Source organism: Halomonas sp. SSL-5 (assembly GCF_030708455.1).
Lineage (GTDB): Bacteria > Pseudomonadota > Gammaproteobacteria > Pseudomonadales > Halomonadaceae > Halomonas.
The window spans coordinates 166,578-223,827 of sequence record NZ_JAUYWF010000008.1 but is presented as its reverse complement, the minus strand read 5'-3'; the positions used below and the strand labels follow the sequence as shown (position 1 = coordinate 223,827).

Here is a 57,250-nt window from a genome sequence, read left to right as displayed (position 1 = left end):
GGCCGTCATAGGCGGCGCCGGTCTCGGTATCGCCGTAGAGGCTGATGCGCCCGCGGGCGTCGCGTACCTGGACCGTGGGGCCGCGATCGATGAACAGCCCGATCAGCGAATTGGCCTCCTGCAGGGCGCCGCCGCCGTTGTTGCGCAGGTCGAGCACGATGCCCTCGATCCCCTGGTCCTGGAGTGACGCGATCTCCTTGGCCACGTCGCGGGTGGTGCTGCGATAGTCCTCCTCGCCGGCCTGCCAGGCGTCGAAGTCGACATAGAAGGTGGGCACGCTGATCACGCCGATACGGTGGCTGCCGTCGTCACGCTCGAGTTCGACCACCTCGCTCTGGGCCGCCTGGTCCTCGAGCTTTACGGTGTCCCGTGTGATCTGCACCTCCTTGGAGCGGGTCATGTCCACCGCCTGGGCGGGGACCACGTCGAGGCGCACCACCGAGCCCTTGGGACCGCGGATCAGCTCCACCACCTCATCCAGGCGCATGCCCACCACGTTGACCATCTCGCCTTCTTCCTGGCCGACCCCCACGATGCGGTCGGCGGGCTCCAGCACGCCGGCCCGCTCCGCCGGCCCCCCGGGCACCAGGCTTGATACCTTGACGTATTCGCCGTCGGCCTGGAGCAGGGCGCCGATGCCTTCCAGCGAGAGGCGCATCTGGATGTCGAAGGACTCCCCCTGGCGGGGGGAGAGGTACTCGCTGTGGGGGTCGATGGTGCTGGTGACCGCGGCCATCAGCAGGCCGAAGACATCTTCCGACTTGGTCTGGCGCAGGCGGTTGAGCTGGCCCTCGTAGCGCTGACGCAGGTTGGTCTCGACCTGTTCGTCGTCCTGGTCGCTGATCGTCAGGGTCAGGGCGGCGTTCTTGAGGCGGCGGGTCCACAGCTCGTCGAGGGCCTGGGGGCTCTCGGCCCAGGGGGCGTCCTCGCGGTCCACCTCCAGGCGCTGCTGGCCGTCGTAGGTGAACTCGAGGCCGTCGTCGAGGCGCGCCAGCAACCACTCGAAGCGTGCCTCGGCGCGCTCGTGGTAGCGCTGGTAGAGCGCGAAGTAGGGGGCCAGCTCGCCATCGAGCAGGGCATCATCGATCTGCTCTTCCAGCGGGAGGAATTCCGCCACGTCCTGTTCGGTGAGGAAGGCGCGCTGGCCGTCGAGCACGTCGAGATAGCGCCCGAAGGCCTGGCGTGACCAGCTGTTGTCCAGGCTGACGTCGGCGTAGTGGCCGTAGCGCAGCGATTCGGCCACCTCGGTGGCGACCTGGCGCTGGGCGTCGGTGGGTTCTGGCTGTGCCAGGGCGACGCCGGCGGCCAGCAGCAGGCCTGCCAGCACGGCCATGGATCGTCCCGTATGGGCAAGCGGGCTCATCGATGAAGCACTCCCGGTTTGATGTACACTCATTTCCCTTGACCCTTATTCGGCCCGCGAGTTGCGCGGGCCGAGGATCCATTGTAGCAGCATACCTGCTGCGCCTATCACCTCCAGCCCAGAGGAACTCATGCTGTCCCAGGATGACCTGCTCCAGCGGCTTCTCGACTTCCTGCACCGCTCGCCTACTCCGTGGCATGCCACCGCCAACATGGCCGTCCGCCTCGAAGCGGCCGGCTTCCGGCGCCTCGACGAGCGCGAGGCGTGGGCGCTCACTCCCGGCGAGCGGGTCTACGTGACGCGTAACGACTCGTCGATCATCGCCCTGCAGCTGCCCGAGGGCAGGCTCGAGGCGCTGCGCATGATCGGCGCGCATACCGACAGCCCCGGGCTGCGGCTCAAGCCCAATGCCGCCCAGACGGCCGCCGGCTGGCTGCAGCTCGGCGTCGAGGTCTATGGCGGGGCGCTGCTGGCGCCCTGGTTCGACCGCGACCTGGGGCTCGCCGGCCGGGTTCACGTGCGTCACCCCGACGGGCGTCTCGAGGGGCGGCTGCTGCATGTCGACCGCCCCGTGGCGATCATTCCCAGCCTGGCCATCCACCTCGATCGCGAGGCCAACAACGGGCGTGCGCTGAATGCCCAGACCGAGATGGCGCCGGTGCTGCTGCAGGGCGGGGAGGGCGGCGACCTGACGCGGCTGCTCGAGGGGTGGATCGCCGAGCAGCACGCCCTCGAGGCGTTCGAGCTGCTCGACTTCGAGCTGGGCTTCCATGACATGCAGCCGCCGGCAAGGGTGGGGGTCAACGGCGAACTGATCGCCAGCGCCCGGCTCGACAACCTGCTCTCCTGCTTCATCGGCCTGGAGGCGCTGCTGGCCAGCGACGGCAGCCAGGGGGCTGTGCTGGTGGCGAACGACCATGAAGAGGTGGGCAGTGCCAGCGCCTGCGGCGCCCAGGGCCCCTTCCTGGGGGATGTGCTGCGTCGGGTCAGCGAGCGGCTCGGCGACGGCAGCGAGGAGGGCTTCATCCGCCTGATCCAGGCCTCCAGGATGATCTCCTGCGACAACGCTCATGCCCTGCACCCCAACTTCCAGGACAAGCACGATGCCGCGCATGGCCCGGCGCTCAACGGCGGCCCGGTGATCAAGGTCAATGCCAGCCAGCGCTATGCCACCAACAGCGCCACCGCGGCGCTGTTCCGCGACCTCTGTCGTGAGGCCGAGGTGCCGGTACAGGGTTTCGTGACCCGCGCCGACATGGGCTGCGGCAGCACCATCGGGCCGATCACCGCCACCGAGCTGGGTGTGCCGACCCTGGATGTGGGCGTGCCCCAGTGGGCCATGCACTCGATCCGCGAGACCGCGGGCAGCCAGGATGTCGCCTATCTGACGCGGGTGCTTGCCGCCTTCTGCAATCGCCCCGAGTTGGCCTGACGCTTGGCGGCCGGAGCCAAAAAAGCCCGCCTGACGATGTCAGGCGGGCTTTCTGGTGTCTGGCTGGTGGCTACGCCCTGATTCGAACAGGGGACCCCATCATTATGAGTGATGTGCTCTAACCAGCTGAGCTACGTAGCCTTTTCACAAGATTGCCCGACCTCGGCCGAGCAATGGAGACGTATTATGCACGCGGGCCCGCCGCTTGGCAAGCCCGCGCCTCACCGATCCAGGGCTATCGCAGTTACCGAAAGGGTGATAGCAAAAGGCGCCGGGGACAGGTCGGAGAGGGGGTCCGAGGACCAGGGATGGCCGAGGTAGCCTACAAGGACGTACTCGTAGCGCCCCCTCGTAGGCCTGTCGCCGGATCAGCCTTGAGCGGTGCTGCCATCTGCGATAGCCCTGCACGCCGATCAGGAATCGATATCGAGTGCCTCGCGCACCGCGGCAAGGCCCGCCTCGCCATCGCGCTTCTCGACGCCCTCGAGCCACGCCTCGAGCACCTCGGGGTTGGCCTGCAGGTAGGCACGGGCGGCGTCGCGGGGATCCTCACCCTCGTCCATGATCTCGCCCATCAGCTGGTTCTCCATCTCGAGGGTGAACTCGAGGTTGGAAAGCAGGGTGCCGACGTTGCCGCACTCCTCGACGAAGCCGCTACGGGTGTTGGTATAGACCGTGGCACCGCCCAGGTCGGGGCCGAAGTAGTCGCCGGCACCCTCGAGATAGGCCATGTCGAAGTTGGTGTTCATCGGGTGCGGCTCCCAACCCAGGAACACCATCCACGTCTCGTCCGGCACCCTGGCACCCAGTTCGGACAGCATGCCCGCCTCGCTGGAGTCGATCAGCTGCCAGTCCCCCAGGCCGAAGGCATCGTCGTCGATCATCTGCTGGATCAGCTGATTGCCGTCGTTGCCGGCCTCGATGCCGTGAATGGAGGAATCGAACTTCTCGGCATGCTCGGCGAGATCCTCCACCGAGGTAACCCCGGCATCGTGGACGTACTGCGGCACCGCCAGGGTGTACTTGGCGCCCTCGAGATTGGCACCCAGGCGGTCGACGCTGCCATCCTCGACGTAGGGGTCGCTGATCGAGGCCATGGAGGGCATCCAGTTGCCCAGGAAGATATCGAAGTCGCCGTTCTTCATGCCCTGATAGGCGATGGGCACGGAGACGGTATCGATGCGGGTGTCATAGCCCAGCGCCTCGAGCACCTCGGTGGTCAGGGCGGTAGTGGCGGTGATATCGGTCCAGCCCACCTCGGCGAAGCGAAGCGTGCTGCAGCTCTCGGCCTCCTGGGCGTACAGCGGGGTGGCGCCGAGAGCCAGGACAGTGGCGCCCAGGCCAAGGCCGAGGCGGCGAGTCAGGGGAGATGCGTTCATGGCGTAACCTCCTGGAAAGGAACTTGAGTATAGCCGGCGTTCGCCACACTTTTATTGATTGAACGTTCAATAAAGAAATGGCAAGCTGCGCCCATCCTAACCGCATCGACCGGTGCGGTGGCAAGTCATCCTGACACAGGGAGGGCTCGACGATGCCCAAGGTTGGAATGGAACCCATCCGCCGCCAGCAGCTGATCCAGGCGACCATGGCGGCCATCGACGAGGTCGGCCTGGCCGATGCCACGGTCGCGCGAATCGCCCGGCATGCCGGCGTCTCCGCCGGCATCATCAGCCACTACTTCAGCGGCAAGGATGGCCTGCTCGAAGCCACCATGCGCCACATCCTCACCGACCTGGGCGATGCCGTCGCTGCCTGTCGCCGCGAGCTTCGCCATGACACCCCGCGGGCCAGACTAGCGGCGATCATCGAGGGCAACTTCGATCGCAGCCAGGTAACCGACCCGGTCGCCAAGACCTGGCTGGCCTTCTGGGCCAGCAGCATGCACAAGCCGGCGCTGCAGCGCCTGCAGCAGGTCAATGATCGGCGCCTCTATTCGAACCTGTGTGCCCAGTTCCGCCGTCTGATGCCGCGTGACGAGGCCCGCCTGGCCGCGCGCACCCTGGCGGCGGTGATCGATGGCCTGTGGCTGCGCGGGGCGCTGACGCCGGAGGGCCTGGACGCCGACGGCGCGCGCCGTGCGGCGCTCGCCACCCTCGACCGGCTGCTTGCCGCCTCCGCCACCGACGCCTCCTCAAGGAGAGACTCATGACCGACACGCCTACCCTGCCCCTCTACATCGACGGCCACCCGGTCGACGCCACCGCCGGCAGCACCTTCGAGGTGGTCAACCCCTACGACGGCAGCCTGCTGGCCCGCGTCCAGCAAGCCTCCGCCGCCGACGTGGATGCCGCCGTGGCCGCCGCCCGGCGCGGTCAGCGCGAGTGGGCCGCCATGAGCGGCATGGCCCGCGGGCGCATCCTGCAGCGCGCCGTGGCGCTGCTGCGGGAGCGCAACGACGAGCTCGCCGAGTTGGAGACCCGCAACACCGGCAAGCCGATCAGCGAGACCGCCGCGGTGGACATCGTCACCGGCGCCGATGCCCTGGAGTACTACGCCGGCCTCGCCGCCGCCATCGAGGGCACCCAGATCCCGCTGCGCGAGGACTCCTTCGTCTATACCCGCCGCGAGCCGCTGGGCGTGGTCGGCGCCATCGGCGCCTGGAACTACCCCATCCAGATCGCCTGCTGGAAGGCGGCCCCGGCCCTGGCCGCCGGCAACGCCGTGGTCTTCAAGCCCAGCGAGGTGACCCCGCTCACCGCCATGAAGCTGGCCGAGATCCTCAGCGAGGCGGGCCTGCCCGACGGCGTCTTCAACGTGGTCCACGGCGCCGGCGACGTCGGCGCCATGCTCACCGAGCATCACGGGATCGCCAAGGTCTCCTTCACCGGCGAGGTGGGCACCGGCAAGAAGGTGATGGCCGCGGCCGGCGGCTCCACCCTCAAGGAGGTGACCATGGAGCTGGGCGGCAAGTCGCCGCTGATCGTGTTCGCCGATGCCGACCTCGACCGCGCCGCCGACGCCGCCATGATGGCCAACTTCTACTCCAGCGGGCAGATCTGCACCAACGGCACCCGGGTCTTCGTCGAGCGCTCGGTGAAGGCGGCCTTCGAGGCGAAGCTAGAGGAGCGCGTGGCGCGCATCCGGGCCGGCGACCCGCTGGACCCCAGCGTCAACTTCGGTCCCCTGGTCAGCTTCGAGCACCAGGCAAAGGTGCTCTCCTACATCGCCCTGGGCAAGCAGGAGGGCGCCCGGGTGCTGGCCGGTGGCGAGGCCTGGAGCTCTGAGTTGCAGGGCGGGGGCGACCGGGCGAACGGCGCCTGGGCGGCCCCCACGGTATTCACCGACTGCACGGATGAGATGCGCATCGTGCGCGAGGAGATCTTCGGCCCGGTGATGGCCATCCTCGCCTTCGACGACGAGGAGGAGGTGATCCGCCGCGCCAATGACACCCACTACGGGCTCGCCGCCGGGCTCTTCACCGAGAGCCTCAACCGCGCCCACCGGGTCATCCACCGCCTGGAGGCGGGCATCTGCTGGATCAACACCTGGGGCGAGTCCCCCGCCGAGATGCCGGTGGGCGGCTACAAGCAGTCCGGCGTGGGCCGCGAGAACGGCCTCGAGACCCTGGCCCACTACACCCAGACCAAGTCGGTTCAAATCGAGATGGGCCCCTTCGAGTCGGTCTTTTAAGGAGACTCCATGTCCCAGATCCGTGAATTCGACTACGTCATCATCGGCGCCGGCTCGGCCGGCAACGTGCTCGCCACCCGCCTCACCGAGGATCCCGACGTCTCGGTGCTGCTGCTCGAGGCCGGCGGCCCCGACCACCGCCTAGACTTCCGCACCCAGATGCCGGCGGCGCTGGCCTATCCGCTGCAGGGCAAGCGCTACAACTGGGCCTTCGAGACCGACCCCGAGCCCCACATGGACGGCCGGCGCATGGAGTGCGGGCGTGGCAAGGGGCTGGGGGGCTCCTCGCTGATCAACGGCATGTGCTATATCCGCGGCAACGCCCTTGACTACGACGGCTGGGCCGAGGCGCCGGGCCTTTCGGACTGGCGCTACGCCGACTGCCTGCCCTACTTCAGGAAGTCCGAGACCCGCGACATCGGCCCGAACGACTACCATGGCGGCGATGGCCCGGTGAGTGTGACCACTCCGAAAGAAGGCAACAACCCGCTCTACCGCACCTTCATCGAGGCGGGCAAGCAGGCCGGCTACCCGGAGACCGAGGACGTCAACGGCTACCAGCAGGAGGGCTTCGGTCCCATGGACCGCTTCGTGACGCCCAACGGCCGGCGCGCCTCCACCGCCCGTGGCTACCTCGACCAGGCGAAGCAGCGCGAGAACCTGACCATCGAGACCCGCGCCATCACCGACGTCATCGAGTTCGAGGGCAAGCGGGCGGTGGGCGTGCGCTACCAGCGCCGCGGCCAGGAGCAGCGGGTACACGCCTGCCGCGAGGTCCTGCTGTGCGGCGGGGCGATCGCCTCGCCGCAGATCCTGCAGCGCTCCGGCGTCGGCCCCCGCGAGGTCCTCGACGAGTTCGGCATCGAGGCGGTTCACATCAACGACAACGTCGGCGCCCATCTCCAGGATCACCTGGAGATGTACATCCAGTACGAATGCACCCAGCCGATCTCGCTCTACCCGGCATTGAAGTGGTGGAACCAGCCGAAGATCGGCGCCGAGTGGCTGTTCCTCGGCCGCGGCATCGGCGCCAGCAACCAGTTCGAGGCGGCGGGCTTCATCCGCAGCAACGACCAGGAGGCGTGGCCCAACCTGCAGTACCACTTCCTGCCCATCGCCATCAGCTACAACGGCAAGAGTGCGGTGCAGGCCCACGGCTTCCAGGCCCACGTGGGCTCCATGCGTTCCGAGAGCCGCGGCCGCATTCGGCTGACCTCACGGGACCCCGAGGCGGCGCCGAGCATCCTGTTCAACTACATGTCCACCGACAAGGACTGGCAGGAGTTCCGCGACGCCATCCGCCTGACCCGCGAGATCATCGCTCAACCCGCCTTCGATGCGTACCGCGGCCGGGAGATCTCGCCGGGACCAGACGTGCAGTCCGACGCCGAGTTGGACGCCTTCGTGAAGGCCCATGCCGAGACCGCCTACCACCCCTGCGGCAGCTGCCGCATGGGCGAGGGCGACGACGCCGTGGTGGATGGCCAGGGCCGGGTGCACGGCGTGGAGGGGCTGCGCGTGGTGGACGCCTCGCTGTTCCCGCGGATCCCCACCGGCAACCTCAACGCACCGACCATCATGCTGGCCGAGAAGATCGCCGACCGCATCCGCGGCCGCGAGCCGCTGCCGCCTAGCGACGCCCCCTACTACGTGGCGGGCGACGCCCCCGCCCGCAGCGAGCCGCAGCGCCGCCTCGAGGCATAGCGCCGCCACCCGCGTTGCCTCCAGCGCCCTGCCCCGCCCTGCCCTGCAGCGCGGGGCGTTTCTTTGGTTCTTCGCAAACTGGCGTGAACCAATTCGGTAGTGAGTATTGGGAGGCCGGGTTTATTGTGGGAGGCCGGGTCCCCCGGGCGATTGGAGGCCGCAGGCCTCCCGGCGGTAATGGTAAAACTCAGCGGACACCGTTAGGGCGCCTTCGGCGCCATTCGCGCGGCAGAGTCGGAGCGCCGAACCGCGCCCTCCCACCAGCCAGCTTTACCGACGACAGGCGCCACTCGCTCTTGCTGGCACCTTGATTACGAGTCGTGAGGCTGGCCGGTTGCACCGATGTGGGCTAACCTGCAAGAATTCAAACATCTGTTCGAATCCCTGCGTCTCACCACAACCGGAGTCTCCCCATGCCCACCCTGATCCTGCTGCTCGTGGCCATCGTCGGCCTGCTCGCGGTGATGCGCCGCGAGGCCGGCGCCCGGCCCGCCCTGGCGGTGCTCGCCGTCACCGGCCTGATAAGCCTGCTCGCCGCCTCCGCGGTGCTCGGCGTCATCCTGCTCGTGGGCGCTGTTGCCGTGGCCGCCGCCGGCCTGCCGGCGTTGCGCGGCCGGTGGCTGACCCCACGCCTGTTCGCCATGTTCAAGAAGGTCTCGCCGAAGGTCTCCGACACCGAGCGCACCGCGCTGGAGGCCGGCAGCGTGGCCTGGGACGGCGAGCTCTTCACCGGCAAGCCGAACTGGCAGGCGCTGCTGGATGCAGAGGACGAGGGCCTCACCGAGGAAGAGCGCGCCTTCATCGACACGCAGTGCTCGGTGGCTGCCGGCATGTGCAACGCCTGGGATATCGCCAAGGAGCGCGCCGACCTGCCCCAGGAACTCTGGGACCACCTCAAGCGGGAGCGCTACTTCGGGATGATCATCCCCAGGGAGTATGGCGGCCTGGGCTTCTCTGCCAAGGCCCAGTCCCTGGTGCTGCAGAAGCTCTCCATCAACGAGACCCTGATGGTCACCGTGGGCGTGCCCAACTCCCTGGGCCCGGGGGAGCTGCTGCTCAAGTACGGCACCGACGAGCAGAAGAACCACTACCTGCCGCGGCTGGCCGATGGCCGCGAGATCCCCTGCTTCGGCCTCACGGGCCCGCGGGCCGGCAGTGACGCCACCTCGCTGCCCGACACCGGCGTGGTCTGCAGGCAGGTCATCGACGGCAAGGAGGTGCTCGGCGTGCGCCTCAACTTCGAGAAGCGTTGGATCACCCTGGCCCCCATCGCCAGCGTGGTGGGCCTGGCCTTCCGTCTCTTCGACCCGGAGAAACTGCTGGGTGACGAGAAAGATCGCGGCATCACCCTGGCGCTGATCCCCCGCGATACCGCGGGCATGGAGATCGGCCGCCGCCACCATCCCATCGGCAGTCCCTTCCTGAACGGTCCGATCAAGGGCAAGGATGTCTTCGTGCCGATGGACACCATCATCGGCGGCGAGGCGATGATCGGCCAGGGCTGGCGGATGCTGGTGGAGTGCCTCTCGGTGGGACGCTGCATCACCCTGCCCTCCGGCGCCACCGGCACCGCCCGCTACGCCATCGGCTGGAGCGGCGGCTTCGCCCGCATCCGCAGGCAGTTCAACGTGCCGGTGGCCGAGATGGAGGGCGTCCAGGAGCCCCTGGCGCGCATGACGGCGCTGGGTTACATCGCCCAGGCGGCGGTCTACCAGACCGCCAACACCATCGACCGCGGCGAGAAGCCGGCGGTGCCCTCGGCGATCCTCAAGAGCCAGCTCACCGAGTTCCAGCGGGTGATCCTCGGCGACGCCATGGATATCCACGGCGGCAAGGCGGTGACCCTCGGACCGCGCAACTACCTGGGGATCGGCTACAGCGCCAACCCGGTGGCGATCACCGTGGAAGGCGCCAACATCATGACCCGCAACCTGATGATCTTCGGCCAGGGGGCGATCCGCTGCCATCCTTACGTGCTCGAGGAGCTGGCCGCCAAGGACGCCAATGACCTGGCGGCCTTCGACCGCGCCTTCTTCGGCCATGCCGGACTGATCTTCGGCAACGCCGCCCGGGCCTTCACCCAGGGGCTGGGGATCGGCAAGCCCGCGGTGCCCTTCGACGGCGTTGCCGCTCCTTACGCCCAGGAGATCGCGCGGCTCTCCGCCGGCTTCGGGCTCTGCGCCGACGCCGCCATGGCGAGCCTCGGCGCCACCCTGAAGCTGCGCGAGATGCTCTCGGCGCGCCTCGGCGACGTGCTCTCCAACCTCTATCTCGCCTCCATGGTGATCAAGCAGTGGCACGAGGGCGACAAGGTCGAGGACGAGGCGGCGCTGCTCCACTATAGCTGCCAGCTGCTGCTGGGCCGCGCCGAGCAGGCCCTGGACGAGCTGTTCGACAACCTGCCCAACCGCGCGCTGGCCGGCGTGCTGCGCCGGGTGGTGATGCCGCGCGGCAAACGCTTCAAGCGCCCCCACGACGACCTGGCCCGCAGCATCGCCCAGGCGGTCTCACGGGACAGCGCCCTGCGCGAGAAGCTGCTGGCCAATACCTGGAGCGCCGACGACGGCGAACAGGCGAACCCCCTGGCGCAGTACAACGCCCTGCTGGCCACCCAGGAGCGTGCCGAGACCCTCTACCGCACCGTCAACAAGGCCTACGCCAAGGGGGAGCTGCCCTCTGATGCACTGCATCCCGAGCAGCGGGTGGAAGAGGCTGCCAGAGCCGGCATCATCAGCGAGGAGGATGCCACCTTTATGCGCGAGCGCGAGGCCCAGGTGCTGGAACTGCTCACCGTGGACGACTTCGAGTACGACGCCTTCGTCACCGACAAGGCCAAGGTACTGCGCCACCACGCCGCCTGACGGTTCTCATCCCCGCCAACCCCACGCCCCGGCCATGTGCCGGGGCGTGCAGTTCTTAAGCCACCGTGCTCGAGGCTTTTCCGGCGAAAGGCCTACGAGGGGGCGCTGTGAATACCTCCCTGTACGCTACCGATGCCATCCCTGGCATAGGACCCCCTCTACGCCCTTTCCCCGGCGCCTCTCGCACTCTGTCGCTGATTCAAAGCGGCCACACCAGCAGGATCATCGGAATAGCCACCGCCAGCACCACCAGGGAGAGCGGCAGGCCCAGCTTCCAGTAGTCGCCGAAGCGGTAACCGCCGGGGCCCATCACCAGGGTGTTGGACTGGTGGCCGATGGGGGTCAGGAAGGCGCAGGAGGCGCTCACCGCCACCACCATCAGGAAGGGGTCCACCGAGGCATCGAAGCCAGCCGCGAGGCTCGCCGCGATGGGCGCCATCAGCAGCGCCGCCGCGGCGTTGTTGACGACATTGGAGAGCACCATGGAGAGCACGAAGAGCCCCACCAGGGTGACCACCACCGGCCATTCGCTGCCCCAGGCGAGCATCGCCTCGGCGATCAGCGCGGCGCCGCCGCTGGTCTCCAGGGCCTCGCCCACCGGGATCATGGCGCCGAGCAGCACGATCACCGGTCCGTCGATGGCCTGGTAGCCCTCGCGCAGGGGCAGCACCCCCACCAGCAGCGTCACCAGCGCCGCCAGGGAGAGGGCAACCGCCGCCGGCAGCAGGTCGAAGATCATCGCCAGGATGGCGGCGGCGAAGATGGCGATGGAGACCAGCAGCATGCGCGGCTGGCCCAGGGTCAGGTTGCGGCTGGCCAGTGGCAGGCAACCCAGGGTGGCCAGGCTCTCGGCCAGCTCGATCTCGCCGCCCTGCAGCAGCAGCACGTCGCCCGGGCGGAAGCGGATCTCGCGCAGGCGCTGCTTGAGGCGCCCGCCGTCCCGGGCCACCGCCACCAGGTGCAGGCCGAACTGGTTGAGCAGGCGCAGCTGGGTCACGGTGCGATTGACCATCATGGAGTCGTTGCGCACCACCGCCTCCACCAGCTGCAGGCCCTCGGTATCGACGCCGCCCTTCTTATCTTCCTTCTTCTCCTGTCCCGCCTTGCCCCCGCCCCTCCCTTCGCCTGTTACCTCGTCGTTCTCCTCGACCGGGCTCTCGCTGTTATGACCGGTGCTCTCCTGCTGGGTCTGATTGTCCTCTTCGGTTTCCTCTGCTTCCTTCTCCTCGGCCTCCTGCTCTTCCTCTTCGGCCTCCTTGCCCAGGCGCAGGCCCGCCTTGTCCTGCAGTAGCTTCATCTCCTCGGGGCCCGCCTCCATCAGCAGGATATCCCCCTCCCTGAGGGTGCCGAAGAAGGCGTGGCCGGCGCGCTTCCGCTCGTTGCGCACCACGGCCAGCACCGGGATGGTCTCCTCCAGCTCCTGCTGCAGTTCACGCAGGCTCAGGCCGTTGGCCTTCGACTCCTCGCCGACGCGCAGCTCGACCAGGTAGTGGGCGGTATCGAACATCGCATCCAGGGAGGCCTTGCCGGCCCGCTGCGGCACCAGCCGCCAGCCCAGCAACAGGATAAAGGCGAGCCCCGCCAGGGCCACCACCACGCCCACCGGCGAGAAGGAGAACATGCCGAAACCCTCGCCGGTGACGTCGCCACGGTAGCTGGCGATGATGATATTGGGCGGGGTGCCGATCAGGGTGGTGAGCCCGCCGAGCAGCGAGCCGAAGGCCAGCGGCATCAGCAGCAGTGAGGGCGAGGCGTCGTGCTCCCGGGCCAGGCGCATGGCCACCGGCAGCAGCAGCGCCAGGGCGCCGACGTTGTTCATGATCCCGGAGAGCACCACTACGGTGCCCACCAGCACCAGCAGCTGCAGGAAGAGCCGCTCGCCGACCCTGAGCACCTGCTCGGCGATGACATCCACCACCCCGGAGCGCTCGAAGCCGCGGCTGAGCACCAGCACCGCGGCCACGGTGATCACCGCCGGATGGCCGAAGCCCAGGAAGGCCTCGTCGCCGGGCACCAGGCCCAGCAACACAGAGCCGAGCAGCGCGGCCAGGGCCACTAGGTCGTAGCGGAAGCGCCCCCAGACGAAGGCGGCCAGGGTCAGCCCGAGCACGATAAAGACCAGGGTGCTGTCGGCCATCGGTTCACCTCCCTGTGAGATCGGATAGCCCCAGCATCGCCAGGCAGGCACCTTGGCGACAAGCGATTTTTTGCTCGGACCTTGACCGTTACCCCCGACACAACGACGCCCGGCCGAAGCCGGGCGTCGCGGGGAAAGGCGCCAGTTGCCGCCGAGACGGCTATTTCGCCATCTTCTCCAGCATGGCGTTGACCGCCTCCAGGTGCTCGGGCTCGTTGTGGCACATGCCTTGGAACACCGCGCAGAGATCGAGGAAGTCCTTGAGCTCGGTGCGCTGCGCCATCTTCATCAGCCGCTTGGTCAGCCGTGTGGCCTTGGGCGGCTGGGCGGCGATGTGGGAGGCAATCTCGTCCACCTTGTCCATCAGCGCCTCGGGCTCGGTCACCTCCAGCACGATGCCGTACTCCTTCGCCTCCTCGGCATCGATCACCCGACCGGAGAGGGTCAGCTCGAAGGCGCGCTGGTAGCCGATCAGACGCTGCATGAACCAGGCGCCGCCGTCGCCGGGGATGATCCCCAGGTTGAGGAAGGTCTCGCCGAACTTCGCGCGACTGGAGGCGATGCGGATATCGGCCATGTTGGCCAGGTCGAAGCCGGCACCGATGGCCGGGCCGTTGACCGCGGCGATGATCGGCACCTCCACCTCGGCAAGGGCCAGCGGGATGCGCTGGATGCCGCGGCGATAGCGCGCCGACACCTCGGCCACGTCGCCGGCGAAATCGCCGCCGCGGCTGGCCATGTCCTTGACGTTGCCGCCGGCGGAGAAGGCGCTCCCCGCGCCGGTGATCACCAGCACCGAGACGTCGTCGCAGGCGTTGGCCCACTGCGACACGGCGATGATGTCATCCACAAGGGCGGTACCGGTCAGGGCGTTACGCACGTCGTGGCGATCCAGGGTCAGGGTGGCCACCCGCCCCTCCAGGGTCAGGCGGGCGTCGGTCAGCGGCGGCTGGTGCTGGCTCATGCGTCTGCGTCCTTGTCGGTGGGTTCGGCGTCACGGTCGACGATAACCCGGGCATCCACCACGGCATAGCCGTCGGCGTTGACGATCACCGGGTTGAGGTCCAGCTCGGAGAGCGCCGGGTAGGCCTCGACGATGCGCGACACCTTGAGCAGCAGGTCGACCAGCGAGGCCTTGTCCACCGCCTTCTCGCCGCGCACCCCGCCGAGGATCTTCCTGGCCTTTATCTGATCGACCATGGACTCGGCATCGAAGCGCGAGAGCGGGATCGAGCGGAAGGCCACGTCCTCGAGGATCTCGACGAAGATGCCGCCGAGACCGAACATCAGCACCGGCCCGAAGATGGGGTCGCGGATCACCCCGAGGATCACCTCCACCCCCTTCTGCGCCATGGGGGTGACCAGCACGCCCTCGATCTCGGCGCTGGCGTCGTACTCACGGCAGGAGGCGAGGATCGCCTCGCGGGCATCGCGCATCGCGGCCTCGCCCACCACGTTGAGCTTGACGCCGCCGGCGTCGGATTTGTGCAGGATATCCTTGGAGACCACCTTCATGGCCAGCGGCGTCTCGCCGCTCTCTCCAGCAAACCGACCGGCGGCGTCCGCCAGTTCCGCCTCGTTGCGCACCACCAGCTCCAGCGGCACCTCGATGCCATGCTCGCGCAGCAGCCGCTTGGCCTCGTACTCGAGGAGATCGCGCCCCTCCGACTGGGCCTGCTGGAACATGGCGGTGAGCTCGGGCATGGGATCGACGCTGCGCTCGCGACTCTGGCGATGGTACTGGGCCAGGTACTGGCCGCGCTCGCCCAGCGCGGAGAGCACCCGCACCGCATGCTCGATGGAGGCGTAGACCGGCAAGCCCGCCTCGTGCAGGCGACGCAGCGCCGGGGGCTTGACCGGGGTATACAGGCTGTAGATCACCAGCGGCTTCTCGGTGGCGTTGGAGAGGTCCACCATCGCCTCGGCGCCACGCATCTCGTCGCCCAGCAGCGACTCGGCGAAGCGGAGACTGTAGCCGCCGAACATGCCCACCAGGAAGACGCTGTCGACGTTGTCGTCGGCGGCGACGATCTCCATGCAGGTGGCCAGCAGCGACGGATTGGCGTCGGTGGAGCCGGCCACGTCCACCGGGTTGACGGTGGAGGCCTGGGGGAAGAGCACCTCACGCAGCTTCGCGCGGGTCGACTCGGCGAGCTCGGCGAGCTCGAGGCCCGCCTCGGCCAGGCGGTCGGAGGCGATGGTGGCCTGGCCGCCGCCATCGGCGATCACCGCCACCCGCTTGCCACGGGCCTTCTGCAGCAGCCCCAGTCCCTCGGCCACCGGCAGGATCTCGTCGGACTGGTGCACCACGCTGACACCCGACTGCTTGAGCAGGTCCACGGTCATGGCGTAGCTGCCGGCCAGCGCCCCGGTATGGGAGCTCGCCGCCTTCTGGCCCGCCGCGGTGGAGCCGGACTTGTAGACCACCACCGGCTTCATGGCGGAGACCTCGCGGGCCACCTCCAGGAACTTGCGCCCGTCGCGGAAGCCCTCGACATAGAGGGTGGCGACCCGGGTGTGGTGATCCTCGCCGAGATAGCGCAGGTAGTCGTTGAAGCCGATATCGCTCTGGTTGCCGGGACCGACGTAGGTGGAGAAGCCCACCTGGCCGTTGTGCTGCGCCTCCAGCGCCAGCGACAGCAGCATGTTGCCGGACTGGGAGATGATGCCGACATCGCCGGGCTTGACGTTGTCCAGCGACAGCAGGTTGACCTTGTGGTGCAGGTTGAAGATGCCCGAGGTGTTGGGGCCGATGATGCGCACGCCGTGGGCGCGGGCCTTCTCCATCATCTCGCGCTCCAGCGCCGCGCCCTCCTCGCCGGTCTCGGCGAAGCCGCTGGCGAGTATCACCGCCCCCTTGATGCCGCGCCGGCCGCACTCGGCGATCAGCCCGGGCACGGTGGCCGCCGGGGTGCAGAGCAGTGCCAGCGCCGGGGTGCCGGGGATGGCGGTGACCGAGGGCCACGCCTTGACCCCGAGGATCATGTCGGCCTTGGGGTTGACCGGGTAGATCTCGCCCCGGTAGCCATCCTTGATCAGGCCGACCATGGCCTTGTAGCCGCGCTTGGTGGGGTCGGCGGAGGCGCCCACCACGGCGATGCCGGCGGGGGCCAGGATCTCGTGCAGGGGGCTGCGGGTGGGGAGATGTCCTTCGATGGGATTCATGGGCTGGCTGACCTTGGCCTCATGGCCGATGGTGAGTGGTCGAAGCCCGGCACGGCCGGGCGGGTAGCGCGTGAAACGGCGGGGCCTCAGCGGCCCTCGAAGCGCGGCGCGCGCTTCTCGGCGAAGGCGTCCACGCCCTCCTGCCAGTCGCGGGTGGTGCTGACGAAGGTCATGCCCTCGAGCTCGGCGGTCAGGCAGGCGTCCAGGGTGCGCTCGCCGGACAGGGTCAGATGCTCCTTGGCCAGCGCCATGGAGAACGGCGCCTTGGCGGCCACCTTCTCGGCGAAGGCCAGGACGGCATCGAGAAAGCCTTCATCTGGGTAGTGGCGATTGGCCAGGCCGATGCGCACCGCCTCGGCGCCGTCGATGCGCTCGCCCAGGAAGACCAGCTCCCGGGCCTTGGCCAGGCCTACCAGGCGCGGCAGCAGCCAGGTGACGCCGCCACCCAGGAAGTTGCCGATGGAGACCTCGGGCAGGCCGATCTGGGCGCTGTCGGCCATCAGCAGGAAGTCGGCGGCGATGGCGATCTCCGCCCCGGCGCCCAGGGCGTAGCCGTTCACCGCGGCGATCACCGGGGTCTGCATCTGCATCAGGCGCTTGCAGACGAGCTGCTCCCCCTGGAGGTACTGGCGACGATCGAACGCGGTGCGACCGGCCTTGTGCTCCTTGAGGTCGGCACCCACGCAGAAGGCACGCCCCTCGCCGGTGATCACCACCACGCGCACCTCGGGGTCCTGCTCGGCGGCGGTAAGGGCGTCGCCCAGCTCGTCGTAGAGCGCCTGGGTCACGGCGTTGAGCCGATGGGGTCGGTTGAGGCGAATCTCCTGGACCTGGCCGTGGCGGCGCAGGATCAGGGTTTCGGGGTCTGACGAGGGGGCATGGCTCATGGTGTCGAAAACGCTCCGGCGTGGTGGCGATCGATAACGCGGCGATCGATAACGGACGGCGGTGGTTTCCACCGCTGGAAACAAACGTGCCATTATCCATGGTTTGCGACACGCTTGTATTGCCAGCATCCTAGCCAAAGGCCACCAACGGGTCAACACACCCGTATTGAAAAATAAGCGAACTGGAAACGAATGTTTCACTCCTGTCCCGATCCGATCGGTTACAATGCCCCCGCCATCACCACCCAGGAGACCGCCCGTGCTGGAATCCGACCAGGCCCCCCTGGACAGCGGCCCGAACCGCCTGGACGCGGTGAACCGCGAGCTCGCCGAGGCCTACCCCGAGCTCAGCCCGCAGCTCAAGCTGGCCGCGGGCTACGTGCTGGAGCACCCGGTGGAGATCGCCTTCCAGTCGATCCGCAAGTCGGCGGCGGCCGCCGAGGTCACCGCCTCGACCCTGGTACGCCTGGCCAAGCGGCTGGGCTTCGACAGCTATGAGCAGTTCCGCGAGGTGTTCCAGTCGGCGGTGCAGGCCGGCCCGGTGGAGCTCTCGGGGCGCGCCAGCCAGCTGCGCAGCCTGGCCAGCCAGACCGACGACCAGGTATTCCTCGACGTCGGCGACGCCGCCTTCGACAACATCGGCCGGCTGTTCACCGCGGATAACCAGTCACGGGTGCGCGACGCCGCCCGCCTGCTGCTGGAGGCCGGCAGGATCGCCGTGGTGGGGTTCAGGGACACCTTCGCCTGCGCCTACCACTTCGCCTACGTGGGGCGCATCGCCATGCCCAATATCCAGTTGATCCGCGGCCAGGAGGGGGGGCTACTCACGGAACTCGCCCCCTTCGGCGAGGGGGATGTGGTGGTGGTGTTCGGCTTCGAGCCCTACTGCGCGGAGACCATGCGCGCCCTGGAGATCACCCGGGCGGCGGGGGTGAGCGCCATCGTCATCACCGACACCCTGCGCTCGCCGCTGGTGCCGGGGGCCGCGATCACCTTCCCGGTCGCCAACGCCACCCCGCACTTCTTCCCCTCGATACTGGCCGCCATCACTCTGGTGGAGACCCTGCTCGCCGAGTGCGTGGCCTTCGGCCCGGACGATCTGGTGGACAACGTGGCGAGCTTCGAGTCGCGGATGCGGGCGATGGGCGCCTATGTGGAGAACGGCTGAGAGCCCCCCCAGCTTCGGGGCCCACGAGGCACGCTCGAGGCTGACCCGGCGACAGGCTTGATCGGGGGCGCTGTAAATACGTCCCTGTACGCTACCTCGGCCGTCCATGGTCCTCGGACCCCCTCCAAGCCTGCCCCCGGCGCCTCCCGCTCAGCTGACGGCACTCACCTTCGGTGCTTCCTTGCCCCTTGCTCCTTGTCACTGGCCGCAGGCCTTCAGGGCAGCAGGATGGTGGAGCCGGTGGTCTTTCGGCCCTGCAGGGCGTCCTGGGCCTTGCCGGCCTCGGCCAGCGGGTAGCGGTGCGAGACATCCACCGTCACCTTGCCGCTCTGGAGCATCTCGAAGAGCTCCGCGGCCATCGCCTCCAGGCGCTCGCGGGTGTCGGCGTAGCCGTTGAGGCTGGGGCGGGTGGTGAAGAGCGACCCCTTCTGGTTGAGGATGCCCAGGTTGACCCCCTCCACGGCGCCGGAGGCGTTGCCGAAGCTGACCATCAGCGAGCGCGGCTTGAGGCAGTCCAGAGAGGTCTCCCAGGTGTCCTTGCCCACCGAGTCGTAGACCACGTCGCACATGGCGCCATCGGTCAGATCGCGCACCCGCTCGACCACGTCCTCCTTGGTGTAGTCGATGGTGGCCCAGGCGCCGTTCTTCTCCGCCAGCGCCGCCTTCTCAGGGGAGCTGACGGTGCCGATCAGCCTGACCCCCAGCGCCCTGGCCCACTGACAGGCGATGGAGCCGACCCCGCCGGCGGCGGCGTGCCAGAGGATGGTCTCGCCGGCCTCGAGGCGGTGGGTCTGGCGCATCAGATACTGCACGGTGAGGCCCTTGAGCATGCTGGCCGCGGCGGTCTCGAAGTCGATCCCCTCGGGCAGCACCACCACCTTGGCGGCGGGCAGGGTGTGCAGCTCGGCGTAGGCGCCCAGCGGGCCCTGGGCGTAGGCGACGCGATCGCCCGGCTTGAGATGGGTCACTCCGTCGCCCACGGCGTCGACCACGCCGGCCGCCTCGGTGCCCAGCCCCGAGGGCAGCGACGGCGCCGGGTAGAGGCCGGTGCGGAAGTAGATGTCGATGAAGTTGAGGCCGACGGCGCGGTTGGCGACCCTCACCTCGCCGGGACCCGGCTCCGCCGGCGTGACGTCGACGAGTTCGAGGACCTCGGAGCCGCCGGTACGGGCAAACTGGATACGCTTGGCCATGAAGGGTGTTTCCTTGTGCTGCCTGCTGGATGAGCCCACCAGTCAAGCGCCATGGCCAGGCGGGGTCAAGTCACGCCGCCTTCACACAGGGCTATCGCAGCTGGCAGCATTGCTCAAGGCTGACCCGGCGACAGGCCTACGAGGGGGCGCTACGAGTACGTCCTTGTAGGCTACCTCGGCCATCCCTGGTCCTCGGACCCCCTCTCCGACCTGTCCCCGGCGCCTTTCGCTATCACCGCATGGCTAACTGCGATAGCCCTGGCCTTCACAGCGTGGCGGGAAAGGCTTCCAGTCCACGGATGAAACGCGCCTTGTAGTCATCGAACTGCTGGCGGTCCTGCTTGAAGGACTGGATCACCGCCGCCTCGTCGAAGCTCAGCGCCCGAGGCAGGTCCTCGAGGGAGCTGGCCGGATGCCGGGGCCCCAGCCCGATGCGCACCCCGGCCTTGCCGTCCAGCCAGCGCGAGATGCCCGCCTCGCGAAAGCGTGCCTCCTGCTCGGCGTCCCGGGCATCGACACGCAGGGGAGCCTTCTGGGCCAGCTCGGCGACCAGCCGCTCGGCGGGTCTGGCGACGCCCGGCGGTTCCTGGTCGAGTTCGGCCAGCAGCATCACGGTCATGCTGCTGCCACGCTCGTCGAGCACCAGCAGGGCCAGCGCCACCGGGCGTGAATGATCATCCACCAGCGCCAGCACCCTGGCTGCCTCCTGCTCGATCAGCACCCCCAGGGTGCCGGCGAAGGTCGCTAACGGCCGCAGCCCCGCCTCATGGCCATAGGCCTCGGCACACAGCCGGGCCAGGCAGGCCTCGCGCTGCCGGGGGTTCTTGATATGCACGACTCTCATCTCGCTCTCCTCGCATCGTCGGACCGCTGCCACCAGGGTCGAAAATCGCGCAGCCTACCATATCCAGGCCGGGGTGGATGGCGATAGGCTACCGACAGGTTCCTCGCCGCCAGTGGCGGCGTCTCGCTGACCAGGACGACGGCCCATGCCCCACCCCGATATTTCTCTCCCCCGCCTGATCGCCCATCGCGGTCTCTCCGCCCACGCCCCCGAGAACACCCTGGCCGCCGTGCGCGCCGCCCATGACGCCGGCTGCTCCTGGGTCGAGCTGGATGTCCAGCTGCTCGGCGATGGCACCCCGGTGATCTGGCACGACGCCGGCATGCGCCGCTGTTCGGACTCGAGCGGCCGGCTCGCCGACCTGGACCTGCCCGCGGCGCGCCGGCTCGACGTGGGGGCCTGGTTCGGCGACGCCTTCCGCGGCGAGCGTATCGCCACCCTGAACGAGATGCTCAGGCTGATCGCCGAGTGCGGGATGGGCCTCAACCTGGAGCTCAAGGTCAACCGCGGGCGCAGTGCCGCGGCGCTGGTCGAGGAGGCGGTGCCCGCCGCCCTCGATGCCCTGCCGCCGGAGCGGTTGATCGTCTCCTCCTTCGACGACGACGCCCTGGCCTGGGCCCGGGAGCTGGCACCCGCCTCGCGGCTGGCGCTGGGCGTACTCTTCGAGGGCGTCGGCCGCGGCTGGCGGGAACGCTGCGCGGCGCTCGAGGCGTTCAGCGTCCATGCCGACTGGCGTCGCCTGGGCCGTCGCAGTGCCACGGCGGTCAAGGACGACGGCTACGCCCTGCTCAGCTATACGCCCAACGACCCGGCGGCCTTCGCCCACCTGTGGGCGTGGGGCGTGGATGCGGCGATCAGCGACGACCCGAGCCGCTTCGCCGGCCATCTGCCCTGACCCCCTCCTGCGCCCCCATCATCACGTCGGGCCGCCCGAGGGCGGCCCGACGTACTCACATCCTTCTTCGGGGGCTACCCTTTCTTTACCTTGCTGATCACCCACAGCAGGATCACCGCGCCGACCACGGCACTGAACAGCGAGCCCAGCAAACCGCCGGTGCCCATGCCCAGGATCTGCTGGAAGATGAAGCCGCCGATCACCGCGCCGACCACCCCGACGCCGATATTGCCGAGGATGCCGAAGCCCCCTCCCCGCATGATGTGACCCGCGATCCAGCCGGCCAGGCCACCGATGATCAACCAGGCGATGATTCCCATGGTGCCTCCTTGTTCTGCTGAGTGGTGATGTGGTGAGTGGTGAGTGATTTGAAACACTAGAAGGAAGAGCCGGGCTGCGCCAGGAACGCCAGCTCCTCGGGCGTGGAAACCCGACCGAGGATGGCGTTGCGGTGCGGATAGCGTCCGAAGCGCAGGATGATGTCGCGGTGGCGACGCTCGACCCCCAGGTGCCTCTCGAGTCCCGGCTGAGCGAACAGGCGCAGGGCGTGCTCATGGATCGCCGCCGACTCGCTGTGCATGAAGGGCATATAGAGGAAGGCTCTCCGCACCGGAGCCAGCGCGGCGTCGGCGCCGCGAGCCACCGCCTCCTGGGCGAGTACCAGGGCCATGGGGTCACAGGCGAAGGCGCCTGGGGTATCGCGGTGGATATTGCGCGAGAACTGATCGAGCACGATGATCTCGCCGAGACGGCCCGACGGGGTCTCTCGCCAGCGCCACAGCTCGCCCCGAGCCGCGCTCTCCAGACAGGCGCCGAATCGGGTACGGATCTCGGCATCCAGCGCCGGATCCTTGCGAAACCACTGCGCCGCCTCGAGCTCGTCGAACCAGAAGCTCAGTACCGCGTCCGGCGTCGTCATCTTCACCTCCCTGTCCGCTGCCGCTGGGCCCGCTCTCCTGATACCATCAGCGGCGAGACACCACAAGCGAGGAGCGGCATCGCATGAATCCCGACCCCATCTGGTCGATGATCACCTACGTCTTCAACATCCTCGGCATGCTGGTCTGCCTCGGCGGCCTGACCCTGGCCCACACCACTCGCCATGTCTGGCCGGGACGGGTGATGGCCGGGGCGGGATTCCTGCTGGCCGCCTCACCGACCCTCTATGGCCTCATCAGCGGCTGACGGAGCTCCCTAGATGCGCCAGCCCCTCGCCCGTGAACTCCAGGACCTGATCGAGCGCGGCCGCGATCGCCAGCTGCGCCTGGCGGTCACCGGCCTCTCCCGCGCCGGCAAGACCGCCTTCCTCACCTCGTTGGTCAACCAGCTGCGCCATGCCGGCCTGGAGGCGCAGCTGGATCTGCTGCCCGCCGCCAGGGAGGGCCGCCTGCTGGGAGCCCGCCGCGTCAACCAGCAGGACCTGGGGGTGCCCCGCTTCCCCTATGACCAGGCCATGGCGGCGCTGTCGGCGACGCCGCCGCGCTGGCCGGAGCCCACCCGCGGCATCAGCGAGCTGCGCCTGACGATCCGCTATCGGCCGGCACGGCGCGGCCTGCTGGGTGGCGACTCGCGGCAGCTGACCCTGGACCTCTTCGACTACCCCGGCGAATGGCTGCTCGACCTGCCGCTGCTGGGGCTCGACTATCCCGCCTGGTGTGCGCGCCAGCGCGCCCTTGAGGGGCGCCAGCGGGCCTCCCACTTCGCCGCCTGGCAGGCCGCGGTGGCGAGGCTCGACCCCGCCGCCGAGGCCGACGAGGCCCAACTCGCCGAGATCAGTGAACACTTCGCCGCCGGGCTGCGCGGCGCCCGGGAGGCGGGCTTCGCCGACCTGCAGCCCGGGCGCTTCCTGCTGCCGGGGGACCTCTCCGGCGCGCCGGTGCTGCAGTTCTTCCCGCTCCCCGGTGTCGCCGAGGCGGACCCCGGGACGCTGGCCGCCCTGCCCGAATCGAGCAACTACGCCACCCTGGCGCGACGCTTCCGCTACTACCAGCAGCACATCGTGCGCCCCTTCTACCGCGACCACTTCCGGCGCTTCGATCGCCAGATCGTGCTGGTCGACCTGCTGGGGGCGCTGAACGCCGGCCCCGAACGCTTCCAGGACCTCTCCCGGGCGCTGGCCAACCTGATGCAGAGCTTCGACTACGGCCAACGCAGCCTGCTCTCGCGGCTGTTCGCCCCGCGCATCGACCGCCTCGCCATCGCCGCCACCAAGGCCGACCATGTGACCCCCGAACAGCACCCCCGCCTGGTGGCACTGCTCGAGGCGCTGCTCGCCGAGCCGCTCAAGGACCTGCGCTATGCCGATGTCCCGGTGCGTGCCCTGTCGCTGGCGGCGATCCGCTCAAGTGAATCACGCGAGGTCGAGAGCCAGGGACGGCGCACCCCGGCCCTGCGCGGCACCGGCCTCGACGGCGAGCCGCTGCTGATGTATCCCGGCGAGGTGCCGGAACGGCTCCCCGACGATGCCTTCTGGGCCCGCCAGGGCTTCGACTTCCCGGCGTTCCGCCCGCTGCCCCTGGAGAGCGGCGCCCTGCCCCATATCCGCATGGATGCTGCCCTCGACTGGCTGATCGGAGACAAGCTGACGTGAGCACGCCCCGCGACCCCCGCCCCGGTCGGCACTTCCCCCCCGAGGCGCCATCCCCATCTTCCACAGCAGCGGACCCACATCCGCCCCGGGCATTCGCCCACGACCAGCCGAGCCAGGCGCTGACGCCCAGCGAAGCACCGGCCGAGCCGGCGCTTGCGGCCAGTCTGGGGCGGCCGCGTCGACGGCGCTGGGGACTGCTCATGCTGCTTGGCGGCAGCCTGGGGCTGGGCGCCGTGGAGGCCGGTACCACCCTCTACGCCGCCGGCCTGGGCGGCGACTGGCTGGCCGGCGCCTGGAGCCTGCTGCTGCTGCTCGCCCTGGCCCTCGGCGGCGGTGCCCTCGGCCGCGAGCTGTGGCGCCTGCGCCGACTGCGTCGCCACGACCGGCTGCGCGAACGCCTGGACGGGCTCCCCTCGGCTTCCCGCCGCGAGGCCGACGCCACCGCCGAGGCCCTGCGCCGTGCCCTGGGCCTGGATACCGACCACCCCCACTGGCAGGCCTTCCTGGCCGCACGCCAGCCCCATCACGGCGGCGCCGAGCTCCATACCCTGCTCGACCATCACCTGCTGGCGCCCAGGGATCGCCAGGCGCGCCGCCTGGTGTCGCGGATGTCCGGCGAGACCGCGGTGATGGTGGCGGTGAGCCCGCTCACCCTGGTGGACATGGCGCTGGTGGCCTGGCGCAGCCTGGCCATGGTCGACCGCCTGTGCCGACTCTACGGCCTGGAGCTGGGCTACGCCGCCCGCCTGCGCCTGCTGCGCGAGGTGCTGCACCAGATGGCCTTCGCCGGCGCCACCGAGATGGCCGGAGACGCCGGCATGGAGATGCTCTCGATGAACCTGGCCGGGCGCCTCTCCACGCGTGCCGCCCAGGGCCTGGGCATCGGCCTGACCAGCGCCCGACTGGGGCTGCGCACCCAGCGCCTGACCCGCCCGCTGCCCTTCCACGCGGACCAGGCCCCGCGCCTTTCCGACCTGCGCCGGGAGCTGTGGCAGCAGCTGCGTCGACTCGAGGCGGACGGCGAACGCCAGCAGTCGTGATGCAGGTCAAGGTTGCTCCCTCCAGGCGGCATGGGGCATGACCCCGACGGGGAAAACCGCTAGGCTCGAGTTAGCCCCCACCGACAAGGAGTCTCTCCATGTATACCTCCATCCTGGTTCCCGTCGACGGCTCCGAACACGCCCAGAAGGCGCTCGCCGTGGCCTGCCAGCTGGCCCGCCAGGACGGCAGCATCCTGCACCTGCTGCATATCCCCGAGGAGCTCTCCCACGAGACCACCCTGGTATGGGGCATCGGCGCCATCGCCATCGAGGCCTCCCGCGAGGAGCGAGAGGATGCCGGCAGGCAGGTGATCAGCCGCGCCGCCGAGGCGGCCCGCGAGCAGGGCGCGACCCAGGTCGAGACGGTGATCGCCCAGGGTGATCCGGCCCGCGCCATCCTCAGCGAATCTCGCAAACGCGGCGTCGACGCCATCGTCATGGGCAGCCGCGGCCTCAGCGATCTCAAGGGCTTCGTGGTCGGCAGCGTCTCCCACAAGGTGGCCCACACCGCCGAATGCACGGTGATCACCGTCCGCTGACCCCATCCTCCCCGGTGCTTGTCGACGGCGTCGACGGGTGCCGTCCTGCCTGCCGCAAGCGCCGCCCCGCGCCAAGCCACTGATTCGCGGTGCCCCCCGACGCCAGGTTTGGCGCGGCGCACGGGAGTCCGTATAGTGGCTCTCCTATCCCCGCCACACGTTCGTGACCATGCTGCAGAACAACTCGCTGCTTGCCCAACTCAAGCAGAATCTTCGTGAAACCACCCCTCGGGTCGAGGGCGTGATCAAGGCCACCGACAGGGGCTTCGGCTTCCTGGAAACCGACGATGGCGAGTCCTACTTCGTGCCGCCCCCCGCCATGAAGCAGGTGCTGCATGGCGACCGCATCGAGGCCATCGTGCACGAGGATGGCGACAAGCGATCCGTCGAGCCTGAAAAGCTGATCGAGACCGGCATGAATCGCTTCATCGCCAGGGTCCAGCTCCGCGAGGGCCGCCTGGCCGTGGTGCCGGATCACCCCTCCATCAAGAACGTCCTCAAGGCCCGCATCAAGCGCAGCCTCGATGAAGCCACCATCGGCGACGCCGACTGGGTAGTGGCGCGGCTGGTACGCCATCCCCTCAAGGCCGACGATCGCGGCTTCTTCACCCAGATCGACGAACTGGTGGCCAAAGCCGACGACCCGGCGGTGCCGTGGCGCGTGACCCTCGCCCGCCATGCCCTGGAGCAGGAGTGTCCGGATGCCGGCGACGACTGGCCGCTGCGCGACGAGGGCCTGATGCGCGAGGATCTGAACGCCGAGCCCTTCTTCACCATCGACGGCGAGAAGACCCGCGACATGGACGATGCCCTGCGCATCGTCCCGCGTGAGGACGGCGGCTGGGACCTCAGCGTGGCCATCGCCGACCCCACCGCCTACGTCGAAGAGGGCCACGCCGCGGACCTCGAGGCGCGCACCCGCGCCTTCACCGTCTACCTGCCGGGGCAGAACGTCACCATGCTGCCGGAGCAGCTGGCCGACGACCTCTGCTCGCTGTGGGAGGGCAAGGAGCGCCCGGTGCTGGCCTGCACCCTCACCGTGAACGCCGACGGCAGCCTGGGTGACTATCGCTTCTTCGCCGCCACCGCGACCTCCCACGCCAAGCTGGCCTACGACCGGGTCTCCGACTGGCTCGAGGGCCAGGGCGACTGGGCACCGGAGGCGGTGATCGGCGAGCAGTTGAAGGCGCTGCGCGAGCTCACCCTGGCACGCGCCGCCTGGCGCGCCGAGCACGCCCTGGTGTTCAAGGACCGTCCCGACTTCGTCTTCGACCTGGACGCGGCCGGCAACGTGCTGGATATCCGCACCGAGGAGCGGCGCATCGCCAACCGCATGATCGAGGAGTCGATGATCGCCTCCAACGCCTGTTGTGCCCACCTGCTCTCCGAGCATGTCGGCCACGGCATCTTCAACGTCCACCGCGCCTTCGAGGACGACAAGGCCGAGGCCGCCCAGGAGTTCCTGGCCAGCCAGTCCATCGAGGTGGAACGTGAGGCGCTCACCGAGCTCTCCCGCTACAAGGAGCTCAAGCGCGAGCTCGAGGGCCGCGATGATGCCTGGCTCGACGCCCGCCTGCGCCGCTTCCAGGGTTTCACCAGCATGTCCGCCCAGCCGGGGCCACATTTCGGCCTGGGGCTCGCCGCCTACGCCACCTGGACCTCGCCGATCCGCAAGTATGGCGACATGGTCAACCACCGCCTGATCAAGCGGGTGCTCAAGGGCGAGCAGGCCCCGGCCGAGGCGAGCCTCGAGCTCACCGAGCAGCTCACCGAGCGTCGCCGGCTGAACCGCATGGCCGAGCGCGACGTCAAGGACTGGCTCTACGTGCGCTACCTGAGCCCCGCGGCCGAGGCTCAGGAGACCTTCGACGCCGAGGTCATCCAGGTCAATCGCGGCGGCATGCGCGTGCGCCTGACCGCCAATGGCGCCACCGCCTTCGTGCCCGCGCCGATGATGCACAGCGAGCGCAACAAGGTGGCCATCGACGACAAGGAGGGGCGCATCCAGGTGGAGAGCGAGGAGCGCTACAAGCTGGGGGATCATCTCCGCGTGGCGCTGGTCGAGGCCCGCGAGGAGACCCGCTCCCTGGTGGCCCGCCCGGCCGACTGAACCGCGCATCCCGGGCCATCCCGGCAATGCTTGCCAACGCCAGCACCACGGCGGCCCCCGGGCCGCCGTGGTGCGTTATGGCCGGCCACCCCGCCGCTGTCTTCGAAGTGTCGCATACTGCCCCTAGCCTGACGGTAACCCCACCCGTCAGGAGGCCACGTGCACCTCGTCGATGTCACCATGTTCCACGCCCCCGCCAGCGGCGGCGTTCGCACCTACCTGCAGGCCAAGCATCGCCTCCTGGCCCGCCAGTCCGACCTGCGTACCAGCCTGCTGGTCCCCGGTGCGGAGCGCGGCTCGCTGGGTGGGGTGCATACCCTCCCCGCCCCGCGCATTCCGCTGGGCCAGGGCTATCGCTTTCCGCTGCGCCGCGCGCCCTGGCGCGAGACCCTGATCGGCATGGCGCCGGACCTCATCGAGGCCGGCGACCCCTACGTGACCGCCTGGGCCGCGCTGGAGGCGGGCCAGGCGCTGGGCGTGCCCACGGTGGGCTTCTTCCATTCCGACCTGCCGCGGTTGATGGGTGACCGCCTGGGACGCGGCGTGCGTCTGCGCCTGCAGCGCTACGTGGGCCGGCTCTATGGCCAGTTCGACAGCGTGCTGGCGCCCTGCACCGCCATGGCCGAGCGCCTGGCCGACTGGGGGGTGGCCAACCTGCGGGTTCAACCCCTAGGCGTCGACCTGGAGACCTTCCACCCGCGCCATCGCGACCCGGCACTGCGCCGCCGCCTGGGGCTCGGCGACCACCAGCGGCTGCTGGTCTTCGCCGGGCGCCATTCGCCGGAGAAGCACATCGACGTGCTGCTCGCGACCCTGGGCCGACTGGGGCCGGACTACCACCTGCTGCTGATGGGACCGGGGATGCCCCACCGGGTCCCCACCAACGTCAGCGTGGTGCCCCGCTACTGCCCTCCCGGGGAGGTCGCCAGCGCCCTGGCCAGTGCCGATGCCATGCTCCACGCCGGCACCCGCGAGACCTTCGGCCTGGTGGCCCAGGAGGCCATGGCCAGCGGGCTACCGGTGGTGGCGGCACGGGCCGGCGCCCTCAAGGAGTATGTGCCGCTGGGCGCCGGCATCCTGTGCCGCCCCCGCGACCCGCAGGACATGGCGCGGGCGACCCGCGAACTGTTCCTCAACGACCCACAGGCCATGGGCCGCCACGCCCGCCGTCACGTCGAACGCCACTTCGACTGGGAGCGGGTCATCGATGACCTGCTGGGCCACTATCGCCAGTTGCGCCACGGCAACCCGCACCAGGCGATCTCCCGGAATGGCTGATCCACGCCGACAGCTGCCAGGCTGGCGGCCATGGCACGGAGTACTGATCGTGCTGGCGCTGCTCGCCCCCCTGCTGGTCACCGCCTGGCTGGGCGGGGCCGATGGCCTGGCGGCGGTCAAGCATTTCCCGCCGGGCCTGCTGGCCCTGATGCTGCTGGTGGCCTTCCTGTGCTGGAACCTCAATGCCGCCCGGCTGCGCCTGATGCTGGACGGTCGGGCCGGAAGGCTTGGCCAGCGCGGCGCCCTGGGCATCGAGCTGGCCTCCAAGTTCGCCCTGTGCGCCACCCCGGGCGGCAGCGGCGGCCCGGCTACCCTGCTGATGCTGCTGGCCCGGCGCGGCTTGCCGGCCTCACGGGGAGCCGCGGTCTTCCTGCTCGACCAGGGCTGTGACCTGCTGTTCTTCCTGTGCATGCTGTCGGGCGTGGTGGCCTACTCCCTGCTGGCCGAGACGTCCTGGCCCCATCAGTCGCTGATCCAGGTGGCCCTGGTCGCGCTGGCCCTGGTGGCGATCGGCGCTAGCCTGGCGCTGGGCTGCCTGACACGCCTGCTGCGCTCCCCCGCGACACCGCGACCTCGCTGGCTGAGCGGCTATCGTCGTCGCTGGCTGGCCCGCCGCCTGCTCAGGTGCCGGCAGGCGCTGGGGGCCACCCTGGCGCTGCCCACCACCACGCTGCTGGCGGTGCTGGTGCTGACCACTGCACACTGGCTGCTGCGCTACAGCCTGCTCTACCTGGCGGTGATCGGCGCCGGCGGCAGCATCGACTGGCTGTGGACCTTCCTGACCCAGATGCTGGCCATGGCGGCGAGCCAGTTCAGTTTCCTGCCCGGTGGCGCGGGAGCAGCCGAGCTGGGCGTCGGCGGGCTGCTGCTGCCGATGCTGGGAGCCGAGCAGGCCGCCGCCGCCGTGTTGGTGTGGCGGCTGGTCTCCTACCACCTCTACCTGGCCGCCGGGGCACCGATGTTCCTGCTACTGGCCTGTCGGCGACACCTTTCACTTTCACCCTGTCGTTAACGGCGATAACCATGGGCTTTACCGCCTGAGGCCCGTTCTTCGTACAAGCATGTTGCATGTAACGAAAGGGCGCACTAGCTTGTTACATGAAACAAATGGAGGATTCGCCTTGGTGACTACCGACAACGTGAACAACCGGGTGAAGAGACACCGCGCCGCCTTGCGTGCGGCCGGCCTGCGCCCGATCCAGATCTGGGTACCGGATACCCGCCAACCCGGCTTCGCCGAAGAGGCCCGCCGCCAGTGCGCTGCCGTCGCGGCTGCCGACGCCGGGGATCAGGATCTGCAGCACTTCATGGATGCCGCCCTCCTGGACCTGGACGACGACGAGTGTGACGCATGAGGCGTGGCGACCTGGTGACCATTGCCCTGTCGGGTGACTTCGAAAAGCCGTGTCCCGCCCTCATCATCCAGTCGGATCAGTTTGCCGGAACCGGCAGTGTGACGGTGCTGTTGCTCTCCAGTACCCGGGTCGATGCGCCGTTGATCCGCCTCGATGTGGAGTCCACTTCCGAGAATGGCTTGCAGCGACCCTCCCAGATCATGGTGGACAAGCCCATGACGGTGAAACGAGAGAGGGTGGGAGAGACCTTCGGCCACCTCGATGACAGCACCATGGTCGCCGTCAACAGGGCGCTGGCCGTCTTCCTGGGCTTCGCGTGAGCTGCTGGATAATGCCGCCGGCGCTCCTCAACCGCAGCGGGCAGGGGTAGCACCCTGGTAGCGTGCCAGGGCGGCATCCATGGCGGCCTCGAGGCCGTCGATGCGTGATTCATGGGCCGGGTGAGTGGAGAGGAACTCCGGCGGCTGGCCATCGCCGGCCGCGGCCATGTTGCGCCATAGCGCGGTGCTCTCGCGGGGATCGAAGCCCGCCTCGGCCATGATGGCCAGGCCCATGGCGTCGGCCTCCTCCTCGTGGGCGCGGCTGAAGGGCAAGGCGATGCCCAGGTGCGCGCCCAGGCCCAGCGCCCGCATCAGGGTATCGCCGGCCAGGTCCCCCTCGCCGAACAGCCCCACCACCAGCAGCACCGCGCGGATGCCAAGCTGCTGGGTGAGACGCTCGTTGCCGTGCTCGGCCAGCACATGGGCGACCTCGTGGCCGAGCACCGACGCCAGCTGGGCGGGAGACTCGGCGACCCGCAGCAGCCCGGTATGCACGCCGATGCGCCCGCCGGGCAACGCGAAGGCGTTGGGGACGGGGTCCTCGAACAGCACCACCTCCCACGCCTGGGGCATCCCGGCAGCCGGGTAGACCGCGCCCGCGGCGGCCGCCACCTCGCGGGTGACGCACTGCACCAGGGCGTTGGCCGGCGTGCCGGTCACCTCGGGCCGCCGGCGGCGCATCTCCTGGAAGCTCTGCTCGCCCATCTGGGCCAGCATGCCCTCGGGCACCAGCGCCAGGCGCGAGCGCCCGGTGGGGGCCTCGCTACAGCCGGCGAGCAGCAACGCGGCGGCCACCAGCATCCAGACGAATCGTCTCATCTGCACCTCCTGCCTCCGTCGATCTCCCGCACGGTGGCATGAATCGAGAAAGGGCGCCCGAAGGCGCCCTTTTCACATCCCGCGAAGACGATGTCGGCTTACCAGCCGGTCACTTCCTTCAGGGCGCTGCCGATCTCGGCCAGGGAGCGCACGGTCTTGACGCCGGCCTCCTCGAGGGCGGCGAACTTGTCGTCCGCGGTGCCCTTGCCGCCGGCGATGATCGCACCGGCGTGGCCCATGCGCTTGCCGGCAGGCGCGGTCACACCGGCGATGTAGGAGACCACCGGCTTGGAGACATTGGCCTTGATGTAGGCCGCCGCCTCTTCCTCGGCGGTACCACCGATCTCGCCGATCATCACGATCGCCTCGGTGGCCGGGTCCTTCTCGAACATCTCGAGGATGTCGATGAAGTTGGAGCCCGGGATCGGGTCACCGCCGATGCCCACACAGGTGGACTGGCCGAAGCCGTGATCGGTGGTCTGCTTGACCGCCTCGTAGGTCAGGGTGCCGGAGCGCGACACGATGCCGACCTTGCCGGGCTTGTGGATGTGCCCCGGCATGATGCCGATCTTGGTCTCGCCGGGGGTGATCACGCCCGGGCAGTTGGGGCCGATCAGGCGCACGCCCAGCTCGTCGCACTTGACCTTGACATCGAGCATGTCGAGGGTCGGGATGCCCTCGGTGATGCACACGATCAGCTTGATGCCGGCGTTGGCGGCCTCGAGGATGGAGTCCTTGCAGAACGGGGCCGGCACGTAGATCACGCTGGCCTCGGCGCCGGTCTTCTCCACGGCTTCCTTGACGGTGTTGAACACCGGCAGGCCGAGGTGCTCCTGGCCGCCCTTGCCCGGGGTCACGCCGCCGACCATCTGGGTGCCGTAGGCGATCGCCTGTTCGGAGTGGAAGGTCCCCTGGCCGCCGGTGAAGCCCTGGCAGATGACCTTGGTGTTCTTGTCGATCAGGATACTCATTACTTGCCCTCCGCTGCCTTGACTACCTGTTGAGCCGCATCGGTGAGGCTCTCGGCAGCGATGATGTTGAGTCCGCTGGATGCCAGCTTCTCGGCGCCCAGCTCGGCGTTGGTGCCTTCCAGACGCACCACGACCGGCACGTTGACGCCGACCTGCTCGACGGCACCGATGATGCCCTCGGCGATCATGTCGCAACGCACGATACCGCCGAAGATGTTGACCAGCACGGCCTTGACGTTGTCGTCGGAGAGAATCAGCTTGAAGGCCTCGGCCACGCGCTCCTTGGTGGCGCCGCCGCCGACGTCAAGGAAGTTGGCCGGCTTGCCGCCATGCAGGTTGACGATGTCCATGGTGCCCATGGCCAGGCCGGCGCCGTTGACCATGCAGCCGATGTTGCCATCCAGGGCCACGTAGTTGAGTTCCCACGCCGCCGCCTCGGCCTCGCGCTCATCCTCCTGAGAGGGGTCGCGCATCGCCTGCAGGTCGGGATGACGATGCAGGGCATTGCCGTCCAGGCCGATCTTGGCGTCGAGGCAGTGGAGGTTGCCCTCGTCGGTGATCACCAGCGGGTTGATCTCGAGCAGCGCCAGATCCTTGTCGTGGAACAGCTTGGAGAGGCCCAGGAAGATCTTGGTGAACTGCTTGACCTGGTCACCCTTGAGGCCCAGGGCGAAGGCCAGCTCGCGCGCCTGGTAGGGCTGTGCGCCGACCAGCGGATCGATCTCGGCCTTGAGGATCTTCTCGGGCGTCTCCTCGGCGACCTTCTCGATCTCCACGCCACCCTCGGTGGAGGCCATGAAGACCACGCGGCGAGAGCCACGGTCGACCACGGCACCCAGATAGAGCTCGTCGGCGATGTCGGTGCAGGTCTCGACCAGAATCTTGGCGACCGGCTGACCGTTGGCGTCGGTCTGGAAGGTCACCAGGTTCTTGCCCAGCCACTGCTCGGCGAAGGCCTTGGCCTCGTCGGGGCTCTTGATCAGCTTGACGCCGCCCGCCTTGCCGCGGCCGCCGGCGTGAACCTGGGCCTTGACGACCCACATGTCGCCGCCGATCTTCTTGCAGGCTTCCGCGGCTTCCTCGGGGGTGTCGACGGCAAAGCCCTTGGACACCGGCAGACCATAGTCGGCAAACAGCTGTTTGCCCTGATACTCGTGAAGGTTCATCGATTCATGCCATTGGTTGCATGTGACTCGAACGGCGACCCTGCTCGACCTCGGCGGTCTGACTCAAGGCGCGCCACCGTCCCCTCCGATGCATGGCCGGAAGGGGCACGCCGCCCCGTGGGCGGCGCTTGTTGTCCTTACTTCTTCTTCTTGCGATTGGCCATGTGGATGGCATGGCCTTCCACCGCCAGCGCGGCCTCGTGCACCGCCTCCGACATGGTCGGATGGGCGTAGCAGGTCAGCGCCAGGTCCTCGGCACTGGAGCCGAACTCCAGCGCGATGACGCCCTGGGCGATCATCTCGCCGGCATGCTGGCCGACGATATGCATGCCCAGCACGCGGTCGGTCTCGGCGTCGGCGATGATCTTGGCCTGGCCCTCGGTGGCGTTGTTGGCCATGGCGCGACCGCTGGCGGCGAACGGGAACGCGCCCGTCTTGACCGCGATGCCCTTGGCCTTGGCGTCCTGCTCGGTCAGGCCGACCCAGGCCACCTCGGGGAAGGTGTAGATGACGTTGGGGATGGCGTCGTAGTTCATCTCGGCCTTGTGGCCGGCGATGATGTCGGCGACCATCACGCCCTCCTCGGAGGCCTTGTGGGCCAGCATCGGGCCGCGCACGCAGTCACCGATGGCGTAGACGCTCGGCACGCTGGTACGGCACTGATCGTCGACCTGAATGAAGCCGCGCTCGTCGGTCTCCACGCCCACACCCTCGGCGATGACGCCCTGGGTGTAGGGCTTGCGGCCGACGCAGACGATCAGCTTGTCGAAGGTCATCTCCTGGTCGTTGTCACCGTCGCTGTACTTGACGACCACTTCCTTGCCCTTGACCTCGGAGCCGGTGACGCGAGCGCCCAGCTTGATGTCCAGGCCCTGCTTCTTGAGCAGCTTCTGGGTCTCCTTGGCGATGGCGCCATCGACCATCGGCAGGAAGCTGTCCATGGCCTCGAGCACGGTGACCTCGGAACCCAGGCGGTTCCACACGCTACCCAGCTCCAGGCCGATCACGCCGGCGCCGATCACGCCGAGGCGCTTGGGCGTCTCGGTGAACTCCAGGGCACCGGTGGAGTCGACGATGACGTCATCGGTGAGCGGGGTCGGCGGGATCTCCACCGGCACGGAGCCGGCGGCGATGATGATGTTGTCGGCTTCAAAGGTGGTGGCCTTGCCGTCCTGGTCGGTGACCTCGACCTGCTTGCTGCCGGTCACCTTGCCGGTGCCCTCGATGCCGGTCACGCCATTGGCCTTGAACAGGCCGGCGATGCCACCGGTGAGGTTCTTCACGATCTTGTCCTTGCGGGCGATCATCTTCTTGACGTCCATCTGGACGTCAGTCGCCTGGATGCCCATGTCGTCGAAGTCATGCTTGGCCTCGACGAACTTGTGGGAGGCCTCGAGCAGCGCCTTGGACGGGATGCAGCCCACGTTCAAGCAGGTACCGCCGAAGACGACCTTGCCTTCCTTGCCGATCCACTTCTCGACACAGGCGGTCTTGAGACCCATCTGGGCGGCACGAATGGCGGCCACGTAGCCACCGGGGCCCGCACCGATCACGATCACATCAAACTTGTCGGCCATGTTGGCTCCTGTTGCATGTCTTGGATTCAGGCGCCGCCGGGATCAGCCGGCGGCTCGTGCCGCTCAGATGTCCAGCAGCAGGCGCGCCGGATCTTCCAGCAGCTCCTTGATGGTGACCAGGAACTGCACCGCGTCCTTGCCGTCGATCATGCGGTGATCATAGGAGACCGCCAGGTACATCATCGGACGGATCTCGACCTTGCCGTTCACCGCCATGGGGCGCTCCTGGATCTTGTGCATGCCCAGGATCGCGGTCTGCGGCGGGTTGATGATCGGCGTGGACATCAAGGAACCGAAGATCCCGCCGTTGGTGATGGTGAAGGTGCCACCCTGCATCTCGTCGATGCCGAGCTTGCCGTCACGCGCCCGCTTGCCGAAGTCGACGATGCCCTTCTCGACGTCGGCGATCTTCATGCTGTCGGTGTCGCGCAGCACCGGCACCACCAGGCCGCGATCGGTGGAGACCGCCACGCCGATGTCCTGGTAGCCGTGATAGACGATGTCGGTGCCGTCGATGGAGGCGTTGACGTCCGGGAAGCGCTTGAGCGCTTCGCTTGCCGCCTTGACGAAGAAGCCCATGAAGCCGAGCTTGACGTCGTGGGTCTTGACGAAGGTGTCCTTGTACTGGGCCCGCAGCGCCATCACCGCGCCCATGTCCACCTCGTTGTAGGTGGTGAGCATGGCGGCGGTCTGCTGGGCCTGGACCAGGCGCTTGGCGATGGTCTGGCGCAGGCGGCTCATGGGCACGCGCTTCTCGGGGCGCTCGCCCTCGACGGCGGGAGCCGCGGCGGCGGCCTTGGCGGCACCACCACCGGAAGCCTTGGCGGACTTCTTGGCGGAGCCCTCCTTCACGGCGCGCTGCACATCCTCCTTGAGGATGCGCCCACCCTTGCCGGTGCCCTCGATCTTGCTGACATCGAGGTCATGCTCGGCCACCAGCTTGCGGGCGGCCGGCGCGAGGATCTTGTCGCCGACCTTCTCGTCGCTGGCGCCATCGTCGGCGGAGGCCGCGGGCGTCTCATCGGCGGTGGTGCCGGCCTCACCGCCGGCGCCCTCGGCGAAGATCGCCAGCACCTGCTCGGATTCGACCTGGCTGCCCTCCTCGGCCTTGATCTCGGTCAGCGCGCCGTCGGCGGGGGCGACCACCTCCAGCACCACCTTGTCGGTCTCGATCTCGGCCAGCACCTCGTCGCGCTTGACCGCCTCGCCGACCTGCTTGTTCCAGCTGGCCACGGTGCCTTCCTGGATCGATTCGGGGAAGGTCGGCGCCTTCACCTCGTGCTGCTGGCCAGCGGCGGCCGGCTTCTCGGCCTTGGCGTCGCCCTTCTCGGCCTTGGCATCGGCCTTGCCCTCGTCCTTGGCCGCCGGCTTGTCGGCGGCGCCCTCACCGATACTTCCCAGCACCTGCTCGGATTCCACGGTCTCGCCCTCCTCGGCGAGCACCTCGGCGAGGACGCCCGCCTCGGGGGCCAGCACCTCGAGCACGACCTTGTCGGTCTCGATCTCGACGATCAGCTCGTCACGCTCAACGCTATCGCCCGGCTTCTTGTGCCAGGCAGCCACGCTGCCCTCGGCAACGGATTCCGGAAAGGTAGGGGCCTTGATCTCGGTAGCCATGTCGTATCCCTTGTGAGTTCTCTCGTCCCGGTGGGCGCCATTACAGATTGAAGGCGTCTTCCACCAGCTGGCGCTGCTGTTCGGTGTGCACGGACATGTAGCCCGCCGCGGGAGCCGCCGAGGCCGGGCGGCCGGCAAACTTGAGCTTGCCGCCCAGACCGTCCTTGAGCATGTCCGCCACGGCACGCATATGGTGCTGGCTCGAATACCAGGCGCCCTGGTTGAGCGGCTCCTCCTGGCACCACACGATGTCGGTGACGTTGGTATAGGCCTCGATCGCCTCGAACAGCTCCTCCTTGGGGAAGGGGTAGAGCTGTTCGATGCGCAGGATCGCCACGTCGTCGCGGGCGTTCTCCTCGCGCCAGGCCGCCAGGTCGTAGTAGACCTTGCCGGCACACAGGATGATGCGCTCGACCTTCGCCGACTCGAGCCGGGCCTGGTCGGCGATCACCATCTGGAACTTGCCCTCGGCCAGCTCGTCGAGGCTGGAGGTGGCCTCCTTGTGGCGCAGCAGGCTCTTGGGCGACATCACCACCAGCGGCTTTCTCAGCTTGCGGATCACCTGGCGGCGCAGCAGGTGGAAGATCTGCGCCGGGGTGGTGGGCACACAGACCTGCATGTTGTGCTCGGCACACATCTGCAGGAAGCGCTCGAGACGCGCCGAGGAGTGCTCGGGGCCCTGGCCCTCGTAGCCATGGGGCAGCAGCATGGTCAGGCCACACAGCCGGCCCCACTTGGTCTCGCCGGAGGAGATGAACTGGTCGACCAGCACCTGGGCGCCGTTGAAGAAGTCGCCGAACTGCGCCTCCCAGATCACCAGGTGGTTGGGCGCGGTGGTGGCATAGCCATACTCGAAGCCCAACACGGCCTCCTCGGAGAGGAAGGAGTCGTGGATGGTGAAGCGCGGCTGGCCATCGGCCATGTGCTGCAGCGGCACGTAGGCGCTGCCGTCCTTCTGGTTGTGGACCACCGCGTGGCGGTGGGAGAAGGTGCCACGGCCCACGTCCTGGCCGGTGATGCGCACCGGGTGCCCCTGGTCGACGAGCGTGGCGTAGGCCAGGGTCTCGGCGAAGCCCCAGTTGAGCGCCATGCCGCCGGCCTGCATCTTGCGGCGATCCTCGTAGATCTTGGCCACCTGACGCTGCACCTCGACCCCATCGGGGATCTCGCACATCTTCGCCGCCAGGCGCTGCAGCTTCTTCATGGGCACCGAGGTATCGGCGTGCCCGGTCCACTCGAGGCCCAGGTAGGGCTTCCAGTCGACGAACAGCGAGGTGTTGGGCTCCTGCACCAGGGCGTTAGCCACATGGTTGCCGGCCATCAGGTCCTCGCGGTAGGTCTCGATCATCGCCTTGGCTTCGTCCTCGGTTAGCACGCCCTGCTCCACCAGGCGGGCCGCGTACACGGCACGCGAGGAGGGATGATCCTTGATCTTGCTATACATCATCGGCTGGGTGCCGCTGGGCTCGTCGGCCTCGTTATGGCCGCGGCGGCGGTAGCACACCAGGTCGATCACCACGTCCTTCTTGAACTGCTGGCGGTAGTCCAGCGCCACCTGGGTGGCGTGTAGCACGGCATCCGGATCGTCGCCATTGACGTGGAAGATCGGCGCCTGAACCATCTTGGCGATATCGGTGCAGTACTCGGTGGAGCGCGAGTCCTCGGGATGCGAGGTGGTGAAGCCGACCTGGTTGTTGATCACGACATGCAGCGTGCCGCCGGTCTTGTAGGCACGGGTCTGGGACATCTGGAAGGTCTCCATGACCACGCCCTGACCGGCGAAGGCGGCATCGCCGTGCACGTTGATCGGCAGCACCTTGGTGCCTTCGCTGTCGTCGCGGCGATCCTGGCGGGCGCGCACCGAGCCCTCGACCACCGGGGAGACGATCTCGAGGTGGGAGGGGTTGAAGGCCAGCGCCAGGTGCACCTCGCCGCCCGGCGTCATGACATTGGAGCTGAAGCCCTGGTGGTATTTGACGTCGCCGGACCCGCGCTCGATCACCTTCTTGCCGTCGAACTCGTCGATCAGATCACCGGGGTTCTTGCCGAGGATGTTGACCAGCAGGTTGAGGCGGCCGCGGTGGGCCATGCCGATGACCACTTCCTTGACCCCATAGCCGCCACCGCGCTGGATAAGCTCGTCCATCATCGGGATGAACGACTCGCCACCCTCCAGGCCGAAACGCTTGGTACCCGGGTACTTGGAGGCCAGGTAGTTCTCCAGCCCCTCGGCCGCGGTCAGCCTCTCCAGCACGTGCTGGCGAACAGCGTTGCTGAACGTCGGCGCGCTGCGCACCGACTCGAAGCGCTGCTGAAGCCAGCGCTTCTCCTCGGTATCGACGATGTGCATGATCTCGCAGCCGATGGAGCGACAGTAGGTCTGCTCCAGGGCATCGACGATCTCCTTGAGCGGTGCCTTGTCCATGCCCAGGAAGAACGAACCGGTCTGGAATTCGGTATCGAGGTCGTTCTTCGACAGCTGGTGGAAGGAGAGGTCGAGGTCGGGGACCGGAAGCTGGCTGCGCAGGCCCAGCGGATCGATATTAGCCTTCTGGTGACCGCGGAAGCGGTAGGCGTTGATCAGCTGCAGGACCCTGACCTGCTTGCGATTCTCCTCACCATCGGCGGCAGCGGGCGCCAGTGCCGTGCGTCGCTGCTTGGCGAGCTGGTGGAACTGCTCGCGGACCGGGGTCAGGGGAACATCGTGGGAGGGGCCGTCCTCGGTGCGCGGCAGTTCGTCAAAGTACTGGCGCCACTCGTCGGGAACGGCGGAGGGGTCGTCGAGGTACTGCTCGTAGAGCGCTTCCACGTAGTGGACATTGCTGCCAGTAACGTGGGAGGAGCGCCACATCAACTCCATTATGCCTTGTTGCATCTCTCGGTCACCCTGCACTGATGGGGTGTGATCGGCGTCACCGCGACGCGGCCACGGCGACATCGGTGGTGCCCCGCCGGCTGGGGCCTATGCGTATCCGGCGGCTCCGGCCGTCGCTGGCCGAAAACCTTGAATTTCATGGTCAGAAGCCGGCACCCAGGGCACCGGCTTCCGACACTGTGTCCCTACCGCCCGCGACCCAGGGTCGCAGGCGATGGACTGAGGCATATGATACCAAGCCGCGGGACACGATTTAAGTGCCATCGACTCAGGTGCCGTCGGCCAGCAGCATCTCGCGGATCTTGCCGATCGCACGGGTGGGGTTGAGACCCTTGGGGCACACCGCCACGCAGTTCATGATGCCGCGGCAGCGGAACACGCTGAACGGATCCTCAAGCTCGGACAGGCGCTCGCTGGTGGCGGTATCGCGGGAGTCCACCAGGAAGCGGTAGGACTGCAGCAGACCGGCCGGACCCACGAACTTGTCCGGGTTCCACCAGAACGACGGGCAGGAGGTGGAGCAGCAGGCGCACAGGATGCACTCATAGAGGCCGTCGAGCTTGTCGCGATCCTCCGGTGACTGCAGGCGCTCGATGGCCGGCGCCGGCTCATCGTTCTGCAGGTAGGGCTGGATGCGCTCGTACTGCTGATAGAACAGCCCCATGTCGACCACCAGGTCGCGGATCACCGGCAGGCCAGGCAGCGGGCGCAGCGTAAGCTTGTTGCCCTTCACCACCTCGGAGAGCGGGGTGATGCAGGCCAGGCCGTTCTTGCCGTTCATGTTCATGCCGTCGGAACCGCACACGCCCTCGCGGCAGCTGCGACGGAAGGCCAGGCCGTTGTCCTGTTCCTTCATCATGTGCAGGACGTCGAGCACCATGACGTCACGCCCCTGGGTGTCGACCTGGAACTCCTGCATGTAGGGCGCGGAGTCGGTCTCCGGATTGTAGCGGTAGATGGATACCTGAAGCATCGTGGCTCACCCTCGTATTTGCTGAATTAGTAGGTACGGACTTTCGGCTCGAAGGTGTCGACGGTCCTGGGCTTGAAGTTGACATCGCGCTGACCGACCGTCTTGTCGGCCGGGAAGTAGAGCGAGTGCTTCAGCCAGTTGACGTCGTCACGGTCCGGGTAGTCGTAGCGAGAGTGGGCGCCACGGCTCTCCTTGCGCTCGAGCGCGGCGATGGCGGTGGCCTCGGCCACTTCCATCAGGTTGTCCAGCTCGAGGGCCTCGACGCGGGCGGTGTTGAAGGCGTTGGACTTGTCGGGCAGATAGGCGTTGGCGATGCGGCCACGCAGCTCGGCCAGCTGCTTGACGCCCTTCTGCATGTTCTCTTCCTCGCGGAACACGCCGAAGGAGTTCTGCATGATGGCCTGCAGCTCACGCTTGAGCTCCGGCACGGTCTCGCCGCCCTCGGACTCGTTCCAGCGCGTGATGCGCTTCATCGCGGTCTCGACATCGGACTCGGAGGCGTCGAGGTAGTCGATGCCCTCGTTCAGCGCGCCCTCGATGAACATGCCCGCCGCGCGGCCGAACACCACCAGGTCGAGCAGCGAGTTGCCGCCCAAGCGGTTGGCGCCGTGGACCGAGACGCAGGCCGCCTCGCCACAGGCGAACAGGCCGTTGACGATCTGGTCCTTGCCGTCTTCACCCCGCATGATGGCCTGGCCATGCACGTTGGTCGGCACACCCCCCATCATGTAGTGACAGGTCGGCACCACCGGGATCGGCTCCTTGGCCGGATCGACGTGGGCGAAGGTCTTGGAGAGCTCGACGATGCCGGGCAGGCGCTTGCCGAGGACTTCCTCGCCCAGGTGATCCAGCTTGAGGAAGACGTGGTCGCCGTGCTCGCCACAGCCACGCCCCTCGAGGATCTCCATGACCATGGAGCGCGCGACCACGTCGCGGCCGGCCAGGTCCTTGGCGTTGGGTGCATAGCGCTCCATGAAACGCTCGCCATCCTTGTTGACCAGGTAGCCACCCTCGCCGCGACAGCCCTCGGTCACCAGGGTGCCCGCGCCGTAGATGCCGGTGGGGTGGAACTGCCACATCTCCATGTCCTGCATCGGGAAGCCGGCACGCAGCGCCATGCCGATGCCATCACCGGTGTTGATCAGGGCATTGGTGGTGGAGGCGTAGATACGCCCGGAGCCACCGGTGGCCAGCACGGTCGCCTTGGACTTGACGTGCACCACTTCGCCGGTCTCGATATCCATGGCGATGCAGCCCACCACGTCACCGTTGGCGTTCTTGACCAGATCGACGGCGTACCACTCGTTCAGGAAGGTGGTGTTGTTCTTCAGATTGTTCTGGTAAAGCGTGTGCAGCAGGGCATGACCGGTACGGTCGGCCGCCGCACAGGTGCGCGCCGCCTGGCCGCCGGTGCCGAAGTCCTTGGACTGGCCACCGAACGGACGCTGGTAGATGCGGCCGTTGTCGAAGCGCGAGAACGGCAGGCCCATATGCTCGAGTTCGAAGACGGCCTTGGGCCCCTCGGAGCACATGTATTCAGCGGCGTCCTGGTCGGCGATATAGTCACCGCCCTTGACGGTGTCGTACATGTGCCAGCGCCAGTCGTCGTCGGGGTCGGCGGAGGCGATGGCACAGGTGATGCCACCCTGGGCAGACACGGTGTGCGAGCGGGTCGGAAAGACCTTGGAGAGTACCGCGGTCTTCTTGCCGGACTTGGCAAGCTCCAGGGCGGCCCGCAGGCCGGCACCACCACCGCCGATGATGATGGCGTCGAAGGTCAGGCTACGCATGTTGGACATGAATCAGGCTCCCCACAGAATCTGAATGCCCCAGACCAGGAAGGCAAAGATGGCCAGGATGACAAGAAGTTGAACGGTCACGCGGATGGCGGTCGGCTTGAGGTAGTCGGTGGTCACGGTCCACAGCCCCACCCAGGCGTGGCCCGCCAGAGAGACGAAGGCCAGCAGCGAGAAGATGCGCATCCAGGTCTGAGCGAACAGGCCGCTCCAGGTCGCGTAGTCGAGATTCGGGTTGAACAGCAGGTAGAGAACGATGAAGAGCGTATAGACCGCCATGACAACGGCGGAGACTCGCTGGATCAGCCAGTCGGAGAGGCCGCTGCGGCCAAGGTTCGTGACGTTGGTTACCATACCCAGACTCCCGCCAGAATGATCAGTACGGCGCTCACCACCACGGTGATCTGCGCCTTCTTGTGGCCGCCCTCGAGGGTCACGCCGATATCCATGTCCATCAGCAGGTGCTTGATGCCGGCCACGAAGTGGAAGGCCAGGGCAGACAGCAGCCCCCAGGCGACCAGCTTGGCCAGGAAGTTATTCGCCAGGGCATCGCTCACGGCCACGAAGCCGGCGGGCGAGGAGAGCGAGGTGCTCAGGGCCCAGAAGGCGAAGATCAGGCCGATGAAAAGAATGACGCCGGTGATGCGGTGAGCGATCGACGTCAGGGCGGGTAGCGGAAACTGTATCGTGGACAGATCCAGGTTTACGGGTCGTTTGCTATTCACGGCTCTCTACACACTCTCTATGGCCCGCATGGGAAGCTTGAAAAGGCTCCGGACGGGCGGTGGTTTCGGGAAGGCATCGACCGTTGCCGGGGGGCGGCAAGGCCGGCGGTACCTGCCAGTCGCGCGGGGTGGATTATAGGGGCCCGCCCGCCCCATGACAAACCGGGCAAGCCCCGACTAGACCATGGTGCAAAGCCTGCGCGCGCCCTTTTGGCCTGCGCGGTGGCGGAAGTGGCCGGGAGACCGCGCCACGATGGTGCTTTGCACCATTTGTTGGACAAGTCCTTTACGTCAAGAATATTCGCGTACACGATGGCGCTCGCCATGGGCTAATTGACAATCGCTGGGACGCTTCTATAGTGGGCGAACCTTTTTCGCCGGCACCCCCCTGCGAAGACGCCAAAGAATGAATGACTTATCGCCCTATCACGAACTCGAGAGGAGGCCTTCCATGGCTGACAGGAAAGCGACGCTGACGGTTGACGGCCTGGACAAGACGATCGAACTGCCCGTCTACTCGGGCTCCCTGGGCCCCGACGTGATCGACGTCCGCGGACTCGGCGCCGAGGGCCTGTTCACCTATGACCCCGGTTTCATGGCCACCTCCTCCTGCCAGTCGGCCATCACCTACATCGATGGCGGCAAGGGCGTCCTGCTGCACCGCGGCTACCCCATCGACCAGCTCGCCAAGGAATCCAACTTCGTCGAGCTATGCTACCTGCTGCTGTTCGGCGAGCTGCCCAATGATGCGCAGTACGCCGACTTCGAGTCGCGGATCAGCAACCACACCATGGTCCATGACCAGATCAACAACTTCTTCAAGGGCTTCCGTCGCGATGCCCACCCGATGTCGATCCTGTGCGGCGTGGTCGGTGGCCTGGCTGCCTTCTACCACGACCACATGGACATCAACGTGCAGGAGGACCGCGAGATCAGCGCCATCCGCCTGATCGCCAAGATGCCGACCATCGCCGCGATGTCCTACAAGTACAACGTGGGCCAGCCGTTCAACTACCCGCGCAACGACCTGAGCTATGCAGAGAACTTCCTCTACATGATGTTCAGCAATCCCTGCGAGGAGTACCGGATCAACCCGGTCTACGCCAAGGCCATGGACCGCATCTTCATGCTCCACGCGGACCACGAGCAGAACGCCTCCACCTCCACGGTGCGACTGGCGGGCTCCACCGGCGCCAACCCCTTCGCCTGCATCAGCGCCGGCATCGCGGCCCTGTGGGGCCCGGCTCACGGCGGTGCCAACGAGGCGGTGCTGAACATGCTCGACGAGATCGGCGACGACTCCGAGGAGAACATCCAGCGCTTCGTCGACAAGGCCAAGGACAAGGAAGACCCGTTCAAGCTGATGGGCTTCGGCCACCGCGTCTACCGCAACTTCGACCCGCGCGCCAAGGTGATGAAGGAGACCTGCGACGAGGTGCTGGCCGAACTGGGCCTCGCCGACGACCCGCAGCTGAAGATCGCCAAGCGCCTGGAGCAGATCGCCCTGGAGGACGAGTACTTCATCGAGCGCAAGCTCTATCCGAACGTCGACTTCTACTCCGGCATCATCCTCAAGGCCATGGGCATCCCCAAGAACATGTTCACGGTGATCTTCGCCGTGTCCCGCACCATCGGCTGGATCTCCCACTGGAACGAGATGCTCAGCGACAGCTACAAGATCGGTCGCCCGCGCCAGCTCTATACCGGCCACGACCAGCGCGACTACCCGACCAAGTGAGGTCGGCAGACGCGGCCTGAGGCCGCACGTGCCACGCTCATGAAAGCCGCCTGCGGGCGGCTTTCTGCTGCCTGGACCGAACTGCCCATCGCGCCCTCTGCTACCGAGCCCCCACTTTCGATACCCTACTACCGCCTCCCCACCTCCTCACTTCAGCAAGGAGCGAGCCACCATGAGCAACAGCATCTCCACCGTCGCCTTTATCGGCCTGGGCGTCATGGGCTACCCCATGGCCGGTCACCTGGTCCGCGCCGGCCTCGACGTGCGCGTCTTCAACCGCACCGAGTCCCGCGCCGAGGCCTGGGTCAAGGAGTTCGGCGGCAGCCACCACCCCACACCCAGCGAGGCCGCCAGCGGCGCCGACCTGGTGCTGGTGTGCGTGGGCAACGACGATGACGTGCGCCAGGTCACCACCGGCGAGCAGGGCGCCCTCTCCGGCATGGCCGAGGGCAGCCTGCTGGTCGACCACACCACCGCATCCGCCGATCTCGCCGAGGAACTCGACGCCGCCTGTCGCGAACGCGGCATCGGCTTCGTGGATGCCCCCGTCTCCGGTGGCCAGCAGGGCGCAGAGAACGGCGCCCTGACCATCATGTGCGGCGGCGATGACGCCGACTTCGCCCGCATCGAGCCGGTGCTCGGCCACTACGGCCGCGCCGTGACGCTGATGGGACCCGCCGGCAGCGGCCAGCTGACCAAGATGGTCAACCAGATCTGCATCGCCGGCCTGGTCCAGGGCCTGGCCGAGGGGCTGCACTTCGCCGAGCAGGCCGGCCTCGACCGCCAGCGGGTAGTGGACGTCATCAGCAAGGGGGCCGCCGGCTCCTGGCAGATGGAGAACCGCCACGGGACCATGATCGATGATGAGTACGAGCACGGCTTCGCCGTGGACTGGATGCGCAAGGACCTCGGCATCTGCCTCGAGCAGGCGCGTCGACTCCAGGCACGCCTGCCGGTGACCGCCCTGGTGGATCAGTTCTATGCCGACGTCCAGGTGATGGGCGGCGGCCGCTGGGACACCTCTTCGCTGCTGCGTCGCCTGCGCGCCGTGAAGCCCGACTGACCCCCTCGAGCAGCGGCCCGGGAGGGCCGCTGCGAGGCCGCTTTTCCACCGCCTTGGCGTTTTCCACACATTCTGTGGATAACCCTGTTCAAAACCTCTCGAAAAGGTCTCACAATCGCCATGAGCAGCGGCCTGCGCTTAGATTGATCATTTTTTGACCTTATTTAACTTATTGTTTTAAAAGGGTTTTAATGAAAGCCCAGGCACCACGGGGCTCTGCGGCCGACCTGTGCACAGACAAGCGCCCAGAACCACGCAGGGTGGACAAGTCAAGCGGAAATCGCCTCAAAATCGGCGTCAGGGAGGGGGTATAACGTGAGAAATGTCAACGCTGGCAGCATGCGCCAGGGGTACCGCCGGGGAACAGAAAGGGCACCCGCGAAGGGGTGCCCTTTCTGAAAGAATATGGCGTCCCATAGGGGGTTCGAACCCCTGTTACCGCCGTGAAAGGGCGGTGTCCTAGGCCACTAGACGAATGGGACGTGACCTTCACGTGATGCACGATTTGGTGGAGCCTAGCGGGATCGAACCGCTGACCTCAACACTGCCAGTGTTGCGCTCTCCCAGCTGAGCTAAGGCCCCAACGTGCCGTGAAGACGAGGCGTATGTTACTGATACGCCCCGGCTTCGTCAACTCTTTTTCAGAGCTCCCGGTACTCCTTCTCGAAGCGCTTGGCCTGCTTCTTGGAGACGCCGCCCAGCACCTCGATGGCGTGGCGCAGACGGGCCCGGGTCATGTCGGAGCCCAGGATCGCCATGGCATCCATCACCGAGGTGCTGGCGCTGGACCCGGTGACGGCGATGAACACCGGTGCCAGGAAGTCCTTCATCTTGAGCTCGAAGTGCGCCGCCAGCGCCTTGACCTCGGCGAGCAGCGCCTCCTTGTGCCAGGCGGGTACCGCCTCGAGGCGCCACACCAGGAACTGCAGCAGCCTGAGCAGGTCCTCGCGGCCCAGCTTGACGCCGTCGAAGCTCTCCTCGGTGATCCGCGGCAGGCCCGAGAAGAAGTGCCCGGCCAGCGGCACCACCTCGGAGAGGGTCTCCACCCGCGGGCGCACCTGGGGCAGGATCTGCTTGACGTAGGACTCGTTGAAGGCCCACTCCATCAGCGCCTTGAGGAAGCCCTCGTCGTCGAGCTCCTCGCGGATATAGAGGCCATTGAGCCAGGTGAGCTTCTCCAGGTCGAAGACCGGCCCGCCCAGCGAGACCCGCTGGATATCGAAGTGGGCCATCATCTCGTCGAGGCTGAACTTCTCGCGCTCGTCGGGCATCGACCAGCCCATGCGACCCAGGTAGTTGGTCACCGCCTGGGGCAGGTAGCCCATGCGCCGGTAGTAGTTGATGGAGGTCGGGTTCTTGCGCTTGGAGAGCTTGGACTTGTCGGGGTTGCGCAGCAGCGGCATATGGCAGAGCTCGGGCATCTCCCAGCCGAAATACTCATAGAGCAGCTGGTGTTTGGGCGCCGAGTTGATCCACTCCTCGCCGCGCAGCACGTGGGTGATGCCCATCAGGTGGTCATCCACCACGTTGGCCAGGTGGTAGGTGGGCATGCCGTCGGACTTGAGCAGGATCTGGGCATCGACCTGGGCCCAGTCCACCTCGATGGTGCCGCGCAGCATGTCCTGGACGACACAGGTGCCGCTCGCCGGCACCTGCATGCGCACCACATGCGGCCAACCTTCCTTCTCGCGACGCGCCTGCTCGTCGGCGGGCAACGCCAGGTCGGCGGACTTGAGCGCCAGGTGCATGCCCGCGGCCTTGCGTGCCTCGCGCAGCTCGTCCAGCTCCTCGCTGGTGCGGTAGCACCTGAAGGCGTGACCGGCCTCGATCAGCTGGCGGGCATACTCGGCGTAGATATCGCCGCGTTCACTCTGGCGGTAGGGACCGTGGGGGCCACCCACGTCGGGCCCCTCGTCCCATTCCAGCCCCAGCCAGCGCAGCGAGTCGAGGATCATCTGCTCCGACTCCGGGGTCGAGCGCACCCGGTCGGTATCCTCGATGCGCAGGATGAACTGGCCGCCGTGCTGACGGGCGAAGCACAGGTTGAACAGGGCGATGTAGGCGGTGCCGACGTGGGGGTCGCCGGTCGGTGATGGCGCGATACGCGTGCGTACGGTCATGGCGTTGCGGTGTCCCGGGTCCGATGGTGGATGGATGGCGGCATTATACGCACCTGCCGACGCCTCGGCAGCCGTGGCCGGGAATCATCCGGCCTGACCGGGGTCAATGTCTGGTCAACTGCCAAGGAGAGCGCGATGCTTGCACAACTGCCTGACGGCTTCACCGCCGTGATCACCGGCGCCGGCGGCGGCATCGGCGGCGCCGTGATCGACGCCCTGCTGGCGAGCCCCCGGCCCGGGAGGGTGATCGGCGTCGGGCGTCGGGCACCGCACCGCGACGATCCCCGCTTCGAGGGCCTCGCCCTCGCCCTGGACGATTCGCAGCAGCGTATCGCGTTGGCCGCCCACCTCGAGGGGGCGCCACTGCACCTGCTGTTCAACACCATCGGCATGCTCCACGACGAGGCCCGCGGGATCCACCCGGAGAAGCGCCTCGATGACCTCGAGCCGGCGGCCCTCGCCCGCCTGTTCGAGATCAACGCCACCCTGCCGGCGATGCTGCTCCAGGTGCTGCAGCCCGCCTTCAAGGGACGCCACCCTACGCTGGTGGCCAGCCTCTCGGCGAGGGTGGGCTCCATCGAGGACAACCGCCTGGGGGGCTGGTACGCCTATCGCGCCAGCAAGGCGGCCCATAACATGCTGATGCGCGCCGCCGCGGTGGAACTGCGCCGCCTCAATCGCGACAGCACGGTGGTCTGCCTGCATCCCGGCACCACCGACACCGCGCTGTCGGCGCCCTTCCAAGCCCGGGTGCCCAAGGAGAAGCTGTTCACCCCGGCCTTCGTCGCCGAGCGGCTGCTCGCCGTGCTGGGCGAACGCACCCCCGAGGAGAGCGGTAGCTTCTACGACTGGGCCGGCGAGCCGGTCGCCTGGTAGCCAACGCTGACGCAGCGTTGGCTGCGCGCTATTGCACAGGCCGCGGTGATCGCAGATCATCGCGGGTCATCAAAGAACCTCACGAACGTCGACAGGATGGAGACATGCACTCACTAGGTCCGCGGATCAAGGCGCTACGCGAGGAAGCCAAGCTCAACAAGGCCTCCCTGGCACGCCGGGTTGGAGTCTCGGACGTCACCATCTCCTACTGGGAGTCCGGCGCCATCAAGCAGATCGGCCATGAGCGCCTGGTCGCTCTGGCCCGAGCCCTGGAGTGCCCGCTCTCCCGCCTGCTGGAGGGTGACGGCAGCGGCCGAGCCGCCCCTCTCTATCTGCGGCGCCATCCGCCGGCACCCTGGCATGACCGCCACGCGGGGCGCATCGACCTGCCCTTCGAACTGGTGCCCGAACTGGAGTGGGAGGGCGACTGCTTCCTGGTGACCCCGGCCCCCGATGAGCCCTTCGACTTCCTCGCCCCCGGCGACCTGGTCGCCGTGGCGCCCACCGAGATCTTTCGCCGCGCCGGCCTCTACCTGATCCAGCAGGAGGGCGAGCACCGGGTACGCCATGTCACCCAGGCCACCGACGGCGCCCTGCGCTTCGCTCGCCCCGACGCCGAGTCCCCCTCCGGCTACACCTCAGACACCCTGCTGCTGGGCAAGCTGCTGGCGCGCTGGCATCCCGGGGTGCTCCAGCCGTGATTCGCTAGCTGCCCCCTCTGGGCAGGCGCCTACTCGACCCGCAGCACTTCCACTCGGTCATGGGTGCGACGCGTCTCGCTGCCCACCAGGAAGCGCTGGCTGTAGCTGGCCACCTGCCCCAGGCCATGTCGGGACTGCTGTACCAGGGGCCCGTCGAGATGCTCGTTCTCCTCGCCCAGCCGGTCGCGCACCGAGCGTGGCTGAACGCTGCCCTCCTGCACGTCGACGGTGACACGATAGCCACCATCCGGTAGCCCGCTGCCGGGGCCGAAGGGCCCGGCCACGAAACCGCCCGCCTCCACCGACACGCGTTCGCGCCAGCGCACTCCGCTGACCTCCCGCTCGACGATGACCTGCAGGCGGGTCGCCTCGGGCAGGTTGGTCTCGCCCTCCACCGTCAGGCGCCGATCGCTGCCCAGCCGGGGGGTGAGCTCGATCGCTACCGGCTGGTCGAAGGGCGGCACCTCGGGTGCCTCGGGCACGGCCGACGGCTCGGGGCTCTCGGCGGCACTCGTTGCGGCGGGGCTCGTCTCGGCAGGCTCGCCCGCCACCGGCTCCTCCTCGCCACCGCTGCAGCCGGCCAGCAGCATCACCAGCAGCAACGGAACTACCGCGCACAGCGCCCTTGTCATCGGCTCTCTCCCGCCAGTCTCATCAGCCTTCAGGCTACCACCGCAGGTGGCCGGCGTCGTCCACCCCTCGGCCTGACGACGGCGGGCTGATACCATATGCTCTCCTCCACGCCCGACCTCCGTGATGCCGATGACACTCGATCGTACCTTCTCCGTGGCCCCGATGATGGACTGGACGACCCGCGATTACCGCGCCTTCGCCCGGACCCTGACGCGCCACGCCCTGCTCTACACCGAGATGGTGACCACCGGCGCCATCCTCCACGGCAGCCCGCGGGAGCGCTTCCTCGGCTTCGATGCGGTGGAGCATCCGCTCGCCCTGCAGCTGGGCGGCAGCGACGCCGGCGAGCTGGCCGAGTGCGCGGCCATCGCCGAGGAATGGGGCTATGACGAGGTCAACCTCAACGTCGGCTGCCCCAGTGACCGGGTGCAGAACAACCTGATCGGCGCCTGCCTGATGGGCCACCCGGAGAAGGTCGCCGCCGCGGTGCGCGCCATGCGCGCGGCGGTGTCGATCCCGGTCACCGTCAAGTGCCGCATCGGCATCGATGATCAGGACGAGGACGCCGATCTTTCGCGCTTCATCGATATCGTCGCCGACGCCGGCTGCGACACCTTCATCGTGCATGCGCGCAAGGCCTGGCTCGAGGGGCTCTCCCCCAAGGAAAACCGCGACGTACCGCCGCTCAACTACCCCCGGGTGCATCGCCTGAAGGCCAGCCGTCCCGAACTGCATATCGGCATCAACGGCGGGCTGAAGACGCTCGACGCCTGCCGCGAGCAGCTCGCATTCGTCGACAGCGTGATGGTCGGCCGCGAGGCCTACCAGAATCCCTGGCTGCTGGCCGGCATCGACCAGGCCCTCTACGGCATGCCGGGGCCGGCACAGAGCCGCCACGGCGCGGCCCGCGCCCTGCGCCCCTATATCGCCCGCCGCCTCGACGAGGGCGCCAGGCTCAACCACCTCACCCGCCACCTGCTGGGGCTCTTCCAGGGCCAGCCGGGCGGGCGCAAGTTCCGCCGTCATCTCTCCGAGAACGCCCACCGCGAGGGCGCAGGCCTGTCGATCTTCGACGATGCCCTGGGCCTGGTCACCGAACGCGAGGCCCCCGCCGCGGCCTGAAGCCACTCGGTGCAACGCGCAGTGCATCAGTACCACAGTGCAACACTCAGTACATGGGATCGGGGGGCGGCTCGAGGCTCGAGTGGAAGTCCTCGATGGCGCTCTCGGCCTCCGCGATGGCATCGAAGCGGGCGATATGGAACAGCGCCTCGCCCTCGTTGGCCAGCGGCAGCCGGCTCATGCCGATGACGATGCCGTCCGCCATGGCACGCACCTCCCCTTCCGCATTGCCGAAGGGATCCGCCACCCGGCCCAGCACATCGCCCTTGGCGACCCGGGCGCCCAGGCGCACCTTGGGGCGCAGGATGCCGTCGATGGGCGCCCGCGCCCAGCTCGAGCCATTGGCCACCTCGGCGGCCGGCGGGTCGCGGCGGCGCCGCTCGCCGGCCAGCATCCCCAGGCGGCGCATCACCCTGATCACCCCCCGCACCCCCGGGGTGATCGCCCATTCGTCGAAGCGCAATGCCTCTCCGGCCTCGTAGGTCAGCACCGGTATCCCGCGATTCTGGGCATAGTGGCGCAGGCTGCCCTCGCGCAGCTCGGCGTTGAGGATCACCGGCGCGCCGAAGGCGTTGGCCATGCGCTCGGTCTCGCCCCCCGGCGTCAGCTGGGCGCGGATCTGCGGCAGGTTGGTGCGGTGTATCGCCCCGGTGTGCAGGTCGATGATATGCGTGGCCTGGTCGACGATCGCCTCGCGGAACAGCGCCGCCATGCGCCCGCCCAGGGAGCCCGATTCGCTGCCCGGGAAGCAGCGGTTGAGATCGCGGCGATCGGGCAGATAGCGGCTGTGCTGCACCAGGCCGAAGACATTGACGATAGGGACGGCGACCAGGGTGCCACGCAGGCCCTGGAGCTGCTTCGAGCGCAGCAGTCGCCGCACGATCTCCACGCCGTTGATCTCGTCACCGTGGATGCCTCCGCACACCAGCAGCGTGGGCCCCGCCTGGCGGCCGTGGACCACCTCCACCGGAATGGAGAGCGGCGCATGGGTATACAGGCGCGCGGCCGGGACATCGATCTGGGTGCGGGAGCCAGCGGCGATGCGCACGCCGGCGAGGTCGAAGGGGGCTCGAGCCATCGGACGCTCCTGGGGCTGTTGTTTATCTGATTCTTATACGCCCTGGGCGGCGAGATGGCGAGGGGAAAGCCGGGGGCGTTAGGCATACAGCAATGTATGTAAATACGCGAGAGGATCGGGTAGAATGGAAGACTATTTTCCCCATGAGAGCCTGCCCATGGCCCGACGCACCAAGGCCGAGGCCGCCGCCACCCGCGAGGCCCTGCTCGACGCCGCCGAGGAGGTCTTCCTCGAGAAGGGCGTCGCCCGCACCTCTCTCGAGCAGATCGCCCGCCACGCCGGCGTGACCCGCGGCGCCGTCTACTGGCACTTCCGCAACAAGGCCGACCTCTTCCAGGCCATGCTCGGCCGGGTGCGCATGCCTTTCCAGGAGCTGGTCGCGGAGATCGGTGATCCGAGCCTGGTAGAGCGTCCTCTCGAGGCCATCCGGCTGGCCATCCTCAAGGGCTTCGAGCGTCTGGAGCAGCCTCGCTATCGGCGCGTTCACGCCATCCTGATCCACCACTGTGAAACGTTCGGCGACATCGACCCCTTGGCCATGCAGAACGAGATGACCGACGAGGCCTGCGGCGCCCTCGCCGACTACTTCGGCTGCGCCGCCCGCCTGGGTCAGCTACGCGAGGACCTATCTCCCGCCACCGCCGCCGAACTGATGCAGGCGATGCTCGGCGGGCTCTTCCACGACTGGTTGCGCAACCACGAGCGCTTCTCACTGGTAGCCAAGGGCCGCGAGCTGGTGGGCACCCAGCTCGCCCTGATGCGCCGCGCCTAGCGCCTCAACCCCGCGAGGCAGTGGCCGAACGGTCACCACCGATGCGCAGCCGACTGAGGTGGGCCCGAGTCTCGCGAAACTCATTGGCGTCCACGCTGCGATAGGCCCCCTCCTCCGCGACATACTTCACCAGCACCCGCTGCTCGCCGGCATGTGGCATGCTGCCTTCCTTGCCGTGCAGGCGCACCTCGAGCTGAGGATCATCGAGCAGGGTGGCACGCGTCCAGCCCTCGCCATCCGGGTCGGCCAGCACCTCGACATGCTCACCCAGCAGGCAGCGCTGGTGGCCGAGAAGGTGGCGGTGAAACCAGCGCCGCATCGAACCGCAGAGTGCCGCGGCCAGCGGTGAGGCGATGGCGAAGGCGCCCCACAGCACCGCCACGCCCAGCGGCACCCGGAAGAAGCCCAGGTCCAGCCAGCGCAGGCCGAGCAGCTCCACCGCCAGGGTGATGGCCGCGGCCAGCAACAGCAGCACCGACAGCGAGAAGGAGGCCGGCACCCCGGCGAAGCCCAGGGCCACCAGTGAGCTTGAGAGGTAGTCCCCCTTCAGGCTGTCGTGCTCGAACAGCTCCAGCGGTGCCAGGCGCAACGCCACCAGCACCCAGTAGAGCAGTACCAGCGGCATCAGCACGCTGAATACCACCACCGGAAAACTCAGCGCAATCTCCATGACGAACGGCATGGCTACCTCCTCGTGGTAATGCTTAGCCGACAAATCAATCCCTGCCGTTCACTATAGACGATCGCGCCGATCGGGGGGCAAGCGCCCCATGACCGGAGTCATGACAGCGAGGGAATTCCCGGAATGACAAGGGGCGCCTCACAGGAGGCGCCCCTTGTCGTGGTGACCCGACCCCGAAAAGGCTAGCCCTGTTCGGATGCCGGAGTCTGGCGATGCGCCTCCTTGCCGCGCAGCTTGCGTCCCAGCCAGTCGGAGACCGAGGCGATCATGGCGTAGAAGCTGGGGATGAAGAAGCTGCCCAGCACGGCCACCGAGGCCATGCCCACCGCCACCGTGGTGCCGATATGGTGGCTGCTGACGTCGCTGGCGCCGCTGGCCAGTGCCAGCGGCAGGGTGCCGAAGATGAAGGCCAGCGAGGTCATCACGATGGGCCGGAAGCGCAGCTCCGCCGCGCTGATGGCGGCCTCGCGGATCGTCTTGCCCAGCTCCTTGCGCTGCAGCTCGGCGAACTCGACGATCAGGATGGCGTTCTTGGCCGCCAGGCCCACCACCACCAGCATGCCGATCTCCACGTAGACGCTGGTGTCGAGCCCGCGCAGCACGATGCCGCCGATGCCGCCCAGGAAGGCGAAGGGCGTGGCGGTCAACACCGCCAGCGGCAGCGACCAGCTCTCGTACTGGGCGGCCAGGATCAGGAACACCATCAGCAAGCCGAAGACGATGGCCAGGGCGGCGGCGCTGCCCGCCTCGCTCTCCTGGTAGGCGGTGCCGGTCCAGCCCATGCCCCAGTTGCTGCCGAGCTCCTCCTCGACGATCTCTTCCATGGCGGCGATCGCCTCGCCGGAGCTGTAGCCTTCGGCCGGACCACCCTGGAACTGAGCCCCCAGGTAGACACCGAAGCGCGACACCACCGCCGGCTTGGCCTGGCGCTCCAGGGTCACGAACTCGGAGAGCGGGATGCGCTCGCCGTTGCCGCCACGCACATAGACCTTGCTCATGTCATCCGGCGTCTTGCGGAACTCGTCCTCGTTCTGCAGGTAGACCTGGAAGTTGCGGTTCTGGTAGCTGAAGTAGTTGACGAAGCCGTTGCCGAAGGTGTTCGCCAGGGTGGCGTTGAGGTCCTGCAGCGCCACCCCGTAGCTGAGCGCCTTCTGCTGGTCGATCTCGGCGCGGTAGCCCGGCACGTTGACATTGAAGGTGGTGAACACTCGCTGCAGCGCCGGGTGCTCGCCCGCCGCCTGCATCACCTGCACCGAGGCCTGGAAGAGCTCTTCGGAGCTCGCCCCCTCGAAGGACTGCAGATAGCCGGTGAAGCCGCCGGTGGTGGAGAGCCCCATGATCGGCGGCACGTTGAAGGCCATGGCCGAGCCGCCGGGAATCTCGGCGCCAAGCTGCATGATGCGGCCCACCAGCTCATCGGCGGTCAGCTCACGCTCCTCCCAGGGCACCATGTTGATGAACATCACGCCCCGGGCGGTATTCACCGCGCTGGAGAGGATGTCGTAGCCCGCCACGGCGGAGCTGTACTCGACCCCCTCGATCTCCTCGATCCGGGAGCTCAGCTCGGCCATATAGGACTCGGTGCGGTCCAGAGAGGCGGAATCGGGCAACTGTATGCTGGCCAGCACCACGCCCTGGTCGGTCTCCGGCACCAGGGACGACGGCGTCGCTTGATACAGCCACCAGGAACCGCCCATCACCAGGGCGGTGAGCAGCAGCGCCAGCCCCCAGAAGCGCACCAGCACCTTGACCACCCACATGTAGCCGGCGGTGATGCCGGCGAACAGGCTGTCGAAGAGGCGCAGCGGCGTGTTGATCGCGCGCTTCAGCTTCGACTCGCCCATCTGCGGCTTGTGCTTGATGAACACCGCCGACAGCGCCGGGGTGAAGGTCAAGGCCATCAATGCCGAGAAGGCCACCGAGATCGCCACCGTCAGCGCGAACTGCTGATAGATCTGGCCGGTGAAGCCGCCCAGGAAGGCCACCGGTACGAACACCGCGGTCAGGATCAGCGAGGTGGCGATGACCGGGCCGCCCACCTCCTTCATGGCGCGGATGGTGGCCTGGGTAACGGAGATCTCATCGTCCTCACTGAGCACCCGTTCGACGTTCTCTACCACCAATATCGCATCGTCCACCACGATGCCGATGGAGAGCACCAGGGCGAACAGCGTCAGCAGGTTGATCGAGAAGCCGAACATGTAGAAGCCGGCGAAGGTGGCCAGCACCGAGACCGGCACCACCGACATGGCGATCACCGTGAAGCGCCAGTTCTGCAGGAAGATGAACAGGATCACGGCGACGATCAGGAAGGCCTCGATGAACACCTTGGTCACGGTGTCCACGGAGGCGCCGATGAACAAGGTGGTGTCATAGGGCACCACATACTCGAGCCCCGGCGGGAAGCGCCCCTCCAGGTCGGCCATGGTGTCGTGGACCGTCTGGGCCGTCTCCAGGGCGTTGGCACCGGGCTGCTGGTTGATGATGATCGGCGTCATGGTGGCGCCGTTGAGCTTGGCACCGACACCATAGAAGGAGGCCCCCAGCTCGATTCTCGCCACGTCATCCAGGCGCAGCGATGAGCCGTCGGGATTGGTGCGCAGGAAGATCTCGCGGAAGTCGTCGACGCTGTTGAGGCGACCGCCGGCGGTGATGGTGTAGGTGAAGGCCCGCGGCTCGCTCTGGGGCGTGCTGGCCAGGCTACCCGCCGGCACCTCGGTATTCTGGGCACGGATCGCCGCAGCCACCTCGGTGGGCGTCAGGTCGTACTGGGCCAGCTTGTCCGGGTCCATCCAGATGCGCATGGCGAACTCGCCACCCCCCAGCACCTCGGCCTCGCCCACGCCGGGTACCTGGCGCAGTTCGTCGAGGATATTGAGGGTGGCGTAGTTCTGCATGAAGACGTTGTCGTAGTCGCCTTCCGGCGAGATCAGCGCCACCAGCATCAGGATCGAGCTGGAGCGCAACTCCACGGTCACGCCCTGGGCCTGCACCTGCTCGGGCAGCTGCGACAGCGCCCCCTGCACCCGGTTGTTGACGTTGATGGTGTTGATATCGCCATCGGTGCCGATATCGAAGGCCACGTTGAGGCTCATCATACCGTTGTCGGCGCTGTTCGAGGTCATGTAGAGCATGTCCTCGACGCCGTTGATGGCCTCCGCCAGGGGGGCGGCCACCGTCTGGGCCACCGTCTCGGCGTCGGCCCCGGGGAACTGGGCGCTCACCGACACGGTGGGCGGCACCACGCTGGGGTACTGCTCGATGGGCAGCACGCGCATGCTGACCACCCCGACCAGCGTCAGGATGATCGCCAGCACCGTGGCGAAGATCGGCCGCTTGATGAAGAAGTTGGAGAAATTCATGAGGCGTCGTCCTCGGCGCCCTCAGCGGGAGCCCCGGACTCGGCCTCGGTCGCCGCTTCCATCTCCGCCTGCT

General features: G+C 67.8%; 48 protein-coding genes and 3 tRNA genes (2 of these 51 only partly in view). 22 read left to right on the top strand and 29 right to left on the bottom strand.

Features of this window, described 5'->3' with window-relative positions; all coding sequences use genetic code 11:
- Positions 1–1,363 carry the 5' portion of a carboxy terminal-processing peptidase gene (locus RAN53_RS11500; protein WP_305796954.1) on the bottom strand. The gene continues 707 nt to the left of window position 1, outside the view, so 1,363 of the gene's 2,070 nt are visible here — the first part of the coding sequence; the start codon lies at positions 1,361–1,363; its stop codon lies beyond the left edge, outside the window.
- A gap of 130 nt (positions 1,364–1,493) precedes the next feature.
- Here RAN53_RS11500 and RAN53_RS11495 point away from each other — a divergent pair, with 130 nt between their 5' ends.
- Positions 1,494–2,795 (top strand): M18 family aminopeptidase, encoded by a 1,302-nt coding sequence (locus RAN53_RS11495; protein ID WP_305796953.1) that lies wholly within the window; start codon positions 1,494–1,496, stop codon positions 2,793–2,795.
- A 64-nt stretch (positions 2,796–2,859) separates the two neighbouring features.
- Here the strand turns inward: RAN53_RS11495 and RAN53_RS11490 are convergent.
- Positions 2,860–2,936 (bottom strand) — tRNA-Met (locus RAN53_RS11490).
- Between the two features lie 272 nt (positions 2,937–3,208).
- The gene (locus tag RAN53_RS11485; RefSeq protein WP_305796952.1) at positions 3,209–4,174 is read right to left on the bottom strand and encodes a choline ABC transporter substrate-binding protein; all 966 of its coding nucleotides are present in this window, start codon (positions 4,172–4,174) and stop codon (positions 3,209–3,211) included.
- Between the two features lie 152 nt (positions 4,175–4,326).
- On the opposite strand from RAN53_RS11485, the gene betI reads away from it, so the two are divergent.
- The 4 genes from betI to RAN53_RS11465 all read left to right on the top strand — a co-directional run bounded on the left by betI (position 4,327) and on the right by RAN53_RS11465 (position 10,990).
- Positions 4,327–4,944, top strand: coding sequence for a transcriptional regulator BetI (gene betI, locus RAN53_RS11480; RefSeq protein WP_305796951.1), 618 nt, complete (start codon positions 4,327–4,329; stop codon positions 4,942–4,944).
- Positions 4,941–6,425 carry a betaine-aldehyde dehydrogenase gene (gene betB, locus RAN53_RS11475; protein ID WP_305796950.1) on the top strand — a complete coding sequence of 495 codons (1,485 nt, stop codon included), beginning with the start codon at positions 4,941–4,943 and terminating at the stop codon, positions 6,423–6,425. The genes betI and betB overlap by 4 nt, the downstream gene beginning before the upstream one ends.
- Positions 6,426–6,434: 9 nt before the next feature.
- The gene (betA, locus tag RAN53_RS11470; RefSeq protein WP_305796949.1) at positions 6,435–8,129 is read left to right on the top strand and encodes a choline dehydrogenase; all 1,695 of its coding nucleotides are present in this window, start codon (positions 6,435–6,437) and stop codon (positions 8,127–8,129) included.
- Between the two features lie 413 nt (positions 8,130–8,542).
- Positions 8,543–10,990, top strand: a complete 2,448-nt coding sequence (locus RAN53_RS11465; protein ID WP_305796948.1) for an acyl-CoA dehydrogenase — start codon at positions 8,543–8,545, stop codon at positions 10,988–10,990.
- A gap of 199 nt (positions 10,991–11,189) precedes the next feature.
- Here RAN53_RS11465 and RAN53_RS11460 read toward each other — a convergent pair whose 3' ends face one another.
- From RAN53_RS11460 to RAN53_RS11445, 4 genes are all read right to left on the bottom strand, one after another.
- Positions 11,190–13,127: an SLC13 family permease gene (locus RAN53_RS11460; protein ID WP_305796947.1), complete on the bottom strand. Its 1,938-nt coding sequence runs from the start codon at positions 13,125–13,127 to the stop codon at positions 11,190–11,192.
- A gap of 160 nt (positions 13,128–13,287) precedes the next feature.
- Complete coding sequence (locus RAN53_RS11455; protein ID WP_305796946.1) at positions 13,288–14,091, bottom strand: enoyl-CoA hydratase-related protein; 804 nt, start codon at positions 14,089–14,091, stop codon at positions 13,288–13,290.
- Complete coding sequence (locus RAN53_RS11450; protein ID WP_305796945.1) at positions 14,088–16,292, bottom strand: acetate--CoA ligase family protein; 2,205 nt, start codon at positions 16,290–16,292, stop codon at positions 14,088–14,090. Before RAN53_RS11450 ends, RAN53_RS11455 begins: the two co-directional genes overlap by 4 nt.
- Positions 16,293–16,378: 86 nt before the next feature.
- Positions 16,379–17,179: an enoyl-CoA hydratase/isomerase family protein gene (locus RAN53_RS11445; RefSeq protein ID WP_305796944.1), complete on the bottom strand. Its 801-nt coding sequence runs from the start codon at positions 17,177–17,179 to the stop codon at positions 16,379–16,381.
- Positions 17,180–17,438: 259 nt separating this feature from the next.
- On the opposite strand from RAN53_RS11445, the gene RAN53_RS11440 reads away from it, so the two are divergent.
- The gene (locus tag RAN53_RS11440; protein ID WP_305796943.1) at positions 17,439–18,347 is read left to right on the top strand and encodes a MurR/RpiR family transcriptional regulator; all 909 of its coding nucleotides are present in this window, start codon (positions 17,439–17,441) and stop codon (positions 18,345–18,347) included.
- Between the two features lie 215 nt (positions 18,348–18,562).
- On the opposite strand, the gene RAN53_RS11435 is transcribed toward RAN53_RS11440, so the two are convergent.
- Both RAN53_RS11435 and RAN53_RS11430 read right to left on the bottom strand, forming a co-directional pair.
- Positions 18,563–19,540 (bottom strand): NADPH:quinone reductase, encoded by a 978-nt coding sequence (locus tag RAN53_RS11435; protein ID WP_305796942.1) that lies wholly within the window; start codon positions 19,538–19,540, stop codon positions 18,563–18,565.
- Positions 19,541–19,805: 265 nt separating this feature from the next.
- Complete coding sequence (locus RAN53_RS11430; RefSeq protein ID WP_305796941.1) at positions 19,806–20,384, bottom strand: hypothetical protein; 579 nt, start codon at positions 20,382–20,384, stop codon at positions 19,806–19,808.
- A 145-nt stretch (positions 20,385–20,529) separates the two neighbouring features.
- On the opposite strand from RAN53_RS11430, the gene RAN53_RS11425 reads away from it, so the two are divergent.
- Positions 20,530–21,279, top strand: coding sequence for a glycerophosphodiester phosphodiesterase family protein (locus tag RAN53_RS11425; protein WP_305796940.1), 750 nt, complete (start codon positions 20,530–20,532; stop codon positions 21,277–21,279).
- Between the two features lie 74 nt (positions 21,280–21,353).
- Here RAN53_RS11425 and RAN53_RS11420 read toward each other — a convergent pair whose 3' ends face one another.
- Both RAN53_RS11420 and RAN53_RS11415 read right to left on the bottom strand, forming a co-directional pair.
- Complete coding sequence (locus tag RAN53_RS11420) at positions 21,354–21,599, bottom strand: GlsB/YeaQ/YmgE family stress response membrane protein (protein WP_305796939.1); 246 nt, start codon at positions 21,597–21,599, stop codon at positions 21,354–21,356.
- A gap of 56 nt (positions 21,600–21,655) precedes the next feature.
- Complete coding sequence (locus RAN53_RS11415; RefSeq protein WP_305796938.1) at positions 21,656–22,198, bottom strand: DUF924 family protein; 543 nt, start codon at positions 22,196–22,198, stop codon at positions 21,656–21,658.
- Positions 22,199–22,281: 83 nt separating this feature from the next.
- Here RAN53_RS11415 and RAN53_RS11410 point away from each other — a divergent pair, with 83 nt between their 5' ends.
- From RAN53_RS11410 to RAN53_RS11370, 9 genes are all read left to right on the top strand, one after another.
- A complete protein-coding gene (locus RAN53_RS11410) occupies positions 22,282–22,464 on the top strand; it encodes a hypothetical protein (protein ID WP_305796937.1) in 183 nt (60 codons plus the stop codon).
- Between the two features lie 13 nt (positions 22,465–22,477).
- Positions 22,478–23,869, top strand: a complete 1,392-nt coding sequence (locus RAN53_RS11405) for a YcjX family protein (RefSeq protein WP_305796936.1) — start codon at positions 22,478–22,480, stop codon at positions 23,867–23,869.
- The gene (locus tag RAN53_RS11400; protein WP_305796935.1) at positions 23,866–24,909 is read left to right on the top strand and encodes a TIGR01620 family protein; all 1,044 of its coding nucleotides are present in this window, start codon (positions 23,866–23,868) and stop codon (positions 24,907–24,909) included. The genes RAN53_RS11405 and RAN53_RS11400 overlap by 4 nt, the downstream gene beginning before the upstream one ends.
- Before the next feature lie 98 nt (positions 24,910–25,007).
- A complete protein-coding gene (locus RAN53_RS11395) occupies positions 25,008–25,448 on the top strand; it encodes a universal stress protein (RefSeq protein WP_305796934.1) in 441 nt (146 codons plus the stop codon).
- 169 nt (positions 25,449–25,617) lie between these two features.
- A complete protein-coding gene (locus RAN53_RS11390) occupies positions 25,618–27,558 on the top strand; it encodes an exoribonuclease II (protein WP_305796933.1) in 1,941 nt (646 codons plus the stop codon).
- A 159-nt stretch (positions 27,559–27,717) separates the two neighbouring features.
- Positions 27,718–28,836: a glycosyltransferase family 4 protein gene (locus tag RAN53_RS11385; protein WP_305796932.1), complete on the top strand. Its 1,119-nt coding sequence runs from the start codon at positions 27,718–27,720 to the stop codon at positions 28,834–28,836.
- Positions 28,829–29,848 (top strand): lysylphosphatidylglycerol synthase transmembrane domain-containing protein, encoded by a 1,020-nt coding sequence (locus RAN53_RS11380; RefSeq protein WP_305796931.1) that lies wholly within the window; start codon positions 28,829–28,831, stop codon positions 29,846–29,848. The genes RAN53_RS11385 and RAN53_RS11380 overlap by 8 nt, the downstream gene beginning before the upstream one ends.
- A gap of 112 nt (positions 29,849–29,960) precedes the next feature.
- Positions 29,961–30,191, top strand: coding sequence for an antitoxin MazE family protein (locus tag RAN53_RS11375; RefSeq protein ID WP_305796961.1), 231 nt, complete (start codon positions 29,961–29,963; stop codon positions 30,189–30,191).
- Positions 30,188–30,511: a type II toxin-antitoxin system PemK/MazF family toxin gene (locus tag RAN53_RS11370; protein WP_305796930.1), complete on the top strand. Its 324-nt coding sequence runs from the start codon at positions 30,188–30,190 to the stop codon at positions 30,509–30,511. Before RAN53_RS11375 ends, RAN53_RS11370 begins: the two co-directional genes overlap by 4 nt.
- A 27-nt stretch (positions 30,512–30,538) precedes the next feature.
- On the opposite strand, the gene RAN53_RS11365 is transcribed toward RAN53_RS11370, so the two are convergent.
- From RAN53_RS11365 to sdhC, 10 genes are all read right to left on the bottom strand, one after another.
- Complete coding sequence (locus RAN53_RS11365) at positions 30,539–31,330, bottom strand: M48 family metallopeptidase (RefSeq protein WP_305796929.1); 792 nt, start codon at positions 31,328–31,330, stop codon at positions 30,539–30,541.
- 98 nt (positions 31,331–31,428) lie between these two features.
- On the bottom strand, positions 31,429–32,301 hold the full coding sequence (gene sucD, locus RAN53_RS11360; protein ID WP_161432506.1) for a succinate--CoA ligase subunit alpha: 873 nt from the start codon (positions 32,299–32,301) through the stop codon (positions 31,429–31,431).
- Positions 32,301–33,467, bottom strand: a complete 1,167-nt coding sequence (gene sucC, locus RAN53_RS11355; RefSeq protein ID WP_305796928.1) for an ADP-forming succinate--CoA ligase subunit beta — start codon at positions 33,465–33,467, stop codon at positions 32,301–32,303. The genes sucD and sucC overlap by 1 nt, the downstream gene beginning before the upstream one ends.
- A gap of 137 nt (positions 33,468–33,604) precedes the next feature.
- Positions 33,605–35,044: a dihydrolipoyl dehydrogenase gene (lpdA, locus tag RAN53_RS11350; RefSeq protein ID WP_305796927.1), complete on the bottom strand. Its 1,440-nt coding sequence runs from the start codon at positions 35,042–35,044 to the stop codon at positions 33,605–33,607.
- A gap of 63 nt (positions 35,045–35,107) precedes the next feature.
- On the bottom strand, positions 35,108–36,661 hold the full coding sequence (gene odhB / locus RAN53_RS11345; RefSeq protein ID WP_305796926.1) for a 2-oxoglutarate dehydrogenase complex dihydrolipoyllysine-residue succinyltransferase: 1,554 nt from the start codon (positions 36,659–36,661) through the stop codon (positions 35,108–35,110).
- A gap of 40 nt (positions 36,662–36,701) precedes the next feature.
- The gene (locus RAN53_RS11340; protein ID WP_305796925.1) at positions 36,702–39,536 is read right to left on the bottom strand and encodes a 2-oxoglutarate dehydrogenase E1 component; all 2,835 of its coding nucleotides are present in this window, start codon (positions 39,534–39,536) and stop codon (positions 36,702–36,704) included.
- 268 nt (positions 39,537–39,804) lie between these two features.
- Positions 39,805–40,509 (bottom strand): succinate dehydrogenase iron-sulfur subunit, encoded by a 705-nt coding sequence (locus RAN53_RS11335; RefSeq protein WP_305796924.1) that lies wholly within the window; start codon positions 40,507–40,509, stop codon positions 39,805–39,807.
- 26 nt (positions 40,510–40,535) lie between these two features.
- Entirely contained in the window at positions 40,536–42,308 is a 1,773-nt protein-coding gene (gene sdhA, locus RAN53_RS11330) for a succinate dehydrogenase flavoprotein subunit (protein ID WP_305796923.1), read from the bottom strand.
- A gap of 3 nt (positions 42,309–42,311) precedes the next feature.
- A complete protein-coding gene (gene sdhD, locus RAN53_RS11325; RefSeq protein WP_305796922.1) occupies positions 42,312–42,659 on the bottom strand; it encodes a succinate dehydrogenase, hydrophobic membrane anchor protein in 348 nt (115 codons plus the stop codon).
- A complete protein-coding gene (gene sdhC, locus RAN53_RS11320; RefSeq protein ID WP_305796921.1) occupies positions 42,653–43,030 on the bottom strand; it encodes a succinate dehydrogenase, cytochrome b556 subunit in 378 nt (125 codons plus the stop codon). Before sdhC ends, sdhD begins: the two co-directional genes overlap by 7 nt.
- 451 nt (positions 43,031–43,481) lie before the next feature.
- Here sdhC and gltA point away from each other — a divergent pair, with 451 nt between their 5' ends.
- Both gltA and RAN53_RS11310 read left to right on the top strand, forming a co-directional pair.
- A complete protein-coding gene (gltA, locus tag RAN53_RS11315) occupies positions 43,482–44,768 on the top strand; it encodes a citrate synthase (RefSeq protein WP_305796920.1) in 1,287 nt (428 codons plus the stop codon).
- Between the two features lie 172 nt (positions 44,769–44,940).
- Complete coding sequence (locus tag RAN53_RS11310) at positions 44,941–45,831, top strand: NAD(P)-dependent oxidoreductase (protein ID WP_305796919.1); 891 nt, start codon at positions 44,941–44,943, stop codon at positions 45,829–45,831.
- A gap of 406 nt (positions 45,832–46,237) precedes the next feature.
- Here the strand turns inward: RAN53_RS11310 and RAN53_RS11305 are convergent.
- From RAN53_RS11305 to gltX, 3 genes are all read right to left on the bottom strand, one after another.
- Positions 46,238–46,313 (bottom strand) — tRNA-Glu (locus RAN53_RS11305).
- 24 nt (positions 46,314–46,337) lie between these two features.
- Positions 46,338–46,413: transfer RNA gene (locus RAN53_RS11300), tRNA-Ala, on the bottom strand.
- 59 nt (positions 46,414–46,472) lie between these two features.
- Positions 46,473–47,951: a glutamate--tRNA ligase gene (gene gltX, locus RAN53_RS11295; RefSeq protein WP_305796918.1), complete on the bottom strand. Its 1,479-nt coding sequence runs from the start codon at positions 47,949–47,951 to the stop codon at positions 46,473–46,475.
- A 135-nt stretch (positions 47,952–48,086) separates the two neighbouring features.
- On the opposite strand from gltX, the gene RAN53_RS11290 reads away from it, so the two are divergent.
- Entirely contained in the window at positions 48,087–48,827 is a 741-nt protein-coding gene (locus RAN53_RS11290) for an SDR family NAD(P)-dependent oxidoreductase (protein ID WP_305796917.1), read from the top strand.
- A 104-nt stretch (positions 48,828–48,931) separates the two neighbouring features.
- On the top strand, positions 48,932–49,528 hold the full coding sequence (locus RAN53_RS11285) for a helix-turn-helix domain-containing protein (protein ID WP_305796916.1): 597 nt from the start codon (positions 48,932–48,934) through the stop codon (positions 49,526–49,528).
- Between the two features lie 29 nt (positions 49,529–49,557).
- On the opposite strand, the gene RAN53_RS11280 is transcribed toward RAN53_RS11285, so the two are convergent.
- A complete protein-coding gene (locus tag RAN53_RS11280; protein WP_305796915.1) occupies positions 49,558–50,160 on the bottom strand; it encodes a hypothetical protein in 603 nt (200 codons plus the stop codon).
- 130 nt (positions 50,161–50,290) lie between these two features.
- On the opposite strand from RAN53_RS11280, the gene dusA reads away from it, so the two are divergent.
- Positions 50,291–51,283, top strand: a complete 993-nt coding sequence (dusA, locus tag RAN53_RS11275; RefSeq protein ID WP_305796914.1) for a tRNA dihydrouridine(20/20a) synthase DusA — start codon at positions 50,291–50,293, stop codon at positions 51,281–51,283.
- 46 nt (positions 51,284–51,329) lie between these two features.
- Here dusA and RAN53_RS11270 read toward each other — a convergent pair whose 3' ends face one another.
- Positions 51,330–52,361 carry a succinylglutamate desuccinylase/aspartoacylase family protein gene (locus tag RAN53_RS11270; protein WP_305796913.1) on the bottom strand — a complete coding sequence of 344 codons (1,032 nt, stop codon included), beginning with the start codon at positions 52,359–52,361 and terminating at the stop codon, positions 51,330–51,332.
- Positions 52,362–52,518: 157 nt separating this feature from the next.
- On the opposite strand from RAN53_RS11270, the gene RAN53_RS11265 reads away from it, so the two are divergent.
- Positions 52,519–53,133, top strand: coding sequence for a TetR family transcriptional regulator (locus RAN53_RS11265; RefSeq protein WP_305796960.1), 615 nt, complete (start codon positions 52,519–52,521; stop codon positions 53,131–53,133).
- Positions 53,134–53,137: 4 nt separating this feature from the next.
- On the opposite strand, the gene RAN53_RS11260 is transcribed toward RAN53_RS11265, so the two are convergent.
- From RAN53_RS11260 to RAN53_RS11250, 3 genes are all read right to left on the bottom strand, one after another.
- Positions 53,138–53,815, bottom strand: coding sequence for a hypothetical protein (locus RAN53_RS11260; protein ID WP_305796912.1), 678 nt, complete (start codon positions 53,813–53,815; stop codon positions 53,138–53,140).
- A 182-nt stretch (positions 53,816–53,997) separates the two neighbouring features.
- A complete protein-coding gene (locus tag RAN53_RS11255; RefSeq protein WP_305796911.1) occupies positions 53,998–57,177 on the bottom strand; it encodes an efflux RND transporter permease subunit in 3,180 nt (1,059 codons plus the stop codon).
- A protein-coding gene (locus RAN53_RS11250; RefSeq protein WP_305796910.1) for an efflux RND transporter periplasmic adaptor subunit crosses the window boundary here: on the bottom strand, positions 57,174–57,250 show its 3' end. 1,213 nt of this gene lie beyond the right edge of the window; only the last 77 of its 1,290 coding nucleotides appear in the window; its start codon lies off the right edge, out of view; the stop codon is at positions 57,174–57,176. Before RAN53_RS11250 ends, RAN53_RS11255 begins: the two co-directional genes overlap by 4 nt.

Excerpts from the sequence above, each read along its gene's own strand:
- RAN53_RS11430 (WP_305796941.1), bottom strand. The coding sequence starts at position 20,384 with ATGAGAGTCGTGCATATCAAGAACCCCCGGCAGCGCGAGGCCTGCCTG.
- betI (WP_305796951.1), top strand. The coding sequence starts at position 4,327 with ATGCCCAAGGTTGGAATGGAACCCATCCGCCGCCAGCAGCTGATCCAG.
- RAN53_RS11485 (WP_305796952.1), bottom strand. The coding sequence starts at position 4,174 with ATGAACGCATCTCCCCTGACTCGCCGCCTCGGCCTTGGCCTGGGCGCC.
- RAN53_RS11365 (WP_305796929.1), bottom strand. The coding sequence starts at position 31,330 with ATGAGACGATTCGTCTGGATGCTGGTGGCCGCCGCGTTGCTGCTCGCC.
- sucD (WP_161432506.1), bottom strand. The coding sequence starts at position 32,301 with ATGAGTATCCTGATCGACAAGAACACCAAGGTCATCTGCCAGGGCTTC.
- RAN53_RS11390 (WP_305796933.1), top strand. The coding sequence starts at position 25,618 with ATGCTGCAGAACAACTCGCTGCTTGCCCAACTCAAGCAGAATCTTCGT.
- betB (WP_305796950.1), top strand. The coding sequence starts at position 4,941 with ATGACCGACACGCCTACCCTGCCCCTCTACATCGACGGCCACCCGGTC.
- RAN53_RS11285 (WP_305796916.1), top strand. The coding sequence starts at position 48,932 with ATGCACTCACTAGGTCCGCGGATCAAGGCGCTACGCGAGGAAGCCAAG.
- RAN53_RS11265 (WP_305796960.1), top strand. The coding sequence starts at position 52,519 with ATGGCCCGACGCACCAAGGCCGAGGCCGCCGCCACCCGCGAGGCCCTG.
- RAN53_RS11435 (WP_305796942.1), bottom strand. The coding sequence starts at position 19,540 with ATGGCCAAGCGTATCCAGTTTGCCCGTACCGGCGGCTCCGAGGTCCTC.
- RAN53_RS11310 (WP_305796919.1), top strand. The coding sequence starts at position 44,941 with ATGAGCAACAGCATCTCCACCGTCGCCTTTATCGGCCTGGGCGTCATG.
- RAN53_RS11335 (WP_305796924.1), bottom strand. The coding sequence starts at position 40,509 with ATGCTTCAGGTATCCATCTACCGCTACAATCCGGAGACCGACTCCGCG.
- RAN53_RS11280 (WP_305796915.1), bottom strand. The coding sequence starts at position 50,160 with ATGACAAGGGCGCTGTGCGCGGTAGTTCCGTTGCTGCTGGTGATGCTG.
- RAN53_RS11260 (WP_305796912.1), bottom strand. The coding sequence starts at position 53,815 with ATGCCGTTCGTCATGGAGATTGCGCTGAGTTTTCCGGTGGTGGTATTC.
- RAN53_RS11465 (WP_305796948.1), top strand. The coding sequence starts at position 8,543 with ATGCCCACCCTGATCCTGCTGCTCGTGGCCATCGTCGGCCTGCTCGCG.
- RAN53_RS11495 (WP_305796953.1), top strand. The coding sequence starts at position 1,494 with ATGCTGTCCCAGGATGACCTGCTCCAGCGGCTTCTCGACTTCCTGCAC.
- RAN53_RS11380 (WP_305796931.1), top strand. The coding sequence starts at position 28,829 with ATGGCTGATCCACGCCGACAGCTGCCAGGCTGGCGGCCATGGCACGGA.
- RAN53_RS11395 (WP_305796934.1), top strand. The coding sequence starts at position 25,008 with ATGTATACCTCCATCCTGGTTCCCGTCGACGGCTCCGAACACGCCCAG.
- RAN53_RS11455 (WP_305796946.1), bottom strand. The coding sequence starts at position 14,091 with ATGAGCCAGCACCAGCCGCCGCTGACCGACGCCCGCCTGACCCTGGAG.
- dusA (WP_305796914.1), top strand. The coding sequence starts at position 50,291 with ATGACACTCGATCGTACCTTCTCCGTGGCCCCGATGATGGACTGGACG.
- RAN53_RS11405 (WP_305796936.1), top strand. The coding sequence starts at position 22,478 with ATGCGCCAGCCCCTCGCCCGTGAACTCCAGGACCTGATCGAGCGCGGC.
- RAN53_RS11270 (WP_305796913.1), bottom strand. The coding sequence starts at position 52,361 with ATGGCTCGAGCCCCCTTCGACCTCGCCGGCGTGCGCATCGCCGCTGGC.
- betA (WP_305796949.1), top strand. The coding sequence starts at position 6,435 with ATGTCCCAGATCCGTGAATTCGACTACGTCATCATCGGCGCCGGCTCG.
- RAN53_RS11370 (WP_305796930.1), top strand. The coding sequence starts at position 30,188 with ATGAGGCGTGGCGACCTGGTGACCATTGCCCTGTCGGGTGACTTCGAA.
- RAN53_RS11255 (WP_305796911.1), bottom strand. The coding sequence starts at position 57,177 with ATGAATTTCTCCAACTTCTTCATCAAGCGGCCGATCTTCGCCACGGTG.
- RAN53_RS11450 (WP_305796945.1), bottom strand. The coding sequence starts at position 16,292 with ATGAATCCCATCGAAGGACATCTCCCCACCCGCAGCCCCCTGCACGAG.
- gltA (WP_305796920.1), top strand. The coding sequence starts at position 43,482 with ATGGCTGACAGGAAAGCGACGCTGACGGTTGACGGCCTGGACAAGACG.
- gltX (WP_305796918.1), bottom strand. The coding sequence starts at position 47,951 with ATGACCGTACGCACGCGTATCGCGCCATCACCGACCGGCGACCCCCAC.
- RAN53_RS11445 (WP_305796944.1), bottom strand. The coding sequence starts at position 17,179 with ATGAGCCATGCCCCCTCGTCAGACCCCGAAACCCTGATCCTGCGCCGC.
- sdhA (WP_305796923.1), bottom strand. The coding sequence starts at position 42,308 with ATGTCCAACATGCGTAGCCTGACCTTCGACGCCATCATCATCGGCGGT.
- odhB (WP_305796926.1), bottom strand. The coding sequence starts at position 36,661 with ATGGCTACCGAGATCAAGGCCCCTACCTTTCCGGAATCCGTTGCCGAG.
- RAN53_RS11460 (WP_305796947.1), bottom strand. The coding sequence starts at position 13,127 with ATGGCCGACAGCACCCTGGTCTTTATCGTGCTCGGGCTGACCCTGGCC.
- RAN53_RS11290 (WP_305796917.1), top strand. The coding sequence starts at position 48,087 with ATGCTTGCACAACTGCCTGACGGCTTCACCGCCGTGATCACCGGCGCC.
- RAN53_RS11420 (WP_305796939.1), bottom strand. The coding sequence starts at position 21,599 with ATGGGAATCATCGCCTGGTTGATCATCGGTGGCCTGGCCGGCTGGATC.
- RAN53_RS11425 (WP_305796940.1), top strand. The coding sequence starts at position 20,530 with ATGCCCCACCCCGATATTTCTCTCCCCCGCCTGATCGCCCATCGCGGT.
- RAN53_RS11415 (WP_305796938.1), bottom strand. The coding sequence starts at position 22,198 with ATGACGACGCCGGACGCGGTACTGAGCTTCTGGTTCGACGAGCTCGAG.
- sucC (WP_305796928.1), bottom strand. The coding sequence starts at position 33,467 with ATGAACCTTCACGAGTATCAGGGCAAACAGCTGTTTGCCGACTATGGT.
- lpdA (WP_305796927.1), bottom strand. The coding sequence starts at position 35,044 with ATGGCCGACAAGTTTGATGTGATCGTGATCGGTGCGGGCCCCGGTGGC.
- RAN53_RS11340 (WP_305796925.1), bottom strand. The coding sequence starts at position 39,536 with ATGCAACAAGGCATAATGGAGTTGATGTGGCGCTCCTCCCACGTTACT.
- RAN53_RS11410 (WP_305796937.1), top strand. The coding sequence starts at position 22,282 with ATGAATCCCGACCCCATCTGGTCGATGATCACCTACGTCTTCAACATC.
- sdhD (WP_305796922.1), bottom strand. The coding sequence starts at position 42,659 with ATGGTAACCAACGTCACGAACCTTGGCCGCAGCGGCCTCTCCGACTGG.